The sequence below is a fragment of the Citrobacter sp. CtB7.12 genome, from assembly GCF_001297795.1.
In the GTDB taxonomy this organism is placed as follows: Bacteria; Pseudomonadota; Gammaproteobacteria; order Enterobacterales; family Enterobacteriaceae; genus Citrobacter_A; species Citrobacter_A amalonaticus.
On record NZ_LIFT01000024.1, the window covers coordinates 1 to 52235 of the forward strand.

The 52235-nt window shown below is 51.3% G+C and carries 50 protein-coding genes; 27 read left to right on the forward strand and 23 right to left on the reverse strand.

Annotated features, from left to right (window positions below):
• Nucleotides 1-755 precede the first annotated feature (755 nt).
• The 8 genes from tdcA to AOY24_RS20820 all read left to right on the forward strand — a co-directional run bounded on the left by tdcA (nt 756) and on the right by AOY24_RS20820 (nt 12154).
• The gene (tdcA, locus tag AOY24_RS20785; protein WP_044255844.1) at nt 756-1694 is read left to right on the forward strand and encodes a transcriptional regulator TdcA; all 939 of its coding nucleotides are present in this window, start codon (nt 756-758) and stop codon (nt 1692-1694) included.
• A gap of 99 nt (nt 1695-1793) precedes the next feature.
• Nucleotides 1794-2783 carry a bifunctional threonine ammonia-lyase/L-serine ammonia-lyase TdcB gene (gene tdcB / locus AOY24_RS20790; RefSeq protein ID WP_042998242.1) on the forward strand — a complete coding sequence of 330 codons (990 nt, stop codon included), beginning with the start codon at nt 1794-1796 and terminating at the stop codon, nt 2781-2783.
• Between the two features lie 34 nt (nt 2784-2817).
• Nucleotides 2818-4149, forward strand: a complete 1332-nt coding sequence (tdcC, locus tag AOY24_RS20795; protein WP_042998241.1) for a threonine/serine transporter TdcC — start codon at nt 2818-2820, stop codon at nt 4147-4149.
• 31 nt (nt 4150-4180) lie between these two features.
• A complete protein-coding gene (gene tdcD / locus AOY24_RS20800) occupies nt 4181-5389 on the forward strand; it encodes a propionate kinase (RefSeq protein ID WP_054177274.1) in 1209 nt (402 codons plus the stop codon).
• A 33-nt stretch (nt 5390-5422) separates the two neighbouring features.
• Nucleotides 5423-7717 (forward strand): 2-ketobutyrate formate-lyase/pyruvate formate-lyase, encoded by a 2295-nt coding sequence (tdcE, locus tag AOY24_RS20805; protein WP_054177275.1) that lies wholly within the window; start codon nt 5423-5425, stop codon nt 7715-7717.
• Nucleotides 7718-7802: 85 nt separating this feature from the next.
• On the forward strand, nt 7803-9167 hold the full coding sequence (gene tdcG / locus AOY24_RS20810; protein WP_054177276.1) for an L-serine ammonia-lyase: 1365 nt from the start codon (nt 7803-7805) through the stop codon (nt 9165-9167).
• A 320-nt stretch (nt 9168-9487) separates the two neighbouring features.
• Nucleotides 9488-10819 carry an amino acid permease gene (locus AOY24_RS20815; RefSeq protein ID WP_042998237.1) on the forward strand — a complete coding sequence of 444 codons (1332 nt, stop codon included), beginning with the start codon at nt 9488-9490 and terminating at the stop codon, nt 10817-10819.
• A 21-nt stretch (nt 10820-10840) separates the two neighbouring features.
• Entirely contained in the window at nt 10841-12154 is a 1314-nt protein-coding gene (locus tag AOY24_RS20820) for a serine dehydratase subunit alpha family protein (protein ID WP_054177277.1), read from the forward strand.
• A 92-nt stretch (nt 12155-12246) separates the two neighbouring features.
• Here AOY24_RS20820 and AOY24_RS25280 read toward each other — a convergent pair whose 3' ends face one another.
• Together AOY24_RS25280 and AOY24_RS20825 are read right to left on the reverse strand one after the other, a co-directional pair.
• Nucleotides 12247-12408, reverse strand: a complete 162-nt coding sequence (locus tag AOY24_RS25280) for a hypothetical protein (protein ID WP_164566090.1) — start codon at nt 12406-12408, stop codon at nt 12247-12249.
• A 19-nt stretch (nt 12409-12427) separates the two neighbouring features.
• Nucleotides 12428-13129: a pirin family protein gene (locus tag AOY24_RS20825; protein ID WP_054177278.1), complete on the reverse strand. Its 702-nt coding sequence runs from the start codon at nt 13127-13129 to the stop codon at nt 12428-12430.
• A gap of 104 nt (nt 13130-13233) precedes the next feature.
• On the opposite strand from AOY24_RS20825, the gene yhaJ reads away from it, so the two are divergent.
• Nucleotides 13234-14130, forward strand: coding sequence for a DNA-binding transcriptional regulator YhaJ (yhaJ, locus tag AOY24_RS20830; protein ID WP_044255829.1), 897 nt, complete (start codon nt 13234-13236; stop codon nt 14128-14130).
• A 50-nt stretch (nt 14131-14180) separates the two neighbouring features.
• Here the strand turns inward: yhaJ and AOY24_RS20835 are convergent, their stop codons facing one another.
• The 12 genes from AOY24_RS20835 to exuT form a co-directional block, all read right to left on the reverse strand.
• Nucleotides 14181-14540 (reverse strand): DUF805 domain-containing protein, encoded by a 360-nt coding sequence (locus tag AOY24_RS20835; RefSeq protein ID WP_042998233.1) that lies wholly within the window; start codon nt 14538-14540, stop codon nt 14181-14183.
• Between the two features lie 223 nt (nt 14541-14763).
• The gene (locus AOY24_RS20840) at nt 14764-15129 is read right to left on the reverse strand and encodes a DUF805 domain-containing protein (protein WP_044255823.1); all 366 of its coding nucleotides are present in this window, start codon (nt 15127-15129) and stop codon (nt 14764-14766) included.
• A 123-nt stretch (nt 15130-15252) separates the two neighbouring features.
• Complete coding sequence (locus AOY24_RS20845) at nt 15253-16242, reverse strand: glutathione S-transferase family protein (RefSeq protein WP_054177279.1); 990 nt, start codon at nt 16240-16242, stop codon at nt 15253-15255.
• 68 nt (nt 16243-16310) lie between these two features.
• Nucleotides 16311-16703 (reverse strand): DoxX family protein, encoded by a 393-nt coding sequence (locus AOY24_RS20850; protein ID WP_042998230.1) that lies wholly within the window; start codon nt 16701-16703, stop codon nt 16311-16313.
• Nucleotides 16704-16977: 274 nt separating this feature from the next.
• Nucleotides 16978-17271 (reverse strand): YqjK-like family protein, encoded by a 294-nt coding sequence (locus AOY24_RS20855; RefSeq protein ID WP_042998229.1) that lies wholly within the window; start codon nt 17269-17271, stop codon nt 16978-16980.
• The gene (locus tag AOY24_RS20860; protein ID WP_043001753.1) at nt 17261-17665 is read right to left on the reverse strand and encodes a phage holin family protein; all 405 of its coding nucleotides are present in this window, start codon (nt 17663-17665) and stop codon (nt 17261-17263) included. The genes AOY24_RS20855 and AOY24_RS20860 overlap by 11 nt, the downstream gene beginning before the upstream one ends.
• A 2-nt stretch (nt 17666-17667) precedes the next feature.
• Nucleotides 17668-17973 (reverse strand): YqjD family protein, encoded by a 306-nt coding sequence (locus AOY24_RS20865; RefSeq protein ID WP_042998228.1) that lies wholly within the window; start codon nt 17971-17973, stop codon nt 17668-17670.
• A 33-nt stretch (nt 17974-18006) separates the two neighbouring features.
• Complete coding sequence (locus AOY24_RS20870) at nt 18007-18375, reverse strand: DUF1090 domain-containing protein (RefSeq protein WP_042998227.1); 369 nt, start codon at nt 18373-18375, stop codon at nt 18007-18009.
• Nucleotides 18376-18523: 148 nt separating this feature from the next.
• The gene (gene mzrA / locus AOY24_RS20875; RefSeq protein ID WP_042998226.1) at nt 18524-18907 is read right to left on the reverse strand and encodes an EnvZ/OmpR regulon moderator MzrA; all 384 of its coding nucleotides are present in this window, start codon (nt 18905-18907) and stop codon (nt 18524-18526) included.
• A 3-nt stretch (nt 18908-18910) separates the two neighbouring features.
• Complete coding sequence (yqjA, locus tag AOY24_RS20880; RefSeq protein ID WP_042998225.1) at nt 18911-19573, reverse strand: DedA family general envelope maintenance protein YqjA; 663 nt, start codon at nt 19571-19573, stop codon at nt 18911-18913.
• Nucleotides 19574-19911: 338 nt separating this feature from the next.
• Nucleotides 19912-20688, reverse strand: a complete 777-nt coding sequence (gene exuR, locus AOY24_RS20885) for a transcriptional regulator ExuR (RefSeq protein WP_042998224.1) — start codon at nt 20686-20688, stop codon at nt 19912-19914.
• 137 nt (nt 20689-20825) lie between these two features.
• Entirely contained in the window at nt 20826-22127 is a 1302-nt protein-coding gene (exuT, locus tag AOY24_RS20890; protein ID WP_042998223.1) for a hexuronate transporter ExuT, read from the reverse strand.
• A gap of 470 nt (nt 22128-22597) precedes the next feature.
• Between exuT and uxaC the strand changes: the two genes are divergently transcribed.
• From uxaC to AOY24_RS20905, 3 genes are all read left to right on the forward strand, one after another.
• Nucleotides 22598-24010, forward strand: a complete 1413-nt coding sequence (gene uxaC / locus AOY24_RS20895; protein ID WP_044328005.1) for a glucuronate isomerase — start codon at nt 22598-22600, stop codon at nt 24008-24010.
• 14 nt (nt 24011-24024) lie between these two features.
• Nucleotides 24025-25512 (forward strand): UxaA family hydrolase, encoded by a 1488-nt coding sequence (locus AOY24_RS20900; protein WP_044265554.1) that lies wholly within the window; start codon nt 24025-24027, stop codon nt 25510-25512.
• A gap of 82 nt (nt 25513-25594) precedes the next feature.
• Nucleotides 25595-26149 carry a YgjV family protein gene (locus AOY24_RS20905; protein WP_046487516.1) on the forward strand — a complete coding sequence of 185 codons (555 nt, stop codon included), beginning with the start codon at nt 25595-25597 and terminating at the stop codon, nt 26147-26149.
• A gap of 16 nt (nt 26150-26165) precedes the next feature.
• Here the strand turns inward: AOY24_RS20905 and sstT are convergent, their stop codons facing one another.
• The 4 genes from sstT to AOY24_RS20925 form a co-directional block, all read right to left on the reverse strand.
• A complete protein-coding gene (gene sstT / locus AOY24_RS20910; protein WP_042998220.1) occupies nt 26166-27410 on the reverse strand; it encodes a serine/threonine transporter SstT in 1245 nt (414 codons plus the stop codon).
• A gap of 252 nt (nt 27411-27662) precedes the next feature.
• Nucleotides 27663-28628: a TerC family protein gene (locus AOY24_RS20915; RefSeq protein WP_042998219.1), complete on the reverse strand. Its 966-nt coding sequence runs from the start codon at nt 28626-28628 to the stop codon at nt 27663-27665.
• Between the two features lie 271 nt (nt 28629-28899).
• On the reverse strand, nt 28900-29898 hold the full coding sequence (locus AOY24_RS20920) for a Gfo/Idh/MocA family protein (protein ID WP_044265555.1): 999 nt from the start codon (nt 29896-29898) through the stop codon (nt 28900-28902).
• Between the two features lie 69 nt (nt 29899-29967).
• Nucleotides 29968-30471, reverse strand: coding sequence for a M48 family metallopeptidase (locus AOY24_RS20925; RefSeq protein WP_044255814.1), 504 nt, complete (start codon nt 30469-30471; stop codon nt 29968-29970).
• A gap of 83 nt (nt 30472-30554) precedes the next feature.
• Between AOY24_RS20925 and rlmG the strand changes: the two genes are divergently transcribed.
• Entirely contained in the window at nt 30555-31691 is a 1137-nt protein-coding gene (gene rlmG, locus AOY24_RS20930) for a 23S rRNA (guanine(1835)-N(2))-methyltransferase RlmG (protein WP_044255811.1), read from the forward strand.
• A 45-nt stretch (nt 31692-31736) separates the two neighbouring features.
• On the opposite strand, the gene AOY24_RS20935 is transcribed toward rlmG, so the two are convergent.
• Both AOY24_RS20935 and ygjG read right to left on the reverse strand, forming a co-directional pair.
• Nucleotides 31737-33755, reverse strand: a complete 2019-nt coding sequence (locus AOY24_RS20935; protein WP_042998215.1) for an FAD-dependent oxidoreductase — start codon at nt 33753-33755, stop codon at nt 31737-31739.
• A gap of 176 nt (nt 33756-33931) precedes the next feature.
• Nucleotides 33932-35311: a putrescine aminotransferase gene (gene ygjG, locus AOY24_RS20940; protein ID WP_200906168.1), complete on the reverse strand. Its 1380-nt coding sequence runs from the start codon at nt 35309-35311 to the stop codon at nt 33932-33934.
• Between the two features lie 430 nt (nt 35312-35741).
• Here ygjG and AOY24_RS20945 point away from each other — a divergent pair, with 430 nt between their 5' ends.
• Nucleotides 35742-37262, forward strand: a complete 1521-nt coding sequence (locus AOY24_RS20945; protein ID WP_042998213.1) for a PAS domain-containing methyl-accepting chemotaxis protein — start codon at nt 35742-35744, stop codon at nt 37260-37262.
• 311 nt (nt 37263-37573) lie between these two features.
• Nucleotides 37574-39139 carry a methyl-accepting chemotaxis protein gene (locus AOY24_RS20950; RefSeq protein ID WP_054177280.1) on the forward strand — a complete coding sequence of 522 codons (1566 nt, stop codon included), beginning with the start codon at nt 37574-37576 and terminating at the stop codon, nt 39137-39139.
• Here the strand turns inward: AOY24_RS20950 and AOY24_RS20955 are convergent.
• Nucleotides 39136-39693, reverse strand: a complete 558-nt coding sequence (locus tag AOY24_RS20955; protein ID WP_042998211.1) for a PadR family transcriptional regulator — start codon at nt 39691-39693, stop codon at nt 39136-39138. The genes AOY24_RS20950 and AOY24_RS20955 overlap by 4 nt on opposite strands.
• Nucleotides 39694-39921: 228 nt before the next feature.
• Here AOY24_RS20955 and AOY24_RS20960 point away from each other — a divergent pair, with 228 nt between their 5' ends.
• From AOY24_RS20960 to AOY24_RS20970, 3 genes are all read left to right on the forward strand, one after another.
• Nucleotides 39922-40686 carry a siderophore-interacting protein gene (locus AOY24_RS20960; RefSeq protein ID WP_152967218.1) on the forward strand — a complete coding sequence of 255 codons (765 nt, stop codon included), beginning with the start codon at nt 39922-39924 and terminating at the stop codon, nt 40684-40686.
• 85 nt (nt 40687-40771) lie between these two features.
• Nucleotides 40772-41110, forward strand: a complete 339-nt coding sequence (locus AOY24_RS20965; protein ID WP_071888470.1) for a DUF1889 family protein — start codon at nt 40772-40774, stop codon at nt 41108-41110.
• A gap of 295 nt (nt 41111-41405) precedes the next feature.
• The gene (locus tag AOY24_RS20970) at nt 41406-42986 is read left to right on the forward strand and encodes a hypothetical protein (RefSeq protein ID WP_152967217.1); all 1581 of its coding nucleotides are present in this window, start codon (nt 41406-41408) and stop codon (nt 42984-42986) included.
• Here the strand turns inward: AOY24_RS20970 and AOY24_RS20975 are convergent.
• On the reverse strand, nt 42983-44788 hold the full coding sequence (locus tag AOY24_RS20975) for a glycoside hydrolase family 2 protein (protein WP_054177283.1): 1806 nt from the start codon (nt 44786-44788) through the stop codon (nt 42983-42985). The genes AOY24_RS20970 and AOY24_RS20975 overlap by 4 nt on opposite strands.
• 350 nt (nt 44789-45138) lie before the next feature.
• Here AOY24_RS20975 and AOY24_RS20980 point away from each other — a divergent pair, with 350 nt between their 5' ends.
• Nucleotides 45139-46446, forward strand: a complete 1308-nt coding sequence (locus tag AOY24_RS20980) for an MFS transporter (protein ID WP_054177284.1) — start codon at nt 45139-45141, stop codon at nt 46444-46446.
• 46 nt (nt 46447-46492) lie between these two features.
• On the forward strand, nt 46493-47614 hold the full coding sequence (locus AOY24_RS20985; RefSeq protein ID WP_054177285.1) for a hypothetical protein: 1122 nt from the start codon (nt 46493-46495) through the stop codon (nt 47612-47614).
• Here AOY24_RS20985 and AOY24_RS25085 read toward each other — a convergent pair.
• Nucleotides 47586-47900, reverse strand: coding sequence for a hypothetical protein (locus AOY24_RS25085; RefSeq protein ID WP_125339409.1), 315 nt, complete (start codon nt 47898-47900; stop codon nt 47586-47588). The genes AOY24_RS20985 and AOY24_RS25085 overlap by 29 nt on opposite strands.
• 243 nt (nt 47901-48143) lie before the next feature.
• Here AOY24_RS25085 and AOY24_RS20990 point away from each other — a divergent pair, with 243 nt between their 5' ends.
• The 7 genes from AOY24_RS20990 to AOY24_RS21015 form a co-directional block, all read left to right on the forward strand.
• Entirely contained in the window at nt 48144-49577 is a 1434-nt protein-coding gene (locus AOY24_RS20990) for an integrase family protein (protein WP_054177292.1), read from the forward strand.
• Nucleotides 49564-50235, forward strand: a complete 672-nt coding sequence (locus tag AOY24_RS20995; RefSeq protein ID WP_054177286.1) for a hypothetical protein — start codon at nt 49564-49566, stop codon at nt 50233-50235. Before AOY24_RS20990 ends, AOY24_RS20995 begins: the two co-directional genes overlap by 14 nt.
• Nucleotides 50236-50376: 141 nt before the next feature.
• Nucleotides 50377-50583 (forward strand): helix-turn-helix domain-containing protein, encoded by a 207-nt coding sequence (locus AOY24_RS24275; protein WP_072185426.1) that lies wholly within the window; start codon nt 50377-50379, stop codon nt 50581-50583.
• Nucleotides 50584-51166: 583 nt separating this feature from the next.
• A complete protein-coding gene (locus tag AOY24_RS21000; RefSeq protein WP_054177287.1) occupies nt 51167-51430 on the forward strand; it encodes a host cell division inhibitor Icd-like protein in 264 nt (87 codons plus the stop codon).
• Nucleotides 51427-51624, forward strand: a complete 198-nt coding sequence (locus AOY24_RS21005) for a hypothetical protein (protein ID WP_054177288.1) — start codon at nt 51427-51429, stop codon at nt 51622-51624. Before AOY24_RS21000 ends, AOY24_RS21005 begins: the two co-directional genes overlap by 4 nt.
• A complete protein-coding gene (locus tag AOY24_RS21010; protein ID WP_054177289.1) occupies nt 51617-51928 on the forward strand; it encodes a hypothetical protein in 312 nt (103 codons plus the stop codon). Before AOY24_RS21005 ends, AOY24_RS21010 begins: the two co-directional genes overlap by 8 nt.
• On the forward strand, nt 51925-52235 hold a 311-nt coding region (locus tag AOY24_RS21015; RefSeq protein WP_054177290.1), incomplete at its 3' end, for a hypothetical protein. The genes AOY24_RS21010 and AOY24_RS21015, both read left to right, overlap by 4 nt.

The following is a 52235-nucleotide window of genomic DNA, read 5'->3' on the forward strand; positions in this document are numbered from 1 at the left end:
AATGACTGTCCACGACGCTACACCTGAAAGAAAGCGGCTTACCGGTCATGACGCTTCGCTTATCAGGCCTGTGAACGGTGAAGGGGAACGGGGACCTGTAGGGCGGATAAGATACGTCGCATCGCCATCCGGCAGCGTTCTGGAACCTGCGGCTATTAAGAAATTTCTTGTTATGTGACAGCCAACACAAAACGCTACTTTCTATGAATATCTCGATAGAAACAAAAAGCAATCGATCGACTTCACAAAATTACGAGCTACAAAAACAGAGAAACTCAGTGTTAATATATTGTTGTGAATGATAATTGTTTGTGTGTATATATTTAATTATTGATAAATTCAATGTTTATTTATAAACAAACAGGGCTAAAAAATGTGATGTATAACATTATTTAATCCAATTTATGTTTTAAACATACTTAAATTTGAGGGATTGCGCATTAAATTTAATGAACAAATTGACCATTAACTGCACGATAATTGCTTGAAATATCGTCATTCCTCATTTTTAGATATGAGGGGAAAATAACGCGTGTTATCGCCATAAAATATTGTTATCCCCCCCTATTTTTTTGACAAAAATCAGACTAAAGTGACATGATGTTTATATAACTAATTGAATGCAAAAGGTTTATTTATTTACAAATAACCACTTGAAATATAGGTGAAGGCAATTTGTGAGTGGTCGCACATATCCTGCTTCATGTAATTTGTTACACTTCACGCCGTCAACAAGGTTATTAACGCAGGTCGATATGAATACGTTTGCTCTCCCAAAAACACAGCAGTTGGTGGTCTTTCAGGAAGTAATCAGAAGCGGTTCTATCGGTTCTGCGGCAAAAGAGTTAGGGTTAACTCAGCCAGCTGTTAGTAAAATTATTAACGATATTGAAGCTTATTTTGGCGTTGAGTTGGTGGTTCGCAAAAATACCGGCGTCACCTTAACTCAGGCTGGGCAGGTTTTACTCTCATGGTCCGAATCCATCACCCGTGAGATGAAGAACATGGTGAATGAGATGAACAGCATGACCGACAACACGGTGGTTGATATCTCATTCGGGTTTCCTTCGCTGATTGGCTTTACCTTTATGTCCGATATGATCCAGAAGTTCAAAGAGGTCTACCCAAAATCACAGGTCTCCATGTATGAGGCGCAACTCTCCTCATTCCTGCCGGCGATCCGCGACGGGCGACTGGACTTTGCGATTGGTACGCTCAGCGATGAAATGAAATTGCAGGATCTGCACGTCGAACCGCTTTTTGAGTCGGAGTTCGTGCTGGTGGCGAATAAGTCCCGAACATGCACCGGCACCACCACACTGGAATCGTTGCAGAACGAACAGTGGGTGTTGCCACAAACGAATATGGGCTACTACAGCGAACTCCTCACCACCCTGCAAAGAAATGGCATTAGCATCGAAAACATCGTTAAAACCGACTCCGTTGTGACCATTTACAATCTTGTTCTCAATGCTAATTTTCTGACAGTGATTCCGTGCGATATGGCCGCACCCTTTGGTTCGAACCAGTTTATTACTCTCCCTGTGGAAGAATCGTTACCCATTGCTCGCTATGCCGCAATATGGTCAAAAAACTATCGTATTAAAAAAGCCGCATCGGTTTTGGTTGAATTAGCCAAAGAGTATTCATCTTATAAAGGTTGCAGACGAAAGCAATTAATTGAAATTAACTAACCGATTAAATTTAATTTAATCCTCAATTCATACCATCGTTCTTAATATCAGACGTTGGTTACGGCTATCTATTACTTTACTATCAGGTAAGAGGTTACAATGCACATTACTTACGATCTCCCGGTTGCCATTGAAGATATCCTCGAAGCAAAAAAACGACTGGCGGGGAAAATATATAAAACAGGCATGCCTCGCTCAAACTATTTTAGTGAGCGCTGCAAAGGGGAAATATTCCTTAAGTTTGAAAACATGCAGCGTACCGGCTCATTTAAAATTCGTGGCGCATTTAACAAACTCAGTTCATTGACGGATGCGGAAAAACGTAAAGGCGTTGTCGCTTGTTCAGCGGGTAACCACGCTCAAGGGGTTTCTCTCTCCTGCGCGATGCTGGGTATTGATGGCAAAGTGGTGATGCCGAAGGGGGCGCCGAAATCGAAAGTGGCCGCCACCTGTGACTACTCGGCGGAAGTAGTGCTGCACGGCGATAACTTCAACGACACTATCGCCAAAGTCAGTGAGATTGTCGAAATGGAAGGGCGTATTTTTATCCCGCCTTATGACGATCCGAAAGTGATTGCCGGCCAGGGTACTATCGGTCTGGAAATTATGGAAGACCTGTATGACGTCGATAACGTGATTGTTCCTATCGGCGGCGGCGGTTTAATCGCCGGTATTGCTATTGCCATTAAATCTATTAACCCGACCATTAAAGTGATTGGTGTGCAGTCTGAAAACGTACACGGCATGGCGGCGTCTTATCAGGCTGGAGAAATAACCACGCACCGAACGACCGGCACCCTGGCGGATGGTTGTGATGTTTCCCGCCCGGGTAAATTAACTTACGAAATTGTGCGTGAATTAGTGGATGACATTGTCCTGGTCAGCGAAGACGAAATTCGTAACAGCATGATTGCTTTAATTCAACGCAATAAAGTGGTGACAGAAGGTGCTGGTGCACTGGCATGTGCTGCTTTATTAAGCGGGAAATTAGATGCCTATATCCAGAACAGAAAAACGGTCAGCATTATTTCTGGCGGCAATATCGATCTTTCTCGTGTATCGCAAATTACGGGTTTAGCAGACGCGTAAATCCGGCTATTAATCTCTTCGTTGAGGATAGGATATGAGTACTTCTGACAGCATTGTATCCAGCCAGACAAAACAGTCGTCCTGGCGTAAATCAGACACCACCTGGACACTGGGTTTATTTGGTACAGCCATCGGCGCCGGGGTGTTGTTCTTCCCCATCCGCGCAGGATTTGGCGGCTTAATCCCCATTCTTTTGATGTTGGTACTGGCGTACCCCATCGCTTTTTATTGCCACCGTGCGCTGGCGCGTCTGTGTCTGTCCGGGTCAAACCCGTCCGGCAACATCACGGAAACGGTTGAAGAGCACTTTGGTAAGACGGGCGGCGTGGTCATCACGTTCCTCTATTTCTTCGCGATTTGTCCGCTGCTGTGGATTTATGGCGTCACCATTACCAACACGTTCATGACGTTCTGGGAAAACCAGTTACAGTTGCCGGCGCTGAACCGTGGTTTTGTGGCGCTGTTCCTGCTGCTGCTGATGGCGTTCGTTATCTGGTTTGGTAAGGATCTGATGGTTAAAGTGATGAGCTACCTGGTATGGCCGTTCATTGCCAGCCTGGTGCTGATCTCGCTGTCGCTGATCCCTTACTGGAACTCTGCGGTGATCGACCAGGTCGATATCAGTAATATCGCCTTAACCGGTCACGATGGCATTCTGGTCACCGTGTGGCTGGGGATTTCCATCATGGTGTTCTCGTTCAACTTCTCGCCGATCGTTTCGTCTTTCGTGGTCTCTAAACGTGAAGAATATGAGAAAGATTTTGGCCGTGAATACACCGAGCAGAAATGTTCTCAGATCATCTCTCGCGCCAGCATGCTGATGGTCGCTGTGGTTATGTTCTTCGCCTTTAGCTGCCTGTTCACGCTCTCTCCGGCAAACATGGCAGATGCGAAAGCACAGAACATTCCGGTACTGTCTTATCTGGCAAACCACTTCGCTTCCCTGTCCGGAACGAAGTCGACTTTCGCCATCGTGCTGGAATATGGCGCCTCGATTATTGCGCTGGTTGCCATCTTCAAATCCTTCTTCGGTCACTATCTGGGCACGCTGGAAGGGCTGAATGGTCTGGTGCTGAAGTTCGGTTACAAAGGCGATAAAACGAAGGTTTCCTCCGGCAAACTCAACACCATCAGCATGATCTTCATCATGGGGTCCACCTGGATTGTGGCTTACGCCAACCCGAACATTCTGGACCTGATTGAAGCGATGGGTGCGCCGATTATTGCCTCACTGCTGTGCCTGCTGCCGATGTATGCCATTCGTAAGGCACCGTCACTGGCGAAATATCGCGGTCGTCTGGATAACGTGTTTGTCACCGTCATCGGTCTGCTGACCATTCTGAACATCGTGTACAAACTGTTTTAATCCTTAAGCTCAGGATGAGCGGAGTAGTGAAATGAATGAGTTTCCGATAGTTCTGGTTATTAATTGTGGATCGTCTTCAATTAAGTTTTCAGTACTGGATGCAAATAACTGCGACGTATTAATGGCAGGCATTGCGGATGGTATTAACTCGGAAAATGCGTTCTTATCGGTAAATGGAGGTGAGCCAGTGACGCTGGCTCACCACAGCTACGAAGGCGCATTAAAGGCGATTGCGTTTGAACTGGAAAAACGTAATTTAAATGACAGCGTGGCCTTAATTGGCCACCGTATTGCCCACGGCGGAAATATTTTTACCGAGTCAGCAATTATTACTGATGAGGTCATTGACAATATTCGCCGTGTTTCACCACTGGCACCATTACATAATTACGCCAATCTGAGCGGGATTGAATCCGCACAGCATCTGTTCCCCGGCGTCACGCAGGTGGCGGTGTTTGATACCAGCTTCCATCAGACCATGGCACCAGAAGCTTACCTGTATGGCCTGCCGTGGAAGTATTTCGAAGAGCTGGGCGTGCGGCGTTACGGCTTCCACGGAACGTCGCACCGCTATGTTTCTCAACGCGCGCATGAACTGCTTGCGCTGTCTGAACAGGACTCCGGCCTGGTGATTGCCCACCTCGGCAACGGTGCGTCAATTTGTGCCGTCCGTAATGGTCACAGCGTCGACACGTCAATGGGGATGACGCCGCTGGAAGGGCTGATGATGGGCACGCGTAGCGGCGACGTGGACTTCGGCGCGATGGCGTGGGTCGCCAGTGAAACCCAACAGACTCTGAGAGATCTGGAGCGGGTAGTGAACAAAGAGTCCGGTCTGCTCGGGATTTCTGGCCTGTCGTCCGACTTAAGGGTGCTAGAAAAAGCCTGGCATGAAGGACACGAGCGCGCACAGCTGGCAATTAAAACCTTTGTTCACCGCATTGCCCGTCATATTGCCGGACATGCCGCTTCGTTACACCGTCTGGACGGTATTATTTTCACCGGAGGTATTGGTGAGAACTCGGTATTAATTCGTCGTCTGGTGGTTGAACATCTGACGGTATTGGGAGTGAATATCGACAGCGACCGAAATAACCTGTCGAATTCTCATGGCGAGCGCATTATTTCCACCCCTGATGCCCGGGTTATTTGCGCCGTAATACCGACGAACGAAGAAAAAATGATTGCGCTCGATGCGATTCAATTAGGCCGCATTAACGCAGCCGTGGAATACGCCTAATTTATTTGTTGTTCTGTAGAGAGATTATTTTTCATGAAGGTAGATATCGATACCAGCGATATGCTGTATGCCGAAGCATGGCTTGGCTTTAAAGGTACGGACTGGAAAGAAGAAATTAATGTCCGTGATTTTATTCAGCACAACTATACGCCTTATGAAGGGGATGAATCCTTCCTTGCTGATGCAACGCCTGCCACTACGGCATTGTGGGAAAAGGTGATGGCGGGCATTCGTATCGAAAACGCGACCCATGCGCCGGTCGATTTCGATACCAATATTGCGACCACGATTACTGCGCACGATGCGGGTTACATTGAGCAGGAACTGGAGAAGATTGTCGGCCTGCAAACGGATAAACCGCTGAAACGTGCGCTGCATCCGTTTGGCGGCGTCAACATGATCAAAAGTTCGTTCGATGCTTATGGTCGTGAGATGGATCCGAACTTCGAGTACCTGTTCACCGAACTGCGTAAAACCCACAACCAGGGCGTTTTTGACGTCTATTCTCCGGACATGCTGCGCTGCCGTAAATCCGGTGTGTTGACCGGTTTGCCGGACGGTTATGGTCGTGGGCGCATTATCGGTGATTATCGTCGCGTGGCGCTGTACGGCATCCGCTATCTGGTGCGTGAGCGTGAGCTGCAGTTCGCCGATCTCCAGTCAAATCTGGAGTGGGGACAGAATCTGGAAGCCACGATTCGCCTGCGTGAAGAGCTGGCGGAGCACCGTCGTGCGTTGCTGCAAATGCAGGAGATGGCGGCGAAATATGGCTGTGATATCTCTCGCCCGGCGCGTAATGCGCAGGAGGCGGTACAGTGGGTCTACTTTGCCTATCTGGCGGCGGTGAAATCGCAAAACGGCGGCGCGATGTCGCTGGGCCGCACCGCATCGTTCCTCGATATCTATATTGAGCGCGATTTCAATGCCGGTATCCTGACAGAGCAACAGGCGCAGGAGTTGATCGACCACTTCATCATGAAGATCCGGATGGTGCGTTTCCTGCGTACGCCTGAGTTTGACTCGCTGTTCTCCGGCGATCCGATCTGGGCGACCGAAGTGATCGGCGGGATGGGGCTGGATGGTCGCACGCTGGTGACCAAAAACTCCTTCCGCTATCTGCATACGCTGCACACGATGGGGCCGGCACCGGAGCCAAACCTCACCGTGCTGTGGTCAGAAGCGTTGCCAGTCGCGTTTAAAAAGTATGCCGCACAGGTCTCTATCGTCACCTCGTCACTGCAATATGAAAACGACGATCTGATGCGGACCGACTTTAACAGCGACGACTATGCGATCGCCTGCTGCGTGAGTCCGATGGTTATCGGTAAGCAGATGCAGTTCTTCGGGGCGCGCGCCAATCTTGCCAAAACGCTGCTGTACGCAATCAACGGTGGGGTGGATGAGAAGCTGAAAATCCAGGTGGGGCCGAAAACCGCGCCGTTGCTGGACGACGTGCTGGACTACGACACGGTGATGGACAGTCTGGACCACTTTATGGACTGGCTGGCGGTGCAGTACATCAGCGCACTGAACATCATCCATTACATGCACGATAAGTACAGTTACGAAGCGTCGCTGATGGCGCTGCACGATCGTGACGTCTATCGCACGATGGCGTGCGGGATTGCCGGACTGTCGGTAGCGGCGGATTCGCTCTCTGCAATTAAGTACGCGACGGTGAAACCGGTTCGCGACCATAACGGGCTGGCGGTCGATTTCGTGATTGAAGGGGAATATCCACAGTACGGCAATAACGATGAGCGCGTGGATAGCATTGCCTGCGATCTGGTTGAACGCTTTATGAAGAAAATTAAAGTGTTGCCGACCTACCGGAACGCGGTACCGACGCAGTCGATTCTGACTATTACCTCCAATGTGGTGTACGGACAGAAAACCGGTAACACGCCGGACGGTCGTCGTGCGGGGACGCCATTTGCGCCGGGCGCTAACCCGATGCACGGGCGTGACCGTAAAGGCGCTGTCGCCTCGCTGACTTCCGTGGCGAAACTGCCGTTCACTTACGCGAAGGACGGGATTTCGTACACCTTCTCGATTGTGCCTGCGGCACTCGGCAAAGAGGATCCGGTGCGAAAAACCAACCTGGTCGGGCTGCTGGATGGTTACTTCCACCATGAAGCGCACGTGGAAGGCGGTCAGCACCTGAACGTTAACGTAATGAACAAGGAGATGTTACTGGATGCCATTGAACATCCGGAAAACTATCCTAACCTGACGATCCGCGTCTCCGGCTACGCTGTGCGCTTCAACGCGCTCACCCGTGAGCAGCAGCAGGACGTCATTTCGCGTACTTTCACCCAGGCGATGTAACGTTATCGGGGCGGTCTGCGGGTCGCCCCGATTCACTATGCGTATGAAAACCTGGTCTCCACTGAACGAGTCCGAGGGTGTAGAAATGATTAGCGCATTCGATATTTTCAAACCTGGTATTGGTCCTTCCAGCTCTCATACCGTAGGGCCGATGAATGCAGGAAAACGGTTTATCGATCAACTGGTCAGCAGTGGAAGCTTATCGCGCACGACGCGCATGTCGGTTGATCTGTATGGTTCACTGTCGCTGACCGGAAAAGGCCACGCGACCGATACCGCCATTATGATGGGGCTGGCCGGAAACTCGCCGCAAAGCGTCAACATTGACGCCATCCCCGCGTTTATTGACGAGGTGACCCGTACCGGCCGCTTGCCGGTTGCTGAAGGTACACATGTCGTCGATTTCTCGGTTACCGATAGCATTGTTTTTCATGGTGAAACGCTGCCAAGGCACGAGAACGGAATGCGGATCACCGCCTGGGAAAACCAGGAAACGCTGCTGTGTAAAACCTACTACTCGATTGGCGGCGGGTTTATCGTGGATGAAGAGCGCTTTGGTCAGGCGCATGACGTGGAAGCGCCGGTCCCTTATGATTTTCATTCCTCCAGCGAACTGCTGAAACTGTGCGAACGCAATGGCCTTTCAGTCTCCGGGCTGATGATGCAAAACGAACTGGCGCTGCGCAGCAAGGCGGAGATTGATGCCGGATTTGCTCAGATCTGGGAAGTGATGCACGCTGGCATAGAACGTGGGATGAATACCGAAGGCGTCTTACCCGGCCCGCTGAATGTACCGCGCCGCGCGGTGGCGTTACGCCGTCTGCTGGTCTCCAGTGACAGTCTCTCCAGCGACCCGATGAACGTCATCGACTGGATCAACATGTTTGCTCTCGCAGTCAGTGAGGAGAACGCGGCGGGCGGACGCGTGGTGACCGCGCCCACCAACGGGGCATGCGGCATTATTCCAGCCGTTCTGGCCTATTACGATAAATTCCGTCGTCCGCTGAATGCCAACTCCATTGCCCGCTATCTGCTGGCGGCAGGGGCCATTGGGGCATTGTACAAAATGAATGCGTCAATTTCCGGGGCGGAAGTTGGCTGTCAGGGGGAGATCGGCGTGGCCAGTTCCATGGCGGCGGCGGGGTTGACCGAACTGCTGGGCGGTAGCCCGGCGCAGGTTTGCATCGCGGCGGAAATTGCCATGGAGCACAACCTCGGCTTAACCTGCGACCCGGTTGCCGGGCAGGTGCAGATCCCGTGTATTGAGCGCAATGCGATCAACGCAGTCAAGGCGGTCAACGCCGCACGTATGGCGCTGCGCCGCACCTCCGAACCGCGTGTCTCGCTGGATAAAGTCATCGAAACGATGTACGAGACGGGTAAGGACATGAACGATAAATACCGCGAAACATCACGCGGTGGTTTAGCGATCAAAGTGGTGTGCAGTTAGCGAACGCCAGAAAGCTTGCCCGATAAACCTGCGCCATCGGGCATTTTATCCATTGTCAGCCATCTAAAAGCACACGTCGGTGTGCTTTTTTGTTGTGATCTTCTTCAAATTTAGAAAAAAATGACACGTAATTCTTTTTAAGTAGGAAAATTTTCTTAACCAATAGAAAATATCAGGGTTATTTTGTGACGTTTTTCTCTGCGCCTGAGCGTATCCTTTTTTTCATTCTAATGACTCGCCTGCAAACCCCGTACCGCGTATCGCCTTGATGCGGCACGACAAAAATTAAAAATATACCCTACATAATGAGCGAGAATTTTATGGAAACGGCAACGAACAACAGCGTAGTGCTCGACGCCAGCGCCCCGGCGCGCCGGGCGGGAATGACGGAAAGCGAATGGCGGGAAGCGATTAAATTCGACAGCATCGACACCGGCTGGGTCATTATGAGTATCGGGATGGCGATTGGCGCGGGGATTGTTTTTCTCCCGGTGCAGGTCGGTTTGATGGGGCTGTGGGTCTTTTTGCTCTCATCGGTCATCGGTTATCCCGCCATGTATCTGTTCCAGCGTCTGTTTATTAACACGCTGGCGGAATCCCCGGAGTGCAAAGATTATCCCAGCGTCATCAGTGGGTATCTGGGGAAAAACTGGGGCATCCTGTTAGGCGCACTGTATTTTGTGATGCTGGTTATCTGGATGTTTGTCTATTCCACCGCAATCACCAACGACAGCGCCTCCTATTTGCATACTTTTGGTGTGACAGAGGGACTGTTATCCGATAACCCGTTCTATGGTCTGGTGCTGATTTGCATCCTGGTCGCCATCTCCTCACGCGGCGAAAAGCTGCTGTTCAAAATTTCTACCGGCATGGTGCTGACCAAACTGCTGGTCGTGGCGGCACTGGGCGTATCGATGGTTGGGATGTGGCACTTATACAACATTGGCGCGCTGCCGCCGATGGCGCTGTTGGTGAAGAATGCGATTATCACGCTGCCGTTTACCCTGACCTCAATCCTGTTTATCCAGACCCTGAGCCCGATGGTGATTTCCTACCGTTCCCGTGAGAAATCCGTTGAGGTGGCGCGTCATAAAGCGCTACGTGCCATGAATATTGCCTTCGGCATTTTGTTTGTCACCGTGTTCTTCTATGCCGTCTCCTTTACGCTGGCAATGGGACACGACGAAGCGGTTAAAGCCTATGAGCAGAATATCTCCGCGTTGGCGATTGCTGCACAGTTCATCAGCGGCGCGGGCGCCGGTTGGGTGAAAGTTGTGAGTGTCATCCTGAATATTTTCGCCGTGATGACCGCGTTCTTTGGCGTCTATCTCGGCTTTCGCGAAGCCACGCAGGGGATTGCGATGAACATTCTGCGCCGCAAACTGCCGGCTGAGAAGATCAATGAAACGCTGGTACAGCGCGGCATCATGGTGTTTGCCATTTTACTGGCCTGGAGCGCTATTGTGCTTAACGCACCGGTTCTGAGCTTTACGTCGATTTGTAGCCCTATTTTCGGCATGGTGGGATGTTTGATCCCCGCCTGGCTGGTCTACAAAGTACCTGCATTGCACAAATACAAAGGGGTGTCGCTGTATCTGATTATCGTCACCGGTTTGCTGCTGTGCGTATCTCCGTTCCTGGCTTTTTCCTGATTTATCCTGAAGGTTGTTGTTATGTCTGAGACTATAAAAAATCCGTTGTGGCAGCGTTTCATCCGCGCAGTACAGGAAGAGGTGAAACCTGCGCTGGGCTGTACGGAACCGGTTTCTCTGGCGCTGGCGGCCGCGGTTGCGGCCTCTGAACTGCATGGCGCGGTGGAGCGAATCGATGCCTGGGTCTCGCCCAATCTAATGAAAAACGGACTGGGGGTGACGGTGCCGGGAACCGGTATGGTTGGGCTGCCCATCGCTGCCGCGCTGGGAGCACTGGGCGGGAATGCGAATGCCGGACTGGAGGTGCTGAAGGATGCCTCCGCGCAAGCCATTGCCGATGCGAAGGCGATGCTGAAAGCGGGCAAGGTGTCGGTGATGCTGCAGCAACCTTGCGATGACATCCTGTTTTCTCGCGCGAAGGTCTATAGCCAGGACGGCTGGGCGTGCGTCACCATTGTCGGCGGTCATACTCACATTGTGCGGATCGAAACCGATACCGGCGTGAAGTTTACTCAGCAAGCGAACGCGGACGATGAGGCGCAGGAATCGCCGCTCTCGGTACTTTCTGAGACCACGCTGGAAGAGATTCTGGCATTTGTGAATACCGTACCGTTCGACGCTATTCGTTTTATTCTCGACGCCGCCCGACTCAACGGCGCGCTGTCACAAGAGGGGCTGCGCGCAACCTGGGGGCTGCATATCGGTGCGACGCTGCAAAAGCAGTGCGCACGCGGTCTGCTGGCAAACGATCTTTCGACGGCGATCCTTATCCGAACCAGCGCGGCGTCGGATGCGCGTATGGGCGGCGCGACGCTGCCTGCCATGAGTAACTCCGGCTCCGGCAATCAGGGGATCACCGCTACGGTACCGGTGATGGTGGTGGCCGAGCACTTTGGCGCCGATGAGGAGAAACTGGCGCGTGCGCTGATGCTTTCCCATCTGAGTGCGATCTACATACACCATCAGCTCCCGCGTCTGTCGGCGCTGTGTGCCGCGACGACCGCCGCGATGGGGGCAGCGGCAGGGATGGCCTGGCTGGTGGACGAAGGGCGCTACAGCACGATCTCGATGGCGATCAGCAGCATGATTGGCGATGTCAGCGGAATGATTTGCGATGGGGCATCTAACAGTTGCGCGATGAAGGTCTCCACCAGTGCTTCTGCGGCGTGGAAGGCGGTGCTGATGGCGTTGGACGATACGGCGGTTACGGGTAACGAAGGGATTGTGGCGCACGACGTGGAACAGTCTATTGCCAACCTGTGCGCGTTGGCGTGTCATTCCATGCAGCAAACGGACAAACAGATTATCGAGATCATGGCCCATAAAGCGCATTAAGTGAAGGGCTGACTGCCTGAAGGCGCGACGCTATCCGGCCTACGAATATGTAGGCCGGATAATGTGCTTGCGCAGTCATCCGGCAATGAGGTTCAGGCGGCAGCTTCTTCCTCGGACAGACGAACTTCGGCGTCTGCGACAATCGCTTCCAGCTCGGTCAGCATCGCCTCGTAGTCAAACGCACGGGGCGCGGTGTTGGTTTCTGCCGTTGCCACTTTCCCTGTCGGGGCCTGTTTTTTTGCTTTCTTACTCATACACCACTCCGGTTACCGATTACACCGGCAAATCTATCAGCAAAGCGCGTAACGGCGTATCGGCAACGAGCGTTATGTTAGCTTCGTCACGAATAAAGGCTCCGTCGCCACAGGTCAGCGCTTCACGCGCTTCATCGTGGGTGACGGCGTGAAAGGTGCCATGAATGGACTGCAAATAAGCGCGCGGGCCATGAAGCTGAAAACTCAGCGACTCGCCCTGATCCAGCTCAATATGGTGTACCCACGCCTGCTGGCGCAGCTGTAGACTGCCGTTCTCACCATCGGGTGAGGCGATCAGTTGCTGTTTAATTTTCGTCAGTTTTGTCTTCTGCACCAGAGCATTCTCGCGCTCAGGACAGGCGTCGAGCCACAATTGCATACGCGTAAGCGGTTTGTCTTTGCTGATATTATGTTCGCTGTAGCTGATACCCGGCTGCGCCGCGAGCAGCAACGCTTCACCCGCCTGGGCCTGCACGTGGTTGCCTTCACTGTCACGATACTCTGCAACGCCTTCAAGAATCAGATTGAGCACGTCTACCTTTGGCCAGGTGCGCGGCTGGAAGGACGCGCCGGGTGCCAGTACTTCCTGATTGAGCACGCGCAGCGATGCGTAGCCCAGCAGTTTCGGGTCGAAATAGTGTCCAAAGGAGAAGGTATAACGGGCCTGCAGCCAGCCGTAGTCTGCTTGTCCGCATTGTTTGGCTGTTCGGGTAGTAATCATAGTTCTTGACCTCTCTTTACTTCCTTTTATGTTAAGGGGCTGGACGCTGCATTGTTAGCCAGATATTCTGCCCGGTATGTTCAAATTTCCTGAATGAGAACGATATGGCCAAAGAAAGGGCATTAACGCTTGAGGCATTACGCGTAATGGACGCGATAGATCGCCGCGGTAGCTTCGCCGCAGCGGCGGATGAACTGGGGCGCGTGCCGTCAGCGCTTAGCTACACCATGCAGAAGCTGGAAGAAGAGCTGGATGTGGTGTTGTTTGACCGCTCCGGACATCGAACAAAATTCACTAACGTTGGGCGCATGCTGCTGGAAAGAGGGCGTGTGCTGCTGGAGGCGGCAGATAAGCTCACCACAGACGCTGAGGCGCTGGCGCGAGGGTGGGAGACGCATCTGACTATTGTGACCGAGGCGCTGGTGCCGACCCCGGCCTTCTTCCCGCTGATCGACAAACTGGCTGTTAAAGCCAATACGCAGCTTTCAGTGATCACCGAGGTGCTGGCGGGGGCGTGGGAACGCCTGGAACAGGGCCGGGCGGATATTGTGGTGGCACCGGACATGCACTTTCGTTCATCGTCAGAAATTAACTCCCGCAAGCTGTATACCCTGATGAACGTTTATGTTGCCGCGCCGGATCACCCGATTCATCAGGAGCCGGAACCGCTGTCGGAAGTGACGCGGGTGAAGTATCGCGGCGTAGCGGTCGCGGATACCGCGCGTGAACGTCCGGTATTAACCGTGCAACTGCTGGATAAGCAAGCGCGCCTTACCGTCAGCACCATCGAAGATAAGCGTCAGGCGTTACTGGCAGGATTAGGGGTGGCGACGATGCCGTATCCGCTGGTGGAACAGGATATTGCAGAAGGACGGCTGCGCGTGGTCAGCCCGGAATCGACCAGCGAGATTGACATCATTATGGCCTGGCGGCGAGACAGTATGGGAGAAGCAAAGGCCTGGTGCCTCCGTGAAATACCCAAACTCTTTATGAAAAAATAACGCGTTGCGGATGACTGATATCGGGGCAAAAAGATTGCCCCGAAAAAGGATTAATTAATCTCGTTTTGCTTAGGATCGGCACCAAAACGGTTAGCACCGGCAGTACCGTTCTGACACAGGAATACAATAATAACGATTGTTCCGATAATCGGAATCAGGCTGAGCAGCAACCACCAGCCGGAGCGCTCGGTATCGTGTAAACGACGGATCGCCACCGCAATGCTCGGCAGCAGAATGCCAAGGCTATAAATAATTGAGATATAGGGTGTTTCCATGCCGATTACAGCCTGAATAACATTCAGGACTGCACAGATGATCATGTTGATTAACACAAACATCCAGTACTCTTTTCGACGTGCGCGACCGCTGAAACCGGTATAATTTTTTATTACACTCAAATACCAATTCATATAACATCCTTATTAATTAAAAGAGGGCAAAATATAGCATGGTATTTTATGAAGGTCATTTGCATTCTAATTAATTAAGAAAATCTCAGGAAAAATATATCTATTGTTAATAGTTTTAAGAAATATGTTTTGAATCTGAATCAGTATCCGGGCGCTAACCAGAACAACAGGTTAGCGTAAATAAAAGGATCAAGGCAGCGGGTAACGCTGCCTTTTCACTTTCTCAGGGGAGAGATTTTGGATCAGGTCCGAAGCGGTTTTCGCCGGGCGTGCCGTCCTGACAGTTAAAAATGAGGATCACCAGCCAGCCGATGACGGGGATCAGTAACAACAACAGCCACCAGGCCGATCGATCGGTGTCGTGCAGACGTCGAAACTGAACTGCCCACCAGGGTAAAAAGACGAGAATTCCGTAAATTGTTGTCAGAATGCCTTCTCCTCCGGCACGCTGCCAGCCCAGGAGTTTATCCAGTACGCCGAGAACGAATGTCAGAATGACGTTGACCAGAATAAACATCCAGTACTCTTTCCGCCGGGCGCGTCCGCCAAAGCCGATATAATTTCTTAAAACCTTTAAGTACCAATCCATTTTTACCTCAATCGTGTGTCAATCACTTGTTTTTAAAGCAATCAAAGAAAGAATAGTTGCGAATGATGAGAGGGTAAATATTTGAAGGGTAAATTGAGCAGGCACCCTGAAGGGTGCCTGGGTTCACTTGGCGAAACGGCTGTCACGCCCGTGTGGTTCTTTGAGGTCTTGCCACGGGCCAATGGAGATAATGCCTGTCGGGTTAATCATCTTATGGCTGCGAAAATAGTGGTGGCGAATATGGTCAAAATTGACCGTTTCCGCGATGCCTGGCATCTGATAAATATCGCGCAGGAAACCATACAGATTGAGATAGTCGCTGATGCGATGCTTGTCGCATTTGAAATGCGTGACATACACCGGATCAAAGCGGATGAGTGTTGTCCACAGGCGAATATCAGCCTCTGTAAGCCGATTACCTGTCAGATAGCGATGCTGACCGAGGATCTGCTCCAGCCGCGCCAGCGCGGTAAAGACGTTTTCTACCGCGTCATCATAGGCTTGCTGACTGGTAGCGAAGCCCGCTTTATAGACGCCATTGTTAACGTTGTCATAAATCCAGCCGTTCAGTTCGTCGATCTTGTTGCGCAGTTCTGGGGGATAGTAGTCCCCGGCTTTTGCCCCTTGCGCATCGAACGCCGTATTGAACATGCGAATGATTTCAGCAGATTCATTACTGACAATCGTATGGTTCTTTTTATCCCACAAAACAGGCACGGTGACGCGGCCGCTGTAATGGGGATCGGCGTGCAGGTAAAGCTGATACAGAAATTCGTGCTGATATAAGGTATCGCCTGTGGCCGCCGGAAAATCATCGTCAAAGGTCCAGCCGTTTTCCAGCATCAGTGGATTTACGACCGAGACGGAGATAAACGGCTCCAGACCCTTGAGCTTACGCAGGATTAACGTACGGTGCGCCCACGGACAGGCGAGAGAAACATACAGGTGATAGCGGTCTTTTTCTGCCGCAAAACCGCCTTCGCCGGAAGGACCCGGCGCACCATCCGCCGTGAGCCAGTTGCGGAATGCCGATACCGAACGTTGAAATTTGCCCCCGGTGGATTTGGTATCATACCAGGTATCATGCCAGACGCCGTCGATCAGTTGTCCCATGTTTTTTCCCTCAGATAGCAAAAACGAGGAGAAAATCCCCTCGTTCTTTTTCATTCATTATAGAGCGCTTACCACTTTTTGTTCAGTACACGGTCGAGACTGAATGCGCCCGGACCGGTGATGCCCAGCAGCAGGAAGCCGCCAGCGATGGTCAGGTTTTTCATGAACATCAGTGAGTTCACGCCTTCCGCAAAGTTGCTGTGGAAGATAAACGCGGTCAGCAGTGTAAAGCCTGCGGTAAACAGCGCGGTGGTACGGGTCAGGAAACCGAACAGAATCGCCAGGCCGCCGCCGAACTCAAGCAAAATGGTCAGTGGCAGCAGGAATCCCGGAACGCCCATCGCTTCCATATACTGTTGGGTACCTGCGTAACCGGTGATTTTTCCCCAACCTGCGGTAATAAACAGGATTGGCATCAGAATACGCGCTACCAGTACACCAACATCTTCTAATTTTTTCATTCTTCTCTCCAGGAACTACACAGACTGCTGAGTTTGTTTTTTGGGTGCAATTTCGCGGCGTTCCGCGTCATTGCTGTCGATGGAGAGAATCATAAGCGTGAAGAATGAGAATTGTTAGCAAGGAAAACTGTCAATATTTTTCAAAAAATTTGATTTTGTAGTGGGGTGATATTGTGGATGGGTAAGCGAAGCGCTCCTGGTACCGTTGCCGGATGGCGGCTACGCCTTATCCGGCCTACATATTGAATGTGAGAGTCGGATAAGCGAAGCACCCTCAGGCAACGGTTGAGCGCAGCGTCTTTTTAGCCAGTCGCCAGACGCTCCACACGCCAAACCCGCGCTTTGCCCAACGCACGAGCAGGTTAGGGTGGCGAATCGTCCAGACGGCCATCACACTGCTGCCGACCAGCGCCCAGGAGCGCAAACTCAGTAGGGTGTTCCAGCCACGATCGTAAGCGCCCGTGGCTTCCAGCCAGTCACGACGACTGGCTGAAAGATCCAGCCGTTGCTGTTGGATCTCACGAAGCAGTCGGGCCTTACGTTGTTCACGTTCGACTTTACCGCTCACGGCTCTCCTCCTCGAGCAATTGCCGGTCATTTGCCAGTTCATGGCGCGTATGGCGTAACAATGTGGAGCGCCGTGCTTTTCGCAGCGTCCATATCCCGCCAATCAGCGCCAGTGCCAGCAGCACGACCGTGGTGGCAATCATCGCATTGAGCCGATACTGCGGGTCAACGGCCCAGATGACTAACACCATCAGGCTCATCAAACCAAATGCAGCGAAGAGCATGGTGAGTCCCAGCATCAGCAGAAGCTGAAAAAGGTTCGCCTTTTCTTCTTCAAGCTCGACGACGGCCAGACGTAACCGCGTTTCCACCATCTCAACGAGAAGAGTGACAATCCGCTGCCCGATACCCAGAACGCTTTTCCCGGGCCCTTGCGCGTGATGAGGATCCGCCATCATTAACGACGCGTCAGCAGAACGCCCAGCACGACGCCCACGGCCGCACCAATCCCGACGCCGGTCCACGGATTTTCGCGCACATAGTCGTCAGCACGCGCAGCGGCTTCACGAGTCTGTTTAGCAATGGCATCACCCGTTTCACCGAGGCGATAGCGGCTCTCTTTAAGCGCGCGCTCGGCTTTGCTGCGGATCTTACTCAACTCTTCTTTCGATTTATCACCAGAGGAGTTCAGCACCTCTTCCAGCGTATCGGCCAGGGATTTCAACTCAGCGCGCAGATGTTCCGATGTGTTTTCTTTCGACATAGTTTTCTCCAGGTGAGTAAGTGGTACTGATACTTAGTAGTCGCGAGCTTCGAGCTCTTTCAGTTCCGCTCGCGCTTCAGCCAGTTTACGCTCGCGTTTGGCAATTTTGTCCGCATCGCCTTTTTGCTTCGCTTCGGCGAGGTCGCGCTGACGTTCGGCGATCTCTTCTTTCTGCTCAGCAATTTTTTCCTGATGATCGGCACGCAGCTTGCTGTCAGTACAGTGGGCCCTGACTTCGCTGAGCGCTTTTTTTAGCCCATTGATGCGATTCTGGTTATTGTGCTTCTCGGCGTAGCTGATCTCCCGTTGAATATCCTGCTCTTTTTGCTGGCAAAGCGTGTTAGCGTAGCTGCCAGCACTGAGAGCGAAAAGGGAGATAGCGAAAGCGATGCGGTATTTCATTCTTGAACCTTCCATTGTGACTCGTCCCCATGAATTCAGGAACGATGATCCAGTGATAAAGCGACAGGGTGACCCCATCGCCTCATTAATCATAGACATTAATCGCAGAAATCACCAAAGTGGGTGATATGATTCGGATTCCTGGAGATTACCCTACCCGATGTGGCGTATCGCGTAAACGTGACAACCACTGGACGGCCTGATTGTTATCATCCTGCTGGGCAATGATGTAGCCGCGCGGCAGCGTTTTGTCGAGCACCGCTTTGGCGGCGGCACTCTGGGCGCTGGAATCGAAAGTGATGAGCAGAGTGTCGTTCTTTGGTGTAATGCTTTTAAAACGAATGCCGTTAGCGTCGAGGTGATGCCAGATCGAGAAGCCGTCCGGCATGCTGGCCCCCTGGTGGACGGCGCGGATCGCCAGCGTGGATTCTTGCTGACGAACCGTTGACCAGACCAACAGCATGGCGCTCAACGTCAGCAGAAACGCGGTGCTCCAGGCCAGTTGTTTAAGGGTTATACGCGGTTTCAGCATCCCTTACCCTCGATTCCCGTATTTCTTTTTCCACAGGACGACCAGTGAACCGCCCAGGCCAAAAACCAGTAGCACGACGGGTAACAGCATCAGGCATGACATCAGTTGATCTTCATACTTCAGAAACACCGGCGTTTTCCCCAGCAGATAACCCAGGCTGGTTAAAATCAGCACCCACAGCAAGCCACTCATCCAGTTGAAAAATTGAAAGCGGGCATTATTCAGGCCGGATAAGCCAGCGATGGTCGGCAGCAAGGTACGAACAAACGCGATAAAACGACCAATCAGCAGGGCGGAAAGACCATGCTTATGGAATAAATGGTGAGCGCGTTGATGATAGTGGGCTGGCAGGTGCGATAACCAGTTTTGTACGATGCGGGTATTGCCCAGCCATCGGCCCTGAATATAGCTGAGCCAGCAACCGAGGCTTGCGGCTGCGGTCAGCAACAGAATGGTTTGCGGAAAGCCCATGGCGCCTTTGGCAATCAGAACACCCACTAACACCAACAAACTGTCGCCAGGTAAAAAGGCGGCTGGCAGCAACCCGTTCTCCAGAAACAGAATCATAAATAAAACAAAATACAGCATGCCAATCATGGAAGGATTGGCCAGTGTTTCAAAATCCTGCGCCCAGAGGGCATGCAGTAATTGAGTCAAAAGTTCCATTCAGTATTCCAGGTCGAATTGGTTAACGTCACGCCGGGTTAAACAGTTTGCTACGCCGCATCATTGTTAGTGTTTTACATGGTGTGCGGACGGCGCAAAGCCGCGGCCTGAACTATTCCCTGTTAAAAGTTATGAAGTAAGCAAGCACTGACAAACATAAATTCGAATTGCATCTAATTGTAACAAAGGTCAACGTAGTCCGTTATAGAAATTACACGTCCTTGAAATGTGATTTTGCTGATCGCAGGAGAGGGTGGCGAGAGGATTTACACAGGCTGACACTTTATACCTTTCGCTTACTGACAGGCGCAACGGCGCGCCTGTCGAATCAAGAACGTTTATTTTGTCGCGTTAGCCGCCGTATCGAGATGAACGACCGGATTTTCGGCAAACAGATAACGGTCGGCATTAAATTCAAAATCGTCGCTGGTTTCATTGAACAGCATGATTTTTGTGTTCTCGAGATGCTGCCACATCGCCAGTTTTGCCGCATGCGGGTCTTTGCGGATCAGTGCCTTCAGGATTTGATCGTGGTCGTCGCACCAGTTATCGACGGTACGCGCATCAATATGTTCGTGCAGTTTCTTCCAGTACGGGTTGTGACTGCGCTGAGTCCACATTTTTTCCACGATAGCGGCCAGTGCGGAGTTCTGCGTGGCTAACGCGACCTGAATGTGGAATTGCAGGTCCCATTCGGAGTCGCGGAAACATTTTTCGTTGCGCGCCTGTTCCTGGATCGTCATCAGTTTCATGATGTCCTGCTTGGTGACCTGGGTGGCGGCAAACTCTGCAATATTGCTTTCGATAAGCTGACGCGCCTGGAGTAATTCAAAAGGACCGTAGTTGGCAAACTCCAGCGACTCGTCGGTGACCTGCTGGTGGCGCGGTTGGTTGGAAATCACATGAATCCCGGACCCCTTACGGACCTCAACATACCCTTCGACTTCCAGCATGATGATGGCTTCACGAACCACGGTACGGCTGACATTTTTTTCATCGGCAATAAAACGCTCTGCAGGCAATTTATCACCCACCAGGTAAACGCCCTGTTCGATGCGCTCTTTTAAATCAGCAGCAAGTTGTTGATACAAACGTCGTGGTTCGGTGATTTCCATATGCACTCCAGGCATGATACGGCAGACTGTATTTGTTATACCACTTTTGCGAGTTTGGCTCTATACGCAGAAACGAAAAAGCCGCCTGCGGGTGCCAGCAGGCGGCTGAGATTGCTTATGCGTTATCCGTCGGCAGGCTAACTTTGCGCTGCCGGTTCATCAAACTGCGGGCCAGAATCAACTTCACTGGCCGGTTTGTTTTGCAGCACGGTCCAGATAACCAGCGCGCCCAACAGGTCGAACACGGCCAGTACTGCGAACAGCGGGCTGAAGCCAATGGTGTCTGCCAGCGCACCGACCACCAGGGCGAACAGCGTACTCGCCAGCCAGGCAGACATCCCGGTCAGACCGTTCGCCGTGGCCACTTCGTTACGTCCAAAGACATCAGAAGAGAGTGTAATCAGCGCACCGGACAGGGCCTGGTGAGCAAAACCACCAATACACAGCAGCATAATGGCGATGTACGGGCTGGTGAACAGACCGATCATCCCTGGGCCAATCATCAGCACAGCACCCAGCGTAACGACCATTTTTCGTGAGACAATCAGGTTGACGCCAAACCAGCGCTGGAACAGCGGCGGCAGGTAACCCCCCACGATGCAACCGAGGTCAGCAAACAGCATCGGCATCCAGGCGAACATTGCAATTTCTTTCAGGTTAAAGCCATAGACTTTGAACATGAACAGCGGGATCCAGGCGTTAAACGTCCCCCAGGCCGGTTCTGCCAGAAAACGCGGCAGGGCGATACCCCAGAACTGGCGGTTACGCAGGATCTGCACGAGTGACATTTTCTTTTTGGTGCTGTTTTTGTGCTGCGCTTCCTGGCCATTAATAATGTAGTCGCGCTCTTCGTCCGTCAGTTTTTTCTGATCACGCGGATGCTTATAGAAGATAAGCCAGGACATGGCCCAGATGAAGCTCAGGGCACCAGAGATAATGAACGCCATCTGCCAGCTGTGCATCACGATCGCCCAGACAACCAACGGCGGGGCAATCATCGCACCGATAGAGGAGCCGACGTTAAAGTAGCCGACCGCAATGGAGCGTTCTTTCGCCGGGAACCATTCGGAACTGGCTTTCAGCCCCGCCGGGATCATCGCGGCTTCTGCCGCACCGACCGCGCCGCGCGCCAGCGCCAGGCCCCCCCAGCTTCCTGCCAATGCGGTTGCGCCACAGAAAACGGCCCATAACACGGCAAACATTGCATAGCCTATTTTGGTGCCCAGTATATCCAGCACATAGCCGGCAACAGGTTGCATGACAGTGTAAGCAGCAGAATAGGCTGCGATGATATAGGAGTACTGTTGGGTGGAGATGTGCAACTCTTCCATCAGAGTTGGCGCAGCTGCCGCCACAGTGTTACGCGTCAGGTAACCCAGCACGGTGCCAAGCGTCACCAGCGCAATCATGTACCAACGTAACCCTTTAATTTTACGCATGTAAAACCTCATCGTTTTGTTATTTCCGCAAAGATCGCGGTCATCTTCCTGCCTGTGGCAGAGGATGCTGTTTACGACGGGGTAACCAAAAAAAGCCGGTACGCCCGAACGTTGCCATAAATAAATTTTGCTAATTCGGTTTCCGTACCGGTCAATCCGATGATGAATCATCGGTAACTATGCATTCCGTCGGCTTATGTATCGCGACGGCAGAAAGATAACTTGTCATACAACTTTAAAAGGTGAGTGCCATCACAAAAGTATGAATCTTAGCGTGGTTATTATTTCGATTAGGCGATGCCAGAGCTGGCGCGGCTTGAGGCGATGTTTACCACTTCGAGGGTAAACAATTTGTCGGTATTTATTGATCTATCTCACGAAAATATCTACAGGTTATGGGAATTGGTGTGATAACTTTGTCAGCATCGCTACATAAGCAATCAGACGCACTCGTTGAGAGGAAGACGATAATGACCCCGTTTATGACAGAAGATTTTCTACTTGATACTGAATTTGCCCGCCGTCTGTATCATGATTATGCGAAAGACCAGCCTATCTTCGATTACCATTGCCATCTGCCGCCACAGCAAATCGCCGAAGACTACCGGTTCAAGAATCTGTATGACATCTGGCTGAAAGGCGACCATTACAAATGGCGCGCGATGCGCACTAACGGTGTCGCTGAGCGCCTGTGTACCGGCGACGCTTCCGACCGCGAGAAGTTTGACGCGTGGGCGGCGACGGTTCCGCATACGATCGGCAACCCGTTATACCACTGGACGCACCTTGAACTGCGTCGCCCATTCGGCGTGACAGGTAAGCTGCTTTCTCCGTCGACTGCGGACGAAATCTGGAATCAGTGCAACGAACTGCTGGCGCAGGATGAATTCTCCGCACGCGGCATCATGCAGCAGATGAACGTGAAAATGGTCGGCACGACTGACGATCCGATCGATTCGCTGGAGCATCACGCAACGGTCGCAAAAGACAGCAGCTTCTCCGTGAAAGTTTTGCCAAGCTGGCGTCCGGATAAAGCCTTCAATATTGAGCAGGCGACCTTCAACGATTACATGGCAAAACTGGGTGAAGTGTCGGACACCGACATTCGCCGCTTTACCGATCTGCAAAGTGCGCTGACCAAACGTCTGGATCATTTTGCGGCGCACGGCTGCAAAGTTTCCGACCACGCGCTGGATGTGGTGCTGTTCGCAGAGTCCAGCGACGCTGAACTGGATAGCATTCTGGCACGTCGCCTGGCAGGCGAGACGCTGAACGAACATGAAGTGGCGCAGTTCAAAACGGCTGTGCTGGTGTTCCTGGGGGCGGAATATGCGCGTCGCGGTTGGGTACAGCAATACCATATTGGCGCCCTGCGCAATAACAACCTGCGCCAGTTCAAACTGCTGGGGCCGGATGTGGGCTTTGACTCCATCAACGACCGTCCGATGGCGGAAGAGTTATCAAAACTGCTCAGCAAACAGAATGAAGAAAACCTGTTGCCGAAAACCATTCTCTACTGCCTGAACCCGCGCGATAACGAGGTGCTGGGCACCATGATCGGCAACTTCCAGGGGGAAGGGATGCCGGGCAAAATGCAGTTCGGTTCCGGCTGGTGGTTCAACGATCAGAAAGACGGCATGGAACGTCAGATGACGCAACTGGCGCAATTGGGTCTGTTAAGCCGCTTTGTCGGCATGCTGACCGACAGCCGCAGCTTCCTGTCTTATACCCGTCACGAATACTTCCGTCGCATTCTCTGCCAGATGATTGGCCGCTGGGTGCAGGCCGGTGAAGCCCCGGCAGATAGTCAACTGCTGGGCGAGATGGTGAAAAACATTTGCTTTAACAATGCGCGTGATTACTTCGCCATTGAACTGAACTAAGGTCCGGGGTTGATATGCAATACATCAAAATCCATGTGCAGGATAACGTTGCGGTCGCGCTGGCTGATTTGGCGCAGGGAACGGAAGTCACTGTGGACAACCACACCGTAACGCTTCGCCAGGATATTGCTCGCGGACATAAATTTGCGCTGAGTGACATCAGGAAAGGGGCGTACGTGATTAAGTATGGTCAGCCTATCGGCCATGCTTTGACGGACATTGCGGCGGGTGAACATATTCACGCCCACAATACTCGCACCAATCTGAGCGATTTGGATGAGTATCGCTATCAACCCGATTTTCAGGATCTTCCTGCGCAACCGGCGGATCGCGACGTGCAGATTTATCGTCGCGCTAATGGGGACGTCGGGGTACGAAACGAACTCTGGATCCTGCCAACCGTTGGCTGCGTCAACGGGATTGCGCGCCAGATCCAGAGCCGTTTCCTGAAAGAGACGAATGATGCTGAGGGCACTGACGGTGTCTTCCTGTTCAGCCACACCTACGGCTGCTCGCAGCTTGGCGACGATCACATCAACACCCGCACCATGCTGCAAAACATGGTCCGTCATCCGAACGCCGGCGCGGTGCTGGTGATTGGCCTGGGATGTGAAAACAACCAGGTCGATGCCTTCCGCGAAACGCTGGGCGACTTCAATCCTGAGCGTGTGCACTTTATGATTTGTCAGCATCAGGACGATGAAGTGGAGGCGGGACTTGAACATCTTCATCAGCTTTATGACGTGATGCGCCACGACAAACGCGAGCCGGGGAAACTGAGCGAGCTGAAGTTTGGTCTGGAGTGTGGTGGTTCAGACGGGCTTTCCGGGATCACCGCGAACCCGATGCTTGGTCGCTTCTCTGACTACATGATTGCCAACGGCGGCACCACCGTGCTGACCGAAGTGCCGGAGATGTTCGGGGCGGAGCAATTGCTGATGAGTCACTGTCGCGACGAAGAAACGTTCGGCAAACTGGTCACCATGGTCAATGACTTCAAGCAGTATTTTATCGCCCACAATCAGCCGATTTACGAAAACCCTTCGCCGGGTAACAAAGCCGGTGGGATCACTACGCTGGAAGACAAGTCGTTGGGCTGTACGCAGAAAGCGGGTTCCAGTCAGGTGGTTGACGTGCTGCGCTACGGCGAGCGTTTGAAAACCCACGGTCTGAATCTGCTGAGCGCGCCGGGTAATGATGCGGTTGCCACCAGTGCGCTGGCGGGTGCCGGTTGTCACATGGTGTTGTTCAGCACCGGTCGCGGTACTCCTTACGGCGGATTTGTGCCGACGGTGAAAATTGCCACCAACAGCGAACTGGCGGCGAAGAAAAAGCACTGGATCGACTTTGATGCGGGCCAGTTGATCCACGGCAAAGCGATGCCGCAACTGCTGAATGAGTTCATTGATACCATCGTCGATTTCGCCAACGGTAAGCAGACCTGCAACGAACGCAATGATTTCCGCGAACTGGCTATCTTTAAAAGCGGCGTAACGTTGTAAAAAGTGCCGAATGACGGCAAAACGCCTTATCAGGCCTACGCTGGCAGGCCTGATAAGCGCAGTAATGGAGTTGATGTCGTTTATGACCGCGTATTGGCTGGCTCAGGGCGTCGGTGTGCTCGCGTTTCTGATTGGCATTACGACGTTTTTCAACCGCGATGAGCGCCGCTTCCGACTCCAGCTTGCCGTCTATAGCGCCACGATAGGCGTACACTTCTTTCTGATGGGCGCCTGGCCCGCCGGGATGAGCGCGGAACTCAATACCGTGCGTACTCTGGTGTCGATGCGCACCCGCAAACTGTGGGTGATGGCGCTGTTCATTATCCTCACCCTGGTGCTAGGGCTGGCGAAACTACAGCATGCGATGGAAATTCTGCCCATCATCGGCACGCTCGCCAGTACCTGGGCGCTGTTCCGCTGTAAAGGATTAACGGTGCGCTGCGTGATGTGGTGTGCGACTGCCTGTTGGGTGGTACACAACTTCTGGCTGGGATCGATCGGCGGAACGCTGATTGAAGGCAGTTTTCTGGTGATGAACGGGCTGAACATTATTCGTTTCTGGCGTATGAAACGCCGGGGAATCGATCCATTCAAAATTGAGAAAAGCGTACAGGAAGAGACCCCTTCCGCCAGATGACGGAAGGGTTTAAGGCTTAGCTACGCAGCGCGTTATTCGCCAGACGTTCGTCTTCAGCCTGGCAGGCTGCCGCGGTAAACAGGACGTCAGTGGAGGAGTTCAGCGCCGTCTCACAGGAATCCTGCAGCACGCCGATGATAAAGCCGACAGCAACCACCTGCATGGCGATATCGTTCGGGATACCAAACATATTACAGGCCAGCGGGATCAGCAGCAGCGAGCCACCTGCAACACCGGATGCGCCGCAGGCGCACAGCGAGGCGACCACGCTCAACAGCAGCGCGGTGGGCAGATCCACCGGAACGCCCAGCGTATGCACCGCTGCCAGCGTTAACACCGTAATGGTGATCGCCGCGCCCGCCATATTGATGGTGGCGCCCAGCGGAATAGAAACGGAATAGGTATCGCGATCCAGATTCAGTTTTTCACACAGCGCCATATTCACCGGAATATTCGCTGCTGAACTGCGGGTGAAGAAAGCATAAACGCCGCTTTCACGCAGGCAGGCAAAAACCAGCGGATACGGATTGCGACGAATTTTCCAGAATACCAGCAGTGGGTTGATCACCAGCGCGACCAGAGCCATACAGCCGACCAGCACAACCAGCAGTTGCGCGTAGCCCCACAGCGTGGAGAAGCCGGTGGTGGCGAGGGTCGATGCGACAAGACCAAAAATACCAATCGGGGCAAAGCGGATCACCAGTTTCACCATAAAGGTCACGGCGTTCGACATATCATTGACCAGATTTTTGGTGGTGTCGTTGCCATGACGCAGGGCAAAACCAAGGCCGACCGCCCACACCAGGATGCCGATATAGTTGGCATTCAGCAGCGCATCAATAGGGTTAGAGACCATGCTCATCAGCAGGCCACGCAGTACTTCTACAATGCCTGACGGTGGCACGATATCATGCGAACTGGTGACCAGATGCAACGTTGAAGGGAAGGCGAAGCTGAAGACTACCGCGGCGAGCGCCGCAGAAAACGTCCCCAACAGATAGAGAAACAGAATCGGGCGAATGCTGGTTTTTTGCCCGTGCTGATGGTTGGCGATCGACGCCATCACCAGCATCAGAACCAGAATCGGGGCGACGGCTTTTAACGCACCGACGAACAATGTGCCGAGCAAGCCAACGGCAATGGCTGCCGGTTTTGAAATCCATGCCAGTATGATCCCCAGTACGAGACCTACCAAAATTTGTTTAACCAGGCTTCCTTGAGCCAAACGCTGTAGCAGCCCCGATGAACGTTGCGTAGTCATTTCTTGATCCTTACAGTGTGTTGTTGCTCATCCTTCGCGCGTTCTATGGACGCCGCTTTCCGGATGTAACAAAGTGTTTGCCTGGTTGAGTATAAGGAAAGATAACGCTTCGGGAAGCGAAATATGCTGGATTTCATGCTGCGGTCATGTTTTGTAACTTGGTGTTAACAATATTGTGACATGTTCTACAAAAAGCAGAGGCCAGATTATCTATTGGCCGGGGACGCGCTAGCGTCGCCCGGCACGACAGAATTACGCCTGTTGTTTCTTATCATGCTGGTAGTTGACCCAGGCGTTGATCAGTAACGTCACGACCAGGATGCCAAATACCACGCCGAGCGAAATCGCAATCGGGATATGGTAGAAGTCGACGATCAGCATCTTTATACCGATAAACACCAGGATCACCGCCAGACCGTATTTCAGCATAGAGAACCGCTCTGCAACTCCCGACAGCAGGAAGTACATGGCACGCAGGCCCAGGATCGCGAACAGGTTCGAGGTCAGAACGATGAACGGGTCAGTCGTAACAGCAAAAATAGCCGGAATACTGTCGACCGCAAAAATAACGTCGCTCAGTTCCACCAGGATCAGCACCAGCAGTAGCGGCGTGGCATACAGCAGACCCTTTTTACGCACGAAGAAATGTTCGTTCTCGATAGTATCCGTCATGCGCAGATGTCCGCGCAGCCAGCGCACCAGAGGCTTATCGCCAATGCCGGCGTCATCTTCTTTCGCCAGCGCCATTTTTACCCCGGTAAACAGCAGGAAAGCGCCAAACACGTACAGCATCCATTCGAACTGCGTAATCAGCCAGGTACCAGCAAAAATCATTATCGTACGTAGCACGATGGCACCCAGCACGCCGTAGACCAGTACCCGACGTTGCAGGGCAGGCGGCACCGAGAAGTAGCTGAACAACATCAGCCAGACAAAGACGTTATCGACGGCGAGGGATTTTTCGATCAGATAACCCGTGAGGAACGCCAGCGCCTGCGGATCGGCGACGGCGCGGCCTTCGGTTTGTACCAGGTACCACCAGAATGCAGCGTTAAACAGTAGCGAGAGCGTGACCCAGACCAGGGACCAGGCAGCCGCTTGCTTCATGGTCATCGTATGTACGCCACGACGCCCCTGCAAAAAGAGGTCGATAGCCAGCATGATCACCACAACAACAGCGAATCCGCCCCATAACAACGGTGTGCCGACAGTATTCATCATCATTCCTTACACATAAAAAAAACGGCCAACGTCGGAAGACGTCAGCCGCTGCTTTTTATGCATAGACCTCGCCTTCCGGCAAGGTCTCACTTACAACAAAAAAAGAATGCGTTAGCGCATTCCTTTGTCGTTGCCCGGTGACCGGATGTGGTTTTTCACACATCGTAATGACGATCGACCGACAATGAAGTTACTCCCCTTTGCAGGTAACAAAATATGACAGGCCACGCATTCCGTCAATGGCCTGTAACATCTGTTTTACAATGTTTTACGCAGTCGCTGCGCGGCTGGCATTGTCTGCCGGGAAGATGACGCCGGTCTGGCGACGAATCTCGGTTAACAATTTTGCCGTGATGCGACTGTTGGACAATCCAGGGTGATTCACTTCATTGGCGTCCACCAGTGCTGCAAACGCCTGTGCCTCATACAGCATAGTATTGATGTGCTGCGGTTGGGTAAGATCCTGGGTTTTCCCGCCGCGCGGAACAAAACAAACCTTCTGGCATTCGGAGATTTTTTCGATCACCAGCGATCCGGCTTCGCCCTGAATTTCACTGTCGACAACGGAATCACTCACTTTGGAATGCTGGAGGGTGACGCTGAAATCACCGTAGTCCATCACCACCACGCCGTGGGCATCGACACCGCTCTCCAGCAGACTGGCAGAGGCCTGTACGCTGTGCGGTTCGCCCCATAGCGCCACAGCGGAAGCCAGGCAGTAGAAGCCAATGTCCATGATCGAGCCATTGGAGAAGGCCGGGTTAAAGGTGTTCGGGTTTTCGCCGTCAAGATAGCGCTGATAGCGCGACGAGTACTGACAGTAATTGAGGAACGCTTTGCGCATTTTACCGACTTTCGGCAGCGATTGTTGTAACAGCAGGAAGTTAGGCAGACTGGCGGTTTTAAACGCTTCGTAAAGCACCACTTGATTTTCCCGCGCACAGGCGATGGCGGCTTCGACTTCGGCCAGATTCGACGCCAGTGGCTTCTCGCAGATCACATGCTTTTTATGGCTCAGAAACAGTTGGGTCTGGGGAAAGTGCAGCGAGTTCGGGCTGGCAATGTACACTGCGTCAATCGCCTCGCTTTGCGCCATCGCATCCAGCGAGGTAAACAGATGCTCGACGAGGTAATCATTGGCGAAGGTTTGCGCCTGTTCGAGGCTGCGGGAATAGACTGCGGTTAACTTATATTTGCCGGTCTCATGGGCGGCATCCACAAACTGGCGGGTGATCCAGTTTGTGCCAATCACTGCGAAACGTATCATAAATGCCTTCAGGCTCCATAAAGGGATTCTGTCGTCAATTTAGCACGCCTTTATGACAAAGCCAGTGCGCTACTGCGCAGTTTCCTTTAACGACAACTGCGTCAACCAGAGGCGGGTATCAAATTCCAACTGGTGATAGTGCGGTTCCATGTGACAGCAAAGCTGATAAAACGCCTTGTTGTGCTCCTTTTCCTTCAGATGCGCCAGTTCGTGGACGACGATCATTCGCAAAAAGGGTTCCGGCGCATTGCGAAACACGGTGGCGACGCGGATCTCGGCTTTCGCTTTCAGCTTGCCGCCTTGTACGCGAGAGACCGCTGTGTGCAGGCCGAGCGCATTCTTCAGCACGTGGATCTTATTGTCATACATCACTTTGTTGATCGGCGGGGCGTTACGCAGAAATTGATTTTTCAGATCCTGGGTGTATTGCCAGAGCGCTTTATCCGTCGCGAAATCATGCGTTCCCGGATAGCGCTTTTCCAGCACCGCGCCCAGCCGTTGCTCGGCAATCAGCGTGCGCACCTGAGAAAGCAGGTGCTCCGGGTAGCCCTGGAGGTAAGTTAATTGGCTCATCGTCACCCATGCAAATCATAAAAAGTGTATACTCACGCACCCTTTTACGGGATACGCCGAAATTTTACCATTCAGGAGGGCCGATGAGCCACACAGACAACGGTTTCCGTTCACTGACACTAAAACGTTTCCCGGAAACGGACGACGTTAACCCACTGTTGGCGTGGGAAGCGGCCGATGATTATCTGCTGCAACAGGTGGACGATACGGAGATTCGCGGCCCGGTGCTGATCCTGAATGATACCTTCGGTGCGCTGAGCTGTGCGCTGGCGGAGCAGTCGCCGTACAGCATTGGTGATTCGTATTTAAGCGAACTGGCAACGCGTGAAAACCTGCGCCATAACGACCTCGCGGAGTCCAGCGTCAAGTTTCTCGACAGCACGGCAGAGTACCCGCAGGCGCCGGACGTGGTGCTGATCAAAGTGCCGAAAACGCTGGCACTGCTTGAGCAACAGCTGCGCGCGCTGCGAAAAGTGGTGACCCCGCAAACCCGTATCATTGCTGGCGCGAAGGCGCGGGATATCCATAACTCCACGCTGGAGCTGTTTGAGAAAGTGCTCGGTCCAACGACTACCACGCTGGCGTGGAAAAAGGCGCGTCTCATCAATTGCACCTTCAGCGAGCCGGCTCTGGCTGATGCGCCGGAAACGCTGAGCTGGAAACTGGAAGGCACCGACTGGACCATCCATAACCATGCCAACGTCTTCTCCCGCACCGGGCTGGATATTGGCGCCCGTTTCTTTATGCAGCACCTGCCAGAGAATCTGGAAGGGGAGATTGTCGATCTCGGCTGTGGCAACGGGGTAATTGGTCTGACGCTGCTGGAAAAAAATCCGCAGGCGAGCGTGGTGTTTGTCGATGAATCCCCAATGGCGGTGGCGTCCAGCCGTCTGAATGTGGAAACTAACCTGCCTGAAGCCATCGATCGCTGTGAGTTTATGATTAACAACGCGCTGTCCGGGGTTGAGCCTTTTCGCTTTAACGCCGTACTGTGCAACCCGCCGTTCCATCAGAAGCATGCGCTGACGGATAACATTGCCTGGGAAATGTTCCACCACGCCCGTCGCTGCCTGAAGATCAACGGCGAGCTGTATATCGTCGCCAACCGTCACCTCGACTATTTCCACAAGCTGAAGAAGATCTTCGGCAACTGCGCCACCGTTGCGACCAACAATAAGTTTGTGGTGCTCAAAGCGGTGAAAGTCGGCCGCCGTCGCTAAGCGAACTGCCCATGCCCGGCACGCACAATGTGACCGGGCAATGAATTAAATTCCCAGCGCCAGACGGGTGCCCTGGGCAATGGCCCGGCGGGCATCCAGTTCCATCGCTACATCACAGCCGCCGATTAAGTGCACCGTCTTTCCCGCCGCATGCAGCGGTTCTGCCAGCTCACGTCGCGGCTCTTGACCCGCACAAATAATGACGTTATCGACTTCCAGCGTCTGCGCTTCACCACCGATCAACACGTGCAGACCGGTGTCGTCGATCTTCTGATAGCTGACTGCCGGGATCATCTTCACACCGCGTGAAAGCAACGTGGTGCGATGGATCCAACCGGTGGTTTTTCCCAGTCCCTCGCCGGGTTTGCTGGCCTTGCGCTGGAGCATCACAATCTGACGCGGGCTGCGAGCCAGATGCGGGCCTTCCGGACGTAATCCGCCGGCCTGTTGCAGGCTGGTGTCGATACCCCATTCCACACAGAAATCGGCAATGTTCTGGCTGGTGGGTTCGCCGGGCTGACTCAGGTACATTGCGGTATCAAAGCCGATCCCGCCGCAGCCAACGATCGCCACCCGATTCCCCACCGGGGTTTTGTCACGCAGGACATCGAGGTAGGTTAAAACCTTCGGATGATCGATGCCGTCGATCGGCGGCCTGCGCGGCTCGATCCCGCTGGCGAGGATCACCTCATCGAATGCCTGCAGATCGTCTGCTGCAACATAATGATTGAGTTTCAGGGTGACGCCGGTGACGTCAATCATCCGACGGTAATAGCGGAGCGTTTCATAAAACTCCTCTTTACCGGGGATCTGTTTGGCAATATTAAACTGCCCGCCGATCTCGCCCAGCGCATCAAAGAGGGTGACATGATGACCGCGTGCCGCCGCATTGATAGCAAAGGCAAGACCCGCCGGGCCCGCGCCGACGACAGCCAGATTTTTTATTGTGGAAGCCGGAACAACAGGCATTTTGGTTTCATGGCAGGCGCGGGGATTCACCAGGCACGACGTGATTTTGCCGACGAAGATCTGATCCAGGCACGCCTGATTACAGCCGATGCAGGTGTTAATTTCATCGGCACGCCCCGATTGCGCTTTCGACAGCAGTTCGGCATCCGCGAGAAACGGGCGCGCCATCGACACCATATCGGCATCACCACGCGCCAGAATTTCATCGGCAACCTGCGGATCGTTAATCCGGTTAGTGGTGACCAGTGGCAGCGAAACGTGCCCTTTCAGCTTACGCGTTACCCAACTGAAGGCGCCGCGCGGTACCGGCGTGGCGATAGTGGGAATGCGCGCTTCATGCCAGCCAATTCCGGTGTTGATGAGCGTTGCGCCTGCGGCTTCAATGGCCTGCGCCAGTTGCACTGTTTCTGCAAAAGTGCCGCCTTTTTCCACCAGATCAAGCATCGACAGGCGGTAGATAATAATAAAGTCGTTCCCCACCCGCTGACGCACCGCACGTACCACTTCAATGGCAAAGCGCATACGATTGGTATAATCACCGCCCCATTCATCGTCGCGCTGATTGGTGCGCAGGGCGAGAAACTCGTTAATCAGGTACCCTTCCGAGCCCATGACCTCCACGCCGTCGTAACCCGCCTCCCGTGCCAGTTGGGCACAGTGCGCGAAGTCTTCTATCAGTTGCAGAATTTCTTCGTGGCTCAGTGCGTGCGGGGTAAACCGGTTGATGGGGGCCTGAATTGCGGAAGGGGCTACCAGTTGTGGTTGATAGCTGTAGCGCCCGGTATGCAGGATCTGTAGCGCTATTTTCCCGCCTTCACGATGAACCGCGTCGGTGATGATGCGGTGATGCGGCACCTCACGGGCGTCATTGAGCGTCGCGCCGCCTTCCATCGTGACGCCAGACGACGCGGGGGCGATGCCACCCGTGACAATCAGTGCGACGCCGTGCCGGGCTCGCTCGGCATAGAAAGCGGCCAGGCGTTCCGCGCCATCAGGATACTCTTCAAGTCCCGTGTGCATTGAACCCATCAGCACGCGGTTTTTAAGCCGAGTAAAACCAAGATCAAGCGGGGCGAACAGCGACGGATAGCGCATAAGATTGTCCAGTATGTAAAATTATTGTTATGTGGTCGGATGAGTGTCTAATTTAGTCGTCGGCAGGGAAAAGGGAAAAGGGGAATGCGATGATTGTGATGGGATTCAAAAAATGCCCCCGGGCAGGGGGCATTTGTTCACAGGCCAGAATGGTGTTTCATCACCCGGCAAGCTGTTTACACCTCTTCTATGCTCACCCGCAGCGCCGCCAGCGCTTTACGCGTGGCTTTCAGCACTTGCTCACACTGCTCAATGGTCAGCGTTAACGGCGGTTCAATGCGGATCGTTTTCGAGTTGTTGAGCGTTCCGGCAACCAGGACCCGCTGGCGGAACATCTCGCTGGCGAAATTGTAGCCGGTTTCATTGTCGACAAACTCGATTGCCATCAGCATCCCTTTCCCGCGGGCGTCCTGCACCAGGTCAGGGAACTCTCGCGCCAGTTGGCGAAAACCGTCCAGCAGGATATCGCCTTTCTGTTCCGCTTGTGCCGGTAAGTTCTGCTCCAGCAGCACATTGATGGTGGCCAGCGCGGCCGCACAGGCCAGCGGATTGCCACCGAAGGTGGTGGTGTGCAGGAAGGGGTTATCAAACAGTACCGAGAAGACCTCTTCGGTGGCGATCGTCGCGCCAATCGGCATCACGCCGCCGCCCAGCGCTTTTGCCAGGCAGAGAATGTCGGGCTGCACGTTCTCATGCTCGCAGGCAAACATCTTGCCGGTACGCCCCATGCCGGTCTGGACTTCATCAAGGATCATCAGCGCGCCAAATTCGTCGCAGAGTTTACGTACGGCGGCGAGATAACCCTGCGGTGGCAGGATCACGCCACCTTCACCCTGGATAGGCTCCAGAATCACCGCAGCCACATCATCTCCGGTTTTTTTGCACTCGCTGAGCGCGGTACGCATGGCCTCAATATTGCCGAACGGCACATGACGGAAGCCCGGCAGCAGCGGCATAAACGGCTTGCGGAACGTCGATTTGGCGGTGGCGGACAGCGCGCCCAACGACTTACCGTGAAACGCGCCGCTGGTGGCGATAAAGGTAAATTTGCCGCGTGGTGACTGATACGCCTTCGCCAGTTTCAGCGCCGCTTCGACCGATTCGGTACCACTGTTGCTAAAGAAGCTGTATTTGAGTTTTCCGGGCGCCAGGGCAGCAAGGGTTTTTGCCAGCATGGCCCGCAGTGGGTCAAGCAGTTCCTGACTATGCAGAGGTTGTTTCGCGAGTTGATTCTGTACGGCGGAAACCACAACTGGATTACGGTGCCCCACGTTGAAAATTCCAAAACCTCCCAGGCAGTCGACAAACTCCTGTCCCTGGGTGTCGACAAGCGTGTTCAGACTTCCCGCTTGCCACTCTACGGCTCCGTAATCCCCGCCGGCGGTAACAGATTTGCGATACTCTAAAAATCCCGGATTGACATGTTCTTTGAAGTAATCAATCACCTCTCGGTTAAGTGCTTTCATCTCCTCATGATCAAGCGTTCGCTTCTCAATGAGATTCAGTGCGTGCGCACTACAGGCCAAAGCCGATGCGCTGGAAGGTAACCTGTTCAAAATATGCTCCCGGAGATCGCGTATCACATGATACCGATTTAAGTATTGCAGGGATTGCGCCATCCCGGCGGCGCTGATGAAAATCGGGATAAACACCAGGGAGAACTGTTATTGCGCAACATTTAATCTCATTTGTTAACACTTGCTGGGTTTTTGTGCAAAATGAAGACCGTGTGAGATCGGCGTCAGAAGGGGCGATTGCGCAGAAATAGTGCAAAATTTGCGCGATAACAGTGCGCGACCCACAGTGTGATTTTATAGTTTCAACGTGAAAGTATTTTAAATCAATCAATTAGAATTCGTACAAAATATGAGGTTTAATCGCAAATTGCGATCTAAATCAAATTTAACATCTAAAGATAAATCTGTTAGCGCCGAAATAACATCTGACAAGAAGTTAACAACCAGATAACTTGCACAGGACGCGACTATGTCTTCTCAGCTCTACGTTACCCAGCAAAATACACCGCTGGATGACGATACGACCCTCATGTCGACAACCGATCTCTACAGCTACATCACGCACGCCAACGATACGTTCGTCAATATTAGCGGTTACTCACTCAATGAATTGCTGGCGCAACCGCACAACCTGGTGCGTCACCCGGACATGCCGAAAGCAGCCTTTGCTGACATGTGGTACACCCTGCAGCAGGGTGAGCCCTGGAGCGGCATCGTCAAGAATCGCCGTAAAAATGGCGATCACTATTGGGTCCGGGCGAACGCGGTACCGATGGTGCGCGAGGGGAACGTGACGGGGTACATGTCAATTCGCACCCGCGCGACGGATGCGGAGATCGCCACGGTTGAGCCGCTTTACAAGGCGCTCAATGAAGGTCGTTGTCGACGCCGGATCCACAAAGGACTGGTTGTGCGTAAAGGATGGCTCGGGAAACTACCGGCAATGCCGGTGCGTTGGCGGGTCCGCAGCGTGATGGCGCTGATCTACGTGGTATTGGCGGCGGTGCTACACCTGTCTGGTGCGCCATGGCTTGCACAACTGATGTGTGTGCTGGTGATGCTACTGGGTACAGCGGCGTTTGAGTGGCAGATTGTTCGTCCGATTGAGAACGTCGCGAAGCAGGCGCTGAAGGTAGCGACCGGTGAGCGAAACAGCGTGGCGCATCTGAATCGCAGTGATGAACTGGGGTTGACGCTACGCGCTGTCGGGCAACTTGGTCTGATGTGTCGCTGGCTAATTAACGACGTTTCAAGCCAGGTGTCGAGCGTCAGAAACGGCAGCGAAGCCTTAGCGAAAGGCAACGACGATCTGAATAAGCATACGCGTCAGACGGTCGATAACGTCCAGCAGACGGTGACCACCATGAATCAAATGGCTGCGTCGGTAAAACAAAACTCCGAAACCGCATCCGCCGCCGATAAGCTGTCGATTGCCGCCAGTAGCGCGGCGGCACAGGGCGGTGAAGCAATGGACACCGTGATTAAAACCATGGATGACATCGCCAACAGCACGCAGCGCATTGGCACCATCACCACGCTGATTAACGACATCGCTTTCCAGACCAATATTCTGGCGTTGAACGCCGCAGTTGAAGCGGCCAGGGCGGGTGAGCAAGGCAAAGGGTTTGCCGTCGTGGCGGGTGAAGTGCGCCATCTGGCCAGCCGCAGCGCCAGCGCGGCGAATGATATTCGTAAGCTAATCGATGCCAGTGCGGATAAAGTGCAGTCGGGTTCTCAGCAGGTCCACGCCGCGGGACGTACGATGGATGATATTGTCTCTCAGGTACAAAACGTCACTCAGTTGATTGCGCAGATCAGCCATTCAACGCTTGAACAGTCCGACGGATTGACCAGTCTGACGCGTGCGGTAGGCGAACTTAACGACATCACGCAGAAGAACGCCGAGTTGGTTGAAGAGAGCGCGCAGGTGTCCGCCATGGTTAAACACCGTGCCAGCCGTCTGGCGGATGCCGTGACGGTGTTGCACTAATCCTTTCTTTTATCCGCATCAACGCTTACCGGTAATGGTAAGCGTCATTGTAATAATAATGTTAATAACATATTAAATATTACCACCTACGGGTGGTTTTTTTATTTTATTCGCATCTTTTCATTTCTGTCTTTGGGCTATTTGGACATCATAAAAAATCGTTTATATAACGATCGGTCTGCCTTTATTCATCGTCAAAAACTATTTACCGGCAGTTATTGATAATAAAAAGCGATCAATATCATAAAGTTAGTGAGTTTGTTACCGATAAAGGAATCTGTCTGAAGAAAAACTATCTCCAGGGAGAATATATGTTTTTGCGTAACATGAAGATCCGCTCAAAATTATTTATCGCGTTTGGATTGTTTATTGTACTGATGATGGTGAGTTCAGGCCTTTCATTATTTAGCCTGGACCGCGCCAACAGCGGTATGCAAAACATCATTACCAATGACTATCCCATCACGGTAAAAGCCAACAAGCTCATCGATCATTTTCAGGATTTTGTCAGCACGCAGCAGTTGATGCTGATGGACGAAGAGGGGCGGTGGACCCAGACGTCCCAGAAAAAGCTCGACAACATTAGCCAGCAGATTACGGTGTTGCTGGATGAACTGGACGCTGCGCCGCTAAATGCCGAATCGAAAAAGGTCATCTCCGGGATCCGTGATGTGCGCGAGCAATATCTCGCCTCCCGATTCCGCATTTTGCAGGAACTGCAAAACCATAACCGACAGGCGGCAATGCAGGAGATGATGACCACGACGGTCAATGTACAGCAGGCCTATAAAGAGAAAGTTCAGGCGCTGATCGCCATTGAAGATGCGCAGATGTTGCGTGCTGGCGCGCAGGTGGAAAGCGACTTTACCGCGAACCGGGCGTTGCTTATCGCGCTGGCGCTTATCGGTATTGCCGCGGGTTGTATGATGGGTTGGTATATCGTGCGTTCCATCACCCGGCCACTGAATGAAGCGGTGCAGTTTGCCGAAGCGATTGCCGAGGGCGACCTGACCCGCAATATCCTCACCACGCAGAAAGATGAGACCGGCGAACTGCTGCATGCGCTGATGGTAATGAAAACTCGCCTGCTGGAGATCGTCCAGGAAGTCCAGGACGGGTCGGAGAATATCTCCAGCGCGGCAGCGCAGATCGTCGCCGGGAACCAGGATTTGGCTGCACGTACCGAAGAACAGGCGAGCTCCGTTGAGCAGACCGCCGCGTCAATGGAGCAGATCACCGCCACGGTAAAAAACACGGCCGAACATACCGGAGAAGCGACGAAGCTCTCTGCGGGGGCGGCGACCGTTGTGAAGAACAATGGCGAGATGATGAATCAGGTGACGCAAAAAATGCGGGTGATTAATGAAACATCTAACCGCATGTCGGACATCATCAACCTGATTGACTCCATTGCATTCCAGACCAATATTCTGGCGCTTAATGCGGCTGTTGAAGCCGCGCGAGCCGGTGAGCATGGCCGTGGGTTTGCCGTGGTGGCAGGGGAAGTACGCCAGTTGGCGCAAAAGAGCGCATCTTCTGCCAGCGAGATCCGCCATCTGATTGAGGATTCCACCGGTCAGACCCAGGAAGGGATGCAACTGGTCGAGAAGGCTAACGGCCTGATAAACGGCATGGTCAACAACGTCGAGGAGATGGATGTGATCCTGCGGGAGATCGGCCAGGCCAGTCGTGAGCAAACCGAGGGGATTTCGCAGATCAACAGCGCGATTGGCCTGATTGACGCCACCACCCAGCAGAACTCCTGTCTGGTCGAGGAGTCCGTTGCGGCAGCGGCGTCACTGAATGAGCAGGCGTTACACTTAAAAGAGATGGTGAAAGTGTTCCGTGTTCGTGACGGCGACGCCTTGCCTGCTTAATCAAGCTGAGTGATTTCCAGCGCCGCACGGTCGATCACGCCAATGATCTTTTTTAACTGTGCGTCGCTGATGTCACCCTGATTCACTCTCAGATCCAGCACTGCCTTGAAGTTTTCCAGCGCTCGTTTCATCTGCGGATTCTTACGCAGTTCAAAGCCGACATTGCGTGCGTTGACGCGTTCCTGAATGTGGCCGAGATGTTCACGATTCTCTTCCAGCCATTGTGCGCCGGTGTCAGTGAGAGTGATTTTTTTACGCCCGCCATCCTCTTCGCTAACCGCAATAAAGGCCTGATCCTGGAGGAAATCCAGCGTTGGGTAGATCACGCCAGGACTCGGCGTATAGTTGCCTTGCGTCAGATTCTCGATAGCTTTGATTAGCTCATAACCGTGGCTGGCTTCGCGGGAGAGAATATCCAGAATCACCAGACGCAGCTCCCCATGGCCAAAAAAGCGCTGACGCCGTCCACCACCGCCACCTCTACCGTGACGATGTTCGCAACCGCCGTGATGATGCCCTTCGCCTTTACAGCAACCTTCATGATGATGTCGCATAATAATCTCCTTATGTTTAGATATATCTAATTTATATCTAAAATGAAGGTTTTGACAAGAGAAGTGTTGAGAATTTTACTAAAACTATGAATTTAAATGATAAATATGTAAAGGCAGTAACACTGCAGATGCTATCAAAAAATGACTTGCAATTCTGGCTATTAACAATCATTATCATTTGAAAACTGTATTTAGATATATCTGATTATCACACGAAGGTCAAAAATGATGGATAAAACTTCACGTTACCCTCAGCGCGTGCGCAATGAACTGCGCTTTCGCGAACTTACCGTTTTGCGCGTAGAACGCATCGGGGCGGGTTTTCAGCGTATTGTCCTCGGTGGCGATGCGCTGGACGGCTTTAACTCGCGCGGCTTTGACGACCATAGCAAGGTGTTTTTTCCGCAACCCGGCAGCCGGTTTGTTCCGCCAACCGTAACGGAGGAAGGGATTGTCTGGGGCGAAGGCGTGCGTCCGGCTTCTCGCGATTACACACCGTTGTACGATGAAGCCCGTCATGAGCTGGCGCTGGATTTCTTTATTCACGACGGCGGTGTGGCGAGCCGTTGGGCTATGAAAGCGCGCGAAGGCGATACGCTAACCATCGGCGGACCACGTGGTTCGCTGGTAGTGCCGGAAGACTACGCTTACCAACTCTATGTTTGTGATGAGTCTGGTATGCCAGCGTTGCGGCGTCGTCTTGAGGCACTGAGTCGCTTACCGGTAAAACCGACGGTGAGCGCGCTGGTGAGCGTCGCCGATCCGGCATATCAGGATTACCTCGCGCATCTGGGCGATTTTTCCATTGAATGGCTGGGACACGATGAGCAGGCGGTTGCCGCACGACTGGCGCAGATTGACGTGCCGACAGAAGATTATTTCATCTGGATTACCGGGGAAGGGAAGGTGGTGAAAAATCTTAGCCAACGCTTTGAGCAGGAACCGTTTGATCAGCAGTTAGTCCGTGTGGCGGCGTACTGGCACAACAAGTAAAGTGAGCGCCGTCGGGACAATGAAATTTAATGATTTCTTTGAGGCTGAAATCGGTTTAAGGTCATAGAGTAGTCTTGTGTTTTACATGGTAAATTTTAAGGATAAAAGTATGCCTGCAGTCATTGATAAAGCATTAGATTTCATCAACGGTATGAATACCTCGGCCTCATCTCCAGAACCTATGGATGAAAGCACGGCGAAAGGAATTTTGAAATATTTGAAAGAGCTGGGCTGCCCGGCAAGTGCGTCGGATATCGTTGCGCGTGGTGAGCGGGAGGGGTGGAACCCTGGATTTACGCAAAAACTGGTTAAGTGGGCTGAGAAGTTTGAAGCCGGTGAACGGGTTTTGATCAGAGACCCTGAATATTTTTCATTGTACATGCGTGAGCAGCTTCAGGAACTGGTCGAAGTTGAGCGCGCGTGAAGCCAACAACCTGCCTTGATGCTCTTGCCAGCCAGGGAAGAGCATCCCTTTCGGTTACCGTTGGTGGCAGAATAGTGTTTCACATTGATAGTTTCGGTAAGTAGTTTCTCTTGCGGCATTTGTCGTTAACGTTATTATGACAGAAATAAAACTAACAACATAAAACGATTAATTTTATAAGCTTTTTGGACCTGTTTTTTACTATTTTTCTTATTGGTGTTATCTTTATACTCTATTATAATAAATTATTTTAAACGATACACTTTTGTATTAATAACATTGATGAGATTTATGTATGTATGCATTTACCCCTCTGCGTCTACTGGAAGTAAACTCATCTTTAATATGGCACTGGCCGTATTTGCAAAATGTAATTAATATGATGAAACGAGACGGTTTTAATGGTCTTGTTATTCATCAGCAAGATTTATTCGCGTTATTGACTTCTCCATCTGACTATTGTCAAAATGGAAAAGAAAATTTGATATGTGAACAGCAGGAGAAACTGCTATACCTCCAAAGGTTATGCCGTATCTGTAACGGAAATGGCATACGAATCTGGTTACAGGGCGAGGCATTTCCATCTGGGGGAAAACTTCAGGAAAAATTTCCGGAATATGCATTAATTGAAAATACCCATGCAGATGAAGCTTTCTGGAAAAAATTCTATCAATTAAAAATCGCTGAATCTTTAAGTCAGCTGCCTGCTATAGATGGTGTTATTGTCACTCTTCCTAAACATCTTCCTTATCGGGCCAATTGGTCATCGACACTTCCTTATCTTTATCAAATACTACGTAGTCTTGGGAAAAAACTAGTGTTGCGAGACTATATGGATGATGAGTCTGCATCATGGCAGCTTCTTAATGCATTGCAGGTGCTTCCCGGAGATGTACGTGTTTCGCTGAAAGCGGTTCCTGACGGCTATCGTCCCGGATTTGCCACGAATCCACTTCTGATGCAACTGGAAGACAAAATCAAATGGATTGAATTTGATTTATGGGGTCTGGAATATGGCTGGACGCTGCTACCCTGTTATTTACTGGAGGAGATCAAGGGGCGCCTCAGTTGGGTTGAAAATATGTCAGGCGATCGCCTGGAGGCGGTCTCTGGTCGCTTAAGCTGGGAGTGGATATCCAATAGTTCTCTTATCAATTCGGTCAACTCGATAAATTTACACGGTCTGGCAATGTTTGGCCGTGAAGTGGGGATGTCAGAAAAGCAGGCATTTCACTGCTGGCTTACCGATATGCTTGAGCACAAAGTCGATAACGCTGAGCTGGATGCATTCCATCAACTCTATATCAGCAGCCATGAGTGGATGACAAAAACCCCTTACATACTGGGGCATGTTTTGCATCATTACAGTCAGGTGCCAAAGACATATCAGCAGGCCGTCAAACTTTTACAACTTCATTCCCGGCGTTCAGATGATTTTTCTCTTTCAACACTTTTTCCACCAGACGATCCCGACACCGGGCTTGAACAATATCAACTGATGTTACTGGAAAAACAGCGCGCCCTTTTTCTGGCACAAAATACACGTAGTCAACTCCATTTTCTTTTACAGCAGACCCCTCTTCCTGACGGTAAAAGGGAGTTATTCAAACGTGTCTGGGATAGAGTGCCATGGTATACCGATTTATTTTCTGACGTTGCGAAGGGCGTTGCGATGAAACTCATCCTGGAACGCTATGGCAATCGTCGTGGCGTTTCTGACTTTGAACTCGATAAGCAAATACACAGCCTTCGCCAGCTGGCAAACCGTCTCGGCGAATGGCTGGATAAGGAAGAGCAACAGCAACCTCATTATCTGGCAATGCTCTTTGATCCCGCCAGGTTGTTATCCCTGGCGGATAGTCTCCAGCATGATTAGTCAGATGACGACCCGGCTTTATTGAGATTTTCATAAAAATCCCGCAGAACATAAAACGCGGCTTTGCGTGTTTTCTTATCTGCGGTAATCAGGCCTTTACAGTTGAACCCTTGCTGCCAGGGGTTTTGTCGACGCTCTGTTCGATAGTCATACAGCAGCCATGGGGTAAAGCCACGAACGTAAGTGAGTTTTGGCAGATATTCGGTTTGTTTACGATAAACATCGGCCATATATTGCTCAGAGAAGGGACCGGTTTTAGGGGCGTCTTCGCTGAGAACGCCTTCCGCGCCGGTTTCGGTGATGACCACGGGTTTTGTGGGTGATGAGTTCTTTCCAAGCACAATTAAGTCATCAAAATTCTCTTCATACCATCCGTAGTATTCATTTAACCCGATGATATCGAGGTATTCTGTCAGCCTGTCTTCAATCTTCATTTTTGCGTGGTTGACGAGGCAGGCTGCCGAAATAAGACGACTGGGATCAGCATCACGTGCCGCATTCACTAACGATGTCATGAAGCTTAAACGTTCATCCGTATCCGCATTCTCATTGCCAACGGACCAGATAATGACGCTGGCACGGTTACGATCACGCAGAATAAGTTCCATCAGCTGGTTATGCGCATCCCGCTGTGTCGACAGATTCGTAAAATCGACTGCCCAATAGTTGGGAATTTCTTCCCACAGCATGATTCCTTCTTCATCCGCAATGCGTGCCGCCAGTTCATGATGAGGATAATGCGCCAGCCGCATATAGTTGCAGTTCAGTGCCTTCGCATCACGAAAGCGCTGGCGAATATCATCCTCACTGGTGACTTTCCCCATGAATAAATCATCTTCATGGCAGTTCACACCGCGCAGATAAATGGATTTTCCATTCAGCCGAATATCGGTACCCACCACCTCAATCTGGCGAAATCCGACATCATCTTCGACACTGTCGCGCCCAAGCATAGCCCTGACTTTATAGCGTTTAGGATTTTCGGGTGACCATAACTCTGGACTTACGGATAAAATAACTTCAGCCTGACCGTCAACGACAGGCAATATCTGATTAATCCCAAGTTCAGGGATCATAAGGGTAACGTCAGCCGCAGGCCCGTCAACCGCGACGCGCGCAGCAATCCTGTTATAGTTGCCATCCGGAACAAGATAGATAAACAGATCGTGAATATAGCTTCGCGGTGTTCGGATAAGCTCTATCTCACGATAAATACCCCCATAGTTAAACCAGTCATTATTTCGTAATGGAAGGCGGTCCGTTGTCCGGGTGTTATTCACACAGATCATTAATACGTTGTTTCCGGCTTTTAAGTTTGCGCTTAACTCAGCACAGAAAGGCGTCGAACCACCATAGTGGTTACCGATAAACTCATGGTTAAGAAATATTTTGCAATCGTAATTCGCTGCACCTATCCGTAGAAATACACGCTCATCCGGATCCCGCTTCGCATACTCGATTTCACGGGTATACCATGCGCTGCCTTCATAATAAAACCATTTATCCTTCAACATTTGCCAGCAGCTGGGTACAGGAACCGTCTGACCAGAATAGGGATCATAATCGTAAGGATCCTTACGCGTTTCAGCATCCTGCTTTTGCATCAAGAACCATTTTTGCCTTAACCCCGTATCATGCAGATCAAGAGTGAAGTGCCAGTCACCCGCCAGGCTTTCCCGTTGACGCCCACCGCTAAAGATGAGTGTGCGATAGTTAAGATTTTGCACATTATAAGCGCGATCGTAGTGTTCGTTATGCAGACATTCGACCGCATTATCTGCCAGGTCAGATTTTTCTAACATCGCCATTCCTCGTGAAGAAAAGTTGGGGGGAGAATAGCGGATCTGAACGACCGCCAGATCAAAGAAGAAAACATTCGAAGGTGTGCAGATATTGAATAAATAGCAATTGTGATGTAGCTCAAAAAACATCAAATTTAATCGTGATTAACCTCACATTCCCTTTCGTGCTGAAGTGTTCCTCATCACATTAGCCAGCTAAAAAGGTGACTTTGCTTGCAAATAAAAACCGAATGAACGTTAAGATCTCAGTTTCCTTTTTGAGTATTGCCTGTCCCGGTCTAAAGATACTTACACTGTAGCGGCGAGAAAGATTCATATTCTGTAGAGCACAGACATGGAGAGGTAATAAGATGAGCCAGCTACAACACAGTATTAGCGAACAAGCAACAAAGCCTCAATTAAACAGAAGTCGATACCGATGGACAATTTGCGCATTGCTTTTTTTCTCGGTCACTATTAATAACCTTGATCGCTCTATCCTGGGGTTGTTAGCCCCCATGCTACAAAAAGATATCGGCTGGACAGAAATCGAATATGGCAATATTGTCACTGCCTTCCAGGCAGCCTATGCCGTGGGTTTATTAATCTGCGGCAGAATTGTCGATCTGTATGGCGCTCGCCTTATATTGCCCGTTGCTCTGGCAATATGGAGCCTGGCCGCCATGGCTCATGGTGCAGTGAGTACTGTTACAGGGTTTATTTATGCAAGGATTTTTCTGGGCGTTGGCGAAAGCGCTAACTTTCCGTCAGCGGTAAAGGTTGCTGCTGAATGGTTCCCCAGGAGAGAGCGCGCTTTTGCGACCGGTATTTTCAACTCCGGTTCAAACGTCGGGAATATTTTCGCCCCCATTATTATTCCATGGATTGCATTACAGTGGGGCTGGCGTGAAGCTTTTGTAGTGACCGGCGCAGTCGGTTTTATATGGATTGTTTTCTGGCTGTTCTTATACGGAAAACCAGAAAAAGCAAAAAAAGTGAATAAGGAGGAACTGGAGTGGATCCATCAGGATGAAATGTCTGAACCCTCACCAGCAGCATGCAAAGTGAGCTGGATTGGGTTATTAAAGTATCGCCAGACCTGGGCATTTGCGATGTGCAAATTCCTGACCGACCCGATTTTCTGGTTCTTCCTGTTCTGGTTGCCTAAATGGTTACACGACAGTCGCGGTATTGATATGGCGCACATGGCGACACCATTGGTTCTGATCAATATACTGGCGACCATTGGCGGACTCGCCGGTGGATACTTGCCTGCATGGTTGATCAACCATGGAATAGCCGTCAACAACGCACGTAAATTAACACTACTGCTGTGCGCTATTTGTGTATTGCCAATCTTGCTGGTCTCTACCGCGTCTAATTTGTGGGTCGCCGTTATTTTAATTGGTATTGCGGTTGCCGCCCATCAGGGATGGTCAGTCAATCTCTATACCAGTGTTTCTGATATGTTCCCGAAAGAAGCCGTTGGCGCTGTTGTCGGTATTGGTTGCCTGATTGGCTCAATAGGTTCAATACTCTTTGCACAAGCTACCGGGCATATTTTGCAGGCGACAGGGAGTTATTGGTCAATATTCCTGATGGGTGGTTTTGCTTATCTGTTAGGTTTTGTCATTATGCATGTTTTAACACCGACAATGTCGGCAGCAAAATTTAAATAATTATCAACCTTCAGAACAACGATTAATCCTGAATACAGGTTATTTTATGAAATTAACAGACTGTCTTTTACAAGAACGTATTCTGCAGGCCAAAGAGAACAGTATTAACTGGCTCAATAGCATGAGCGTCGCCGGGATGACGCCTGGCGTATTGCGTGTCAGCGATTATCATCAGCCAGAAAAATGGCCGCAAATGTTATTATCAGGAACCTATGATGGAACTATGGCCCGCGCATTATTAGGGGATAATATAGAGGAAAAGGAATTACTGGCTGACTGGATTTTAAGTCACCAACAGGATGATGGTTATTTCCTTCTACCGGGTATGCAGTGGGATGAAACATGGAAACGCCCGGATATCGAAGAAACACGTCAGTATATGCGTTTCCATGCAACAAATTATTGTATGGGGGCATTGGAGGTTCTGGAACAGTTAGACAGGCTTGAACTGCCCTTTTTAGCGCCCTTTCTCGATCCCCTGGTTTTCCGGGCATGGTTAGGCCAGCGCGATATGCGCGATCCGTGGCTTGAAGGAAACAATATCGTTAACCTTGGCAGTTTCCTGCTTCTCGAAAAGCAGCGTCACCCGGAGGGGCCTGCAAGCCAGCGCTTGCAGGATATGATCGGTTGGCACAACCAGCAGAGCGAGCCCTACTCCGGATTCTGGGGGCCAGGACAGCAATTCAGTCAGGAAGCATTGCTGTTCGCACTTTGTGGTGCAACGCATAACCTGCATATTTTTTATGCGCTTGACGAGACAATTCCTCATTTCAACCAGTCGATGAGTCGTTGTCTGGAACAACCCGTGGCAATACGCAGTAGCTGTATTGATGTTGATATTATCGATATTCTGGCGCATGGGTATTCGCGCTGTCCCCATCGTCAGGATGAAATTGAATACTGGCTACGTAATATGTTGGTCAAACTTCTCGATATCCAGAATGCGGATGGCGGCTTCCCTGACACACTTGTTGGTGAACGGGGATACGATGGTTGGGTTAAAGGCTATAAAGAACCACAGGGGTTAAGTAATACCTTCGCGACCTGGTTCCGATGGATTGCTATCGCGATGATTGCCGACGTTTTATGGCCAGAGTGGCAGCCATGGCGTTTCAGAAAAACCATTGGAATTGGTTACTTTAAATATCAGGTTGGTAAGATCGTTTAATATGTCTGCTGAATATCTGGATATAGAAAAGTGTTAAATAACCCAGCATCCGTTCGTCTGTTGATGAGGATAGGGCAAAATACCCATGCGCAGGGCTGTTTCTCACTAATGTCGCCCCAGCAACGGAAAGTCGTTCTGGGCGGCGATTCAGGCCCAACCATCGCTTTCGGATATTGCTAAAGTTGCTGTTGGCGAGCATTTTCAAAATTTCGCGTTTAATACCGTAGGTCTCGCCTTTCCCAACTCTATTTTTGTAAAACGAAAAAGGAGTCAGACGATTTCTCATCTAACTCCTTGTTTTGTCTGGTGGCCCCTGTTGGGTTTGAACCAACGACCAAGCGATTATGAGTTAGAATGCAACTTCTTACCTAAAAATACTTATCTATAATTTTCAATTAGTTATTGCATTATCAATCACTGTATAAATAACCATAAATACTCTAAAATACTCCTTTGCGGTATCCTATAGGTATCCTAGAGCAAAACAAGCGATATGCAGGATACCCGGATCGCTTGGTATGGGGTGTTTGTGGAAACATTCAAATTTACGAAAGCTAAGCTCGAAAGCTTGCCACCGGCCGAGCGTGGTCAGGTTGAGTACGGCGACACCATTGTTAATGGCCTGCGCATCCGTGTTGGCACCAGTGGTGTGAAAAGCTTCTGTATCTCACGTAAGAGAAACGGAAAATTCATCCGCGCCACGCTGGGCCGTTTCCCGGATCTTACTATTGATAATGCCAGGGCAAAGTCACTCGAAATGCTTGGCGACGTAGCGACCACCGGGAGAAATCCTAATGTGGAAAAGCGTGTCAATGAGAAGGCATCCGTCACACTTGCCGATGCGCTGGATGCCTATATAAAGAACCGTGGCCACCGCCTGAAACCCACAACCGAAAAGCAATATCGCGCTATCTTGCAAAATTACTCCGGCGACTGGATGAAACAATCCCTCGCTACCATTTCGCGTGAACGTGTTGAACATCGGCATAAAGCGGTGACTGATGGTTCTGTCTGGTTTGGCGCTGATAAAGAAACGCTTCGTGCTGGCGTGGGAGCCGGTAGTAAGGCACAGGCTGACCTGTGGGCCAGAGCACTACGTGCCGTTTATCGTTTCGCACATGATCATTATCGTGATGAAGAAGGGATAACGTTGTTACCTGACCCGCCAACACTGGTGCTTAGCACTAAACGTCAGTGGCATGGAACGGTCAGAAAGACAGAGCGCATCCGCACCCATGACTTTGCTCGTTGGTTAAATGCCGTCGATGTGGTTCGTCATAAGGCCGAAGAAGGACGGGACGATGTAGCGGCTGCAATATGTGACGCTGTAGAAATGTCGATGTTCACCGGGCTGCGCAAATCTGAAATATTCGAACTAACCTGGGATCGGGTGAATGTTGGCGGTCACTATTTCTGGATAGATACCACCAAGAACGGCGATCCGCTGGAACTACCGATCACTGATACTCTGCTTAATTTGTTTCGTCGTCGGCTGAAAATGAAAAGCGGAAATGAGGCTTTAGTATTTCCAGGAGCTAAAGGAATCATTAAAGAATATCGCCATGTTATTGATCGAATCAGTGCTGCCACTATACCTGACCCCAATCCCGATATGCTCCAGCCGATTCCGTTCAAATGGCACGATGCCCGTCGTACGTTCGGTACTGTCGCCGAGCTGGTGGGCGTTGGTAGTTATATCCTCAAACGGTTGATGAACCATCGAACGATGCGTAGTGCAGATGTTACTCAGGGCTATCTTCATTTTGGTGCCGATGAACTGCTTGATCCTGCAACCCGTATAGAACGGACTATTCTTGAATATGCTGGCTTGGTGGAGAGAAAAAGCGGATTAGATGCTCAGTTACTGTCCATTATGGAAAGTTTAAGTGATGAGGATAAGCGTAAAATTTTATTTGAATTGTTGAACTCTAACAATACTGGAGGCGTTAATGTCGGGAATTAGGGCGGAGTTTTCTATTGGAAATGAGGATTTTAAAGATCTTGATGCTTTAGTCGACAGAATAAGAGCTGGTGTTTCTTCATTATTCCAAGAAAGAAGCATGTGTGAAATGCTAGGTATTAAATTTGAAAATTTGGATTCTAATGAGAAAATATCCCTTCTAAATCAAATTAATGAAATGAAGTTTGGTTCTAATTTTGAAAATGAAACTGTTTATCCCGGTGATCCAGTACTGTTACAAACGGAAGAATCCAGTGAGCTAATTAAAGCTTCATGCATATTTGAAGTGCTTGGGTTTGAACTGTTGGCTAAAAATATGCGCCGTTTTTATTCTGAAACTCTGATTGAAACAATGATGAAAGAAGTCAGAGAGGAAGCTAAAGCAAAAAAAATTATAAGCGCTGATAGAAGCAAAGCTAAAAAAGGAAAAACTAATAGACACCAGTCCGCAGCTTTAGAAATTGCTACTAGAACGTGGGGTAAATATCCAAATGCAAGCTTGGCGGGACTGTCTCAGGAGATATACACGCATCTTCGAATTAAATGGAATGATGTTCCTGTAGTCGGAACTATCGAGAAGTGGCTGAAGGAGTCAGGACTAAATCCTGATGTGAAACCTAAAAATAGAGCATTCAAAATCGTTATACCAGAGGGGGAGTAAATCCCGATAAACACCCCCATAACTAGATACCTCCATAGTGAACCAGATATAGCAATGTGTATCTGGTTCTACTATCTGCCTAAGTACATTTATCAATAATAGAGTAGCGCCGTTGTTAACTGATAATACACGGTGATACTTATGCATTTATCTAATGCCTGCCATAAAGAAAAATATACTCGCAGTGAAGCTGCTGCTGAACTTGGTGTAACCACTCAGACCTTGGCTAATTGGGCTCACACTGGCCGGGTAAAAATTCCATTTCATAAAGTTGGCCGCAAGGTCATTTATCTAAAGTCCGATCTTGATACCTTTCTGGCGTCAACTCGCAGAACGCAGACGGCATAGGGGGCGGGATATGGCACAAAAAACAAAGGCGACCATGCCGGGCCGCCAGTGTAGTACCGAAAGCAGAGAACAGAATCAGCATACCAGGGGTAATGCTGGTGGTCAAAGCCTGAGCGCTCCTGTGATTACAGGAACTACGGCATTGGCGCTATTAACTTCCCCCAATGGGGGCTGTTTATTTTTGCACACCTCATATGGAGTTGCACAAATACAGAGCGAGAGAAATACGGGCAAGCCCCGTAGTTTTGAATGCCGTATGGTTGTTGTGTATCGTGGCCAGCGCAATTCTGCGCCCACTGATTTTGTTCAACCTTTTGGCTCAATGCCCCGTCTTCTTAACTCTGCCCTGCCTAACTCTTTTAGCCAATTACTGGTACTGGTGCTCTCAGCTTGTGCTAGCTCATCAAATTGTTTGCGTAGTTCAGCAGGAATGCGGATTGGTAGCATTGGTGACTTGCCGCCTCCCTTAGGTTGTTTGTCTCGAGATATTGACATGTATAAGTCTACAAAAACAACGCCCCGGACTGTTAGAGCAGTACCAGGGCGTCTAACCACCACCGTTAACGTAGATAACGAGGCAGCTATGAAAGATCATATCACACACCCGCAAGGGCGGGATTCTCACAGCCTGAATAAATTCACCTGGCTTTTCCTTGGCACGCCGAAGGGCCAGACCTGCACACCTGTAGTTATCCGTACTACCGCTGACACGGAAGAAGAAGCCCGCGCATGGTATCCGCGCTGGGATCTTACCTTCGCTGCAAAGATTCGCTCAGAGTGCTCTTTTTACCAGTACCCCTGCGGCGCGTTTGAGCTGTCGATTAACGGGCTGGAGGTGCAACCATGATCAGGAAAATTGCAGATCTGGATTTTGAGGATGAATTCCGCCGCCTGAGCGCCCTCCTTACTGCCAGTGCAGAATTGCACGGCGAAGATCAGGACGAGAATGAACTTTCTTTTGAGCTTCTGGATAAGGCGCTGTTTCGTATCCGCGAGATTGACCAGGCTTTCAGAGATGAAGGAGCGCGTAAAAATGCGTGATATCTACCATCAGCTTGTTAAGAGCACTCCTGATTTTAAAAACTTCACTGATCAGGATTTGGCTGAATCCAGCGACTTATATGCTGCTGGCGCATTTGCCATCAGTAGTGCGCTCACCCTGATTGGCAATCTGGCGCTAGACGCAACTAATGCAGAAGATTATGCAGATGAAGATGCCCGGCGTGACCTGGTTCTTGTAAGCCATGTATTGCGTCACCTCCCAAGAATGGCCCAAGCGCTTAATCAGAGTAGTGATTCTGCGGATTATGTACGTACCCAGCGTAACAAAGGAGGCAAGGCATGATCAGCAACGTCAAATTTAACGAACTGACTAGTCGCGTTGATGTGCTGGTGGAGAAGGTCTTGCACCTTGAGGCGCAGATCAAATCACTTACTGATAGCCAGGGAGGAGAGATCCCCCCCGGTATGACCCCGGTAACTACGCTGGCGGCGCAGTTCGGTATTTCCACCAAGAAGGCCGAAGAACTGGCGAAAAATACGGGGGTAATGCTGGTGCGGATGAAATCGGGCGGATTCATTGCACCCGATGAGAAATTCAGGGAGGCGGCGCGACTGGTACTTCGGGCGGCAAAACGTAAATACGGATCGGC

Bases quoted from the DNA above. Each gene is read 5' to 3' on its own strand.
- tdcA (WP_044255844.1), top strand. From the start codon at position 756: ATGAATACGTTTGCTCTCCCAAAAACACAGCAGTTGGTGGTCTTTCAG.
- tdcB (WP_042998242.1), top strand. From the start codon at position 1,794: ATGCACATTACTTACGATCTCCCGGTTGCCATTGAAGATATCCTCGAA.
- tdcC (WP_042998241.1), top strand. From the start codon at position 2,818: ATGAGTACTTCTGACAGCATTGTATCCAGCCAGACAAAACAGTCGTCC.
- tdcD (WP_054177274.1), top strand. From the start codon at position 4,181: ATGAATGAGTTTCCGATAGTTCTGGTTATTAATTGTGGATCGTCTTCA.
- tdcE (WP_054177275.1), top strand. From the start codon at position 5,423: ATGAAGGTAGATATCGATACCAGCGATATGCTGTATGCCGAAGCATGG.
- tdcG (WP_054177276.1), top strand. From the start codon at position 7,803: ATGATTAGCGCATTCGATATTTTCAAACCTGGTATTGGTCCTTCCAGC.
- AOY24_RS20815 (WP_042998237.1), top strand. From the start codon at position 9,488: ATGGAAACGGCAACGAACAACAGCGTAGTGCTCGACGCCAGCGCCCCG.
- AOY24_RS20820 (WP_054177277.1), top strand. From the start codon at position 10,841: ATGTCTGAGACTATAAAAAATCCGTTGTGGCAGCGTTTCATCCGCGCA.
- AOY24_RS25280 (WP_164566090.1), bottom strand. From the start codon at position 12,408: ATGAGTAAGAAAGCAAAAAAACAGGCCCCGACAGGGAAAGTGGCAACG.
- AOY24_RS20825 (WP_054177278.1), bottom strand. From the start codon at position 13,129: ATGATTACTACCCGAACAGCCAAACAATGCGGACAAGCAGACTACGGC.
- yhaJ (WP_044255829.1), top strand. From the start codon at position 13,234: ATGGCCAAAGAAAGGGCATTAACGCTTGAGGCATTACGCGTAATGGAC.
- AOY24_RS20835 (WP_042998233.1), bottom strand. From the start codon at position 14,540: ATGAATTGGTATTTGAGTGTAATAAAAAATTATACCGGTTTCAGCGGT.
- AOY24_RS20840 (WP_044255823.1), bottom strand. From the start codon at position 15,129: ATGGATTGGTACTTAAAGGTTTTAAGAAATTATATCGGCTTTGGCGGA.
- AOY24_RS20845 (WP_054177279.1), bottom strand. From the start codon at position 16,242: ATGGGACAACTGATCGACGGCGTCTGGCATGATACCTGGTATGATACC.
- AOY24_RS20850 (WP_042998230.1), bottom strand. From the start codon at position 16,703: ATGAAAAAATTAGAAGATGTTGGTGTACTGGTAGCGCGTATTCTGATG.
- AOY24_RS20860 (WP_043001753.1), bottom strand. From the start codon at position 17,665: ATGGCGGATCCTCATCACGCGCAAGGGCCCGGGAAAAGCGTTCTGGGT.
- AOY24_RS20865 (WP_042998228.1), bottom strand. From the start codon at position 17,973: ATGTCGAAAGAAAACACATCGGAACATCTGCGCGCTGAGTTGAAATCC.
- AOY24_RS20870 (WP_042998227.1), bottom strand. From the start codon at position 18,375: ATGAAATACCGCATCGCTTTCGCTATCTCCCTTTTCGCTCTCAGTGCT.
- mzrA (WP_042998226.1), bottom strand. From the start codon at position 18,907: ATGCTGAAACCGCGTATAACCCTTAAACAACTGGCCTGGAGCACCGCG.
- yqjA (WP_042998225.1), bottom strand. From the start codon at position 19,573: ATGGAACTTTTGACTCAATTACTGCATGCCCTCTGGGCGCAGGATTTT.
- exuR (WP_042998224.1), bottom strand. From the start codon at position 20,688: ATGGAAATCACCGAACCACGACGTTTGTATCAACAACTTGCTGCTGAT.
- exuT (WP_042998223.1), bottom strand. From the start codon at position 22,127: ATGCGTAAAATTAAAGGGTTACGTTGGTACATGATTGCGCTGGTGACG.
- uxaC (WP_044328005.1), top strand. From the start codon at position 22,598: ATGACCCCGTTTATGACAGAAGATTTTCTACTTGATACTGAATTTGCC.
- AOY24_RS20900 (WP_044265554.1), top strand. From the start codon at position 24,025: ATGCAATACATCAAAATCCATGTGCAGGATAACGTTGCGGTCGCGCTG.
- AOY24_RS20905 (WP_046487516.1), top strand. From the start codon at position 25,595: ATGACCGCGTATTGGCTGGCTCAGGGCGTCGGTGTGCTCGCGTTTCTG.
- sstT (WP_042998220.1), bottom strand. From the start codon at position 27,410: ATGACTACGCAACGTTCATCGGGGCTGCTACAGCGTTTGGCTCAAGGA.
- AOY24_RS20915 (WP_042998219.1), bottom strand. From the start codon at position 28,628: ATGAATACTGTCGGCACACCGTTGTTATGGGGCGGATTCGCTGTTGTT.
- AOY24_RS20920 (WP_044265555.1), bottom strand. From the start codon at position 29,898: ATGATACGTTTCGCAGTGATTGGCACAAACTGGATCACCCGCCAGTTT.
- AOY24_RS20925 (WP_044255814.1), bottom strand. From the start codon at position 30,471: ATGAGCCAATTAACTTACCTCCAGGGCTACCCGGAGCACCTGCTTTCT.
- rlmG (WP_044255811.1), top strand. From the start codon at position 30,555: ATGAGCCACACAGACAACGGTTTCCGTTCACTGACACTAAAACGTTTC.
- AOY24_RS20935 (WP_042998215.1), bottom strand. From the start codon at position 33,755: ATGCGCTATCCGTCGCTGTTCGCCCCGCTTGATCTTGGTTTTACTCGG.
- AOY24_RS20945 (WP_042998213.1), top strand. From the start codon at position 35,742: ATGTCTTCTCAGCTCTACGTTACCCAGCAAAATACACCGCTGGATGAC.
- AOY24_RS20950 (WP_054177280.1), top strand. From the start codon at position 37,574: ATGTTTTTGCGTAACATGAAGATCCGCTCAAAATTATTTATCGCGTTT.
- AOY24_RS20955 (WP_042998211.1), bottom strand. From the start codon at position 39,693: ATGCGACATCATCATGAAGGTTGCTGTAAAGGCGAAGGGCATCATCAC.
- AOY24_RS20960 (WP_152967218.1), top strand. From the start codon at position 39,922: ATGGATAAAACTTCACGTTACCCTCAGCGCGTGCGCAATGAACTGCGC.
- AOY24_RS20965 (WP_071888470.1), top strand. From the start codon at position 40,772: ATGGTAAATTTTAAGGATAAAAGTATGCCTGCAGTCATTGATAAAGCA.
- AOY24_RS20970 (WP_152967217.1), top strand. From the start codon at position 41,406: ATGTATGCATTTACCCCTCTGCGTCTACTGGAAGTAAACTCATCTTTA.
- AOY24_RS20975 (WP_054177283.1), bottom strand. From the start codon at position 44,788: ATGTTAGAAAAATCTGACCTGGCAGATAATGCGGTCGAATGTCTGCAT.
- AOY24_RS20980 (WP_054177284.1), top strand. From the start codon at position 45,139: ATGAGCCAGCTACAACACAGTATTAGCGAACAAGCAACAAAGCCTCAA.
- AOY24_RS20985 (WP_054177285.1), top strand. From the start codon at position 46,493: ATGAAATTAACAGACTGTCTTTTACAAGAACGTATTCTGCAGGCCAAA.
- AOY24_RS25085 (WP_125339409.1), bottom strand. From the start codon at position 47,900: ATGAGAAATCGTCTGACTCCTTTTTCGTTTTACAAAAATAGAGTTGGG.
- AOY24_RS20995 (WP_054177286.1), top strand. From the start codon at position 49,564: ATGTCGGGAATTAGGGCGGAGTTTTCTATTGGAAATGAGGATTTTAAA.
- AOY24_RS24275 (WP_072185426.1), top strand. From the start codon at position 50,377: ATGCATTTATCTAATGCCTGCCATAAAGAAAAATATACTCGCAGTGAA.
- AOY24_RS21000 (WP_054177287.1), top strand. From the start codon at position 51,167: ATGAAAGATCATATCACACACCCGCAAGGGCGGGATTCTCACAGCCTG.
- AOY24_RS21005 (WP_054177288.1), top strand. From the start codon at position 51,427: ATGATCAGGAAAATTGCAGATCTGGATTTTGAGGATGAATTCCGCCGC.
- AOY24_RS21010 (WP_054177289.1), top strand. From the start codon at position 51,617: ATGCGTGATATCTACCATCAGCTTGTTAAGAGCACTCCTGATTTTAAA.